The 57,671-nt window shown below is 42.6% G+C and carries 52 protein-coding genes, 2 riboswitches and 1 other annotated feature (2 of these 55 running past the window's edge); of the genes, 6 read left to right on the plus strand and 46 right to left on the minus strand.

Going from position 1 to position 57,671, the window contains the following annotated elements; all coding sequences use genetic code 11:
- Together BLS16_RS00585 and atoS are read right to left on the minus strand one after the other, a co-directional pair.
- Positions 1–1,067 carry the 5' portion of a sigma-54-dependent transcriptional regulator gene (locus BLS16_RS00585; RefSeq protein ID WP_092328592.1) on the minus strand. Its footprint begins 310 nt before the window's first position, so 1,067 of the gene's 1,377 nt are visible here — the first part of the coding sequence; its start codon is at positions 1,065–1,067; the stop codon falls past the left edge of the window.
- The gene (gene atoS, locus BLS16_RS00590; RefSeq protein WP_092328594.1) at positions 1,060–2,895 is read right to left on the minus strand and encodes a two-component system sensor histidine kinase AtoS; all 1,836 of its coding nucleotides are present in this window, start codon (positions 2,893–2,895) and stop codon (positions 1,060–1,062) included. Before atoS ends, BLS16_RS00585 begins: the two co-directional genes overlap by 8 nt.
- Before the next feature lie 199 nt (positions 2,896–3,094).
- Here atoS and BLS16_RS00595 point away from each other — a divergent pair, with 199 nt between their 5' ends.
- Both BLS16_RS00595 and BLS16_RS00600 read left to right on the plus strand, forming a co-directional pair.
- Positions 3,095–3,565 (plus strand): CBS domain-containing protein, encoded by a 471-nt coding sequence (locus tag BLS16_RS00595; RefSeq protein WP_092328597.1) that lies wholly within the window; start codon positions 3,095–3,097, stop codon positions 3,563–3,565.
- 19 nt (positions 3,566–3,584) lie between these two features.
- Positions 3,585–4,193 (plus strand): CBS domain-containing protein, encoded by a 609-nt coding sequence (locus tag BLS16_RS00600; RefSeq protein WP_092328599.1) that lies wholly within the window; start codon positions 3,585–3,587, stop codon positions 4,191–4,193.
- Positions 4,194–4,289: 96 nt separating this feature from the next.
- Here BLS16_RS00600 and dapF read toward each other — a convergent pair whose 3' ends face one another.
- Together dapF and BLS16_RS00610 are read right to left on the minus strand one after the other, a co-directional pair.
- The gene (dapF, locus tag BLS16_RS00605) at positions 4,290–5,135 is read right to left on the minus strand and encodes a diaminopimelate epimerase (protein WP_092328602.1); all 846 of its coding nucleotides are present in this window, start codon (positions 5,133–5,135) and stop codon (positions 4,290–4,292) included.
- Positions 5,136–5,374: 239 nt separating this feature from the next.
- Positions 5,375–8,113, minus strand: a complete 2,739-nt coding sequence (locus BLS16_RS00610; RefSeq protein WP_092328604.1) for a calcium-transporting P-type ATPase, PMR1-type — start codon at positions 8,111–8,113, stop codon at positions 5,375–5,377.
- Positions 8,114–8,303: 190 nt separating this feature from the next.
- On the opposite strand from BLS16_RS00610, the gene BLS16_RS00615 reads away from it, so the two are divergent.
- Positions 8,304–10,139 carry an Rqc2 family fibronectin-binding protein gene (locus BLS16_RS00615; protein ID WP_092328607.1) on the plus strand — a complete coding sequence of 612 codons (1,836 nt, stop codon included), beginning with the start codon at positions 8,304–8,306 and terminating at the stop codon, positions 10,137–10,139.
- A 160-nt stretch (positions 10,140–10,299) separates the two neighbouring features.
- Here BLS16_RS00615 and BLS16_RS00620 read toward each other — a convergent pair whose 3' ends face one another.
- From BLS16_RS00620 to BLS16_RS00665, 10 genes are all read right to left on the minus strand, one after another.
- Positions 10,300–10,983, minus strand: coding sequence for a DUF1287 domain-containing protein (locus BLS16_RS00620; RefSeq protein WP_092328610.1), 684 nt, complete (start codon positions 10,981–10,983; stop codon positions 10,300–10,302).
- A gap of 273 nt (positions 10,984–11,256) precedes the next feature.
- Positions 11,257–12,738 (minus strand): alkaline phosphatase family protein, encoded by a 1,482-nt coding sequence (locus BLS16_RS00625; RefSeq protein WP_092328612.1) that lies wholly within the window; start codon positions 12,736–12,738, stop codon positions 11,257–11,259.
- A gap of 268 nt (positions 12,739–13,006) precedes the next feature.
- Positions 13,007–14,368 (minus strand): FMN-binding protein, encoded by a 1,362-nt coding sequence (locus tag BLS16_RS00630; RefSeq protein ID WP_092328615.1) that lies wholly within the window; start codon positions 14,366–14,368, stop codon positions 13,007–13,009.
- A gap of 2 nt (positions 14,369–14,370) precedes the next feature.
- Positions 14,371–15,522, minus strand: a complete 1,152-nt coding sequence (locus BLS16_RS00635) for a 4Fe-4S binding protein (protein ID WP_092328617.1) — start codon at positions 15,520–15,522, stop codon at positions 14,371–14,373.
- A gap of 59 nt (positions 15,523–15,581) precedes the next feature.
- Entirely contained in the window at positions 15,582–16,259 is a 678-nt protein-coding gene (locus BLS16_RS00640; protein WP_092328620.1) for a TorD/DmsD family molecular chaperone, read from the minus strand.
- A 467-nt stretch (positions 16,260–16,726) separates the two neighbouring features.
- Positions 16,727–17,899, minus strand: a complete 1,173-nt coding sequence (nrfD, locus tag BLS16_RS00645) for an NrfD/PsrC family molybdoenzyme membrane anchor subunit (protein WP_092328622.1) — start codon at positions 17,897–17,899, stop codon at positions 16,727–16,729.
- Between the two features lie 12 nt (positions 17,900–17,911).
- Positions 17,912–18,532, minus strand: coding sequence for a 4Fe-4S dicluster domain-containing protein (locus tag BLS16_RS00650; protein ID WP_092328625.1), 621 nt, complete (start codon positions 18,530–18,532; stop codon positions 17,912–17,914).
- 15 nt (positions 18,533–18,547) lie between these two features.
- Positions 18,548–21,487 (minus strand): molybdopterin-dependent oxidoreductase, encoded by a 2,940-nt coding sequence (locus BLS16_RS00655; RefSeq protein ID WP_092328627.1) that lies wholly within the window; start codon positions 21,485–21,487, stop codon positions 18,548–18,550.
- 139 nt (positions 21,488–21,626) lie between these two features.
- Positions 21,627–22,277 (minus strand): response regulator, encoded by a 651-nt coding sequence (locus BLS16_RS00660; RefSeq protein WP_176786024.1) that lies wholly within the window; start codon positions 22,275–22,277, stop codon positions 21,627–21,629.
- On the minus strand, positions 22,267–23,403 hold the full coding sequence (locus BLS16_RS00665; protein WP_092328630.1) for a GAF domain-containing sensor histidine kinase: 1,137 nt from the start codon (positions 23,401–23,403) through the stop codon (positions 22,267–22,269). The genes BLS16_RS00660 and BLS16_RS00665 overlap by 11 nt, the downstream gene beginning before the upstream one ends.
- Before the next feature lie 314 nt (positions 23,404–23,717).
- Between BLS16_RS00665 and BLS16_RS00670 the strand changes: the two genes are divergently transcribed.
- The 3 genes from BLS16_RS00670 to BLS16_RS00680 all read left to right on the plus strand — a co-directional run bounded on the left by BLS16_RS00670 (position 23,718) and on the right by BLS16_RS00680 (position 25,805).
- Entirely contained in the window at positions 23,718–24,110 is a 393-nt protein-coding gene (locus BLS16_RS00670) for a NusG domain II-containing protein (RefSeq protein WP_207649710.1), read from the plus strand.
- A 101-nt stretch (positions 24,111–24,211) separates the two neighbouring features.
- Positions 24,212–25,132 (plus strand): FAD:protein FMN transferase, encoded by a 921-nt coding sequence (locus BLS16_RS00675; protein ID WP_176786025.1) that lies wholly within the window; start codon positions 24,212–24,214, stop codon positions 25,130–25,132.
- Positions 25,133–25,334: 202 nt separating this feature from the next.
- On the plus strand, positions 25,335–25,805 hold the full coding sequence (locus tag BLS16_RS00680) for a hypothetical protein (RefSeq protein ID WP_092328635.1): 471 nt from the start codon (positions 25,335–25,337) through the stop codon (positions 25,803–25,805).
- A gap of 137 nt (positions 25,806–25,942) precedes the next feature.
- On the opposite strand, the gene pyrE is transcribed toward BLS16_RS00680, so the two are convergent.
- The 32 genes from pyrE to sigG form a co-directional block, all read right to left on the minus strand.
- Positions 25,943–26,545, minus strand: a complete 603-nt coding sequence (gene pyrE / locus BLS16_RS00685) for an orotate phosphoribosyltransferase (RefSeq protein ID WP_092328638.1) — start codon at positions 26,543–26,545, stop codon at positions 25,943–25,945.
- A gap of 52 nt (positions 26,546–26,597) precedes the next feature.
- Complete coding sequence (pyrF, locus tag BLS16_RS00690) at positions 26,598–27,332, minus strand: orotidine-5'-phosphate decarboxylase (protein WP_092329134.1); 735 nt, start codon at positions 27,330–27,332, stop codon at positions 26,598–26,600.
- Positions 27,333–27,391: 59 nt separating this feature from the next.
- The gene (locus tag BLS16_RS00695) at positions 27,392–28,315 is read right to left on the minus strand and encodes a dihydroorotate dehydrogenase (RefSeq protein ID WP_092328640.1); all 924 of its coding nucleotides are present in this window, start codon (positions 28,313–28,315) and stop codon (positions 27,392–27,394) included.
- Positions 28,302–29,129: a dihydroorotate dehydrogenase electron transfer subunit gene (locus BLS16_RS00700; protein WP_092328643.1), complete on the minus strand. Its 828-nt coding sequence runs from the start codon at positions 29,127–29,129 to the stop codon at positions 28,302–28,304. The genes BLS16_RS00695 and BLS16_RS00700 overlap by 14 nt, the downstream gene beginning before the upstream one ends.
- Positions 29,130–29,314: 185 nt before the next feature.
- A complete protein-coding gene (gene carB / locus BLS16_RS00705) occupies positions 29,315–32,488 on the minus strand; it encodes a carbamoyl-phosphate synthase large subunit (protein WP_092328646.1) in 3,174 nt (1,057 codons plus the stop codon).
- Positions 32,489–32,490: 2 nt separating this feature from the next.
- On the minus strand, positions 32,491–33,603 hold the full coding sequence (gene carA / locus BLS16_RS00710; RefSeq protein ID WP_092328648.1) for a glutamine-hydrolyzing carbamoyl-phosphate synthase small subunit: 1,113 nt from the start codon (positions 33,601–33,603) through the stop codon (positions 32,491–32,493).
- A gap of 86 nt (positions 33,604–33,689) precedes the next feature.
- Positions 33,690–35,000, minus strand: a complete 1,311-nt coding sequence (locus BLS16_RS00715) for a dihydroorotase (protein WP_092328651.1) — start codon at positions 34,998–35,000, stop codon at positions 33,690–33,692.
- Positions 34,987–35,922 (minus strand): aspartate carbamoyltransferase catalytic subunit, encoded by a 936-nt coding sequence (locus tag BLS16_RS00720; protein WP_092328653.1) that lies wholly within the window; start codon positions 35,920–35,922, stop codon positions 34,987–34,989. The genes BLS16_RS00715 and BLS16_RS00720 overlap by 14 nt, the downstream gene beginning before the upstream one ends.
- Before the next feature lie 172 nt (positions 35,923–36,094).
- Positions 36,095–36,658 (minus strand): bifunctional pyr operon transcriptional regulator/uracil phosphoribosyltransferase PyrR, encoded by a 564-nt coding sequence (pyrR, locus tag BLS16_RS00725; protein WP_034598729.1) that lies wholly within the window; start codon positions 36,656–36,658, stop codon positions 36,095–36,097.
- A 261-nt stretch (positions 36,659–36,919) separates the two neighbouring features.
- Positions 36,920–37,846, minus strand: a complete 927-nt coding sequence (locus BLS16_RS00730; RefSeq protein WP_427846362.1) for an RluA family pseudouridine synthase — start codon at positions 37,844–37,846, stop codon at positions 36,920–36,922.
- Between the two features lie 103 nt (positions 37,847–37,949).
- The gene (gene lspA, locus BLS16_RS00735; protein ID WP_092328659.1) at positions 37,950–38,423 is read right to left on the minus strand and encodes a signal peptidase II; all 474 of its coding nucleotides are present in this window, start codon (positions 38,421–38,423) and stop codon (positions 37,950–37,952) included.
- 61 nt (positions 38,424–38,484) lie between these two features.
- Entirely contained in the window at positions 38,485–39,159 is a 675-nt protein-coding gene (locus tag BLS16_RS00740) for a TraR/DksA C4-type zinc finger protein (protein WP_092328661.1), read from the minus strand.
- Between the two features lie 24 nt (positions 39,160–39,183).
- Entirely contained in the window at positions 39,184–39,534 is a 351-nt protein-coding gene (locus tag BLS16_RS00745; protein ID WP_092328664.1) for a DUF5665 domain-containing protein, read from the minus strand.
- A 225-nt stretch (positions 39,535–39,759) separates the two neighbouring features.
- Entirely contained in the window at positions 39,760–40,338 is a 579-nt protein-coding gene (gene pduL, locus BLS16_RS00750) for a phosphate propanoyltransferase (protein WP_092328667.1), read from the minus strand.
- 208 nt (positions 40,339–40,546) lie between these two features.
- Complete coding sequence (locus BLS16_RS00755; protein WP_092328669.1) at positions 40,547–41,278, minus strand: 2-phosphosulfolactate phosphatase; 732 nt, start codon at positions 41,276–41,278, stop codon at positions 40,547–40,549.
- A gap of 202 nt (positions 41,279–41,480) precedes the next feature.
- Positions 41,481–42,944: an aminomethyl-transferring glycine dehydrogenase subunit GcvPB gene (gene gcvPB / locus BLS16_RS00760; RefSeq protein ID WP_092328672.1), complete on the minus strand. Its 1,464-nt coding sequence runs from the start codon at positions 42,942–42,944 to the stop codon at positions 41,481–41,483.
- Positions 42,941–44,281 carry an aminomethyl-transferring glycine dehydrogenase subunit GcvPA gene (gene gcvPA / locus BLS16_RS00765; RefSeq protein ID WP_092328674.1) on the minus strand — a complete coding sequence of 447 codons (1,341 nt, stop codon included), beginning with the start codon at positions 44,279–44,281 and terminating at the stop codon, positions 42,941–42,943. The genes gcvPB and gcvPA overlap by 4 nt, the downstream gene beginning before the upstream one ends.
- 1 nt (position 44,282) lies before the next feature.
- Positions 44,283–44,669, minus strand: coding sequence for a glycine cleavage system protein GcvH (gcvH, locus tag BLS16_RS00770; protein WP_092328677.1), 387 nt, complete (start codon positions 44,667–44,669; stop codon positions 44,283–44,285).
- 137 nt (positions 44,670–44,806) lie between these two features.
- Entirely contained in the window at positions 44,807–45,961 is a 1,155-nt protein-coding gene (gcvT, locus tag BLS16_RS00775; protein ID WP_092328679.1) for a glycine cleavage system aminomethyltransferase GcvT, read from the minus strand.
- Between the two features lie 177 nt (positions 45,962–46,138).
- A riboswitch (glycine riboswitch) is annotated at positions 46,139–46,214 on the minus strand.
- Positions 46,215–46,217: 3 nt separating this feature from the next.
- Positions 46,218–46,323: riboswitch (glycine riboswitch) on the minus strand.
- A 39-nt stretch (positions 46,324–46,362) separates the two neighbouring features.
- Positions 46,363–49,149 (minus strand): isoleucine--tRNA ligase, encoded by a 2,787-nt coding sequence (ileS, locus tag BLS16_RS00780; protein ID WP_092328682.1) that lies wholly within the window; start codon positions 49,147–49,149, stop codon positions 46,363–46,365.
- Positions 49,150–49,261: 112 nt separating this feature from the next.
- Positions 49,262–49,465, minus strand: a binding site (T-box leader).
- A gap of 61 nt (positions 49,466–49,526) precedes the next feature.
- Positions 49,527–50,000: a hypothetical protein gene (locus BLS16_RS00785; RefSeq protein WP_034598512.1), complete on the minus strand. Its 474-nt coding sequence runs from the start codon at positions 49,998–50,000 to the stop codon at positions 49,527–49,529.
- Positions 50,001–50,086: 86 nt separating this feature from the next.
- Positions 50,087–50,548, minus strand: a complete 462-nt coding sequence (locus BLS16_RS00790; protein WP_092328684.1) for a DivIVA domain-containing protein — start codon at positions 50,546–50,548, stop codon at positions 50,087–50,089.
- Between the two features lie 11 nt (positions 50,549–50,559).
- The gene (locus BLS16_RS00795; protein ID WP_092328687.1) at positions 50,560–51,357 is read right to left on the minus strand and encodes a YlmH/Sll1252 family protein; all 798 of its coding nucleotides are present in this window, start codon (positions 51,355–51,357) and stop codon (positions 50,560–50,562) included.
- Between the two features lies 1 nt (position 51,358).
- Positions 51,359–51,595, minus strand: a complete 237-nt coding sequence (locus BLS16_RS00800; RefSeq protein WP_143015488.1) for a YggT family protein — start codon at positions 51,593–51,595, stop codon at positions 51,359–51,361.
- A 31-nt stretch (positions 51,596–51,626) separates the two neighbouring features.
- Entirely contained in the window at positions 51,627–52,082 is a 456-nt protein-coding gene (locus BLS16_RS00805; RefSeq protein WP_034598509.1) for a cell division protein SepF, read from the minus strand.
- A 24-nt stretch (positions 52,083–52,106) separates the two neighbouring features.
- Positions 52,107–52,805 carry a YggS family pyridoxal phosphate-dependent enzyme gene (locus BLS16_RS00810; protein WP_092328690.1) on the minus strand — a complete coding sequence of 233 codons (699 nt, stop codon included), beginning with the start codon at positions 52,803–52,805 and terminating at the stop codon, positions 52,107–52,109.
- 69 nt (positions 52,806–52,874) lie between these two features.
- Positions 52,875–53,807, minus strand: coding sequence for a biotin/lipoyl attachment domain-containing protein (locus tag BLS16_RS00815; RefSeq protein ID WP_092328692.1), 933 nt, complete (start codon positions 53,805–53,807; stop codon positions 52,875–52,877).
- Between the two features lie 43 nt (positions 53,808–53,850).
- Positions 53,851–55,224: a two-component system histidine kinase PnpS gene (pnpS, locus tag BLS16_RS00820; protein WP_092328695.1), complete on the minus strand. Its 1,374-nt coding sequence runs from the start codon at positions 55,222–55,224 to the stop codon at positions 53,851–53,853.
- Positions 55,225–55,231: 7 nt separating this feature from the next.
- Positions 55,232–55,918, minus strand: coding sequence for a response regulator transcription factor (locus BLS16_RS00825; RefSeq protein ID WP_014904580.1), 687 nt, complete (start codon positions 55,916–55,918; stop codon positions 55,232–55,234).
- Between the two features lie 35 nt (positions 55,919–55,953).
- Positions 55,954–56,769, minus strand: a complete 816-nt coding sequence (pgeF, locus tag BLS16_RS00830) for a peptidoglycan editing factor PgeF (protein ID WP_092328697.1) — start codon at positions 56,767–56,769, stop codon at positions 55,954–55,956.
- Positions 56,770–56,972: 203 nt separating this feature from the next.
- Positions 56,973–57,248, minus strand: coding sequence for a YlmC/YmxH family sporulation protein (locus tag BLS16_RS00835; protein WP_014904582.1), 276 nt, complete (start codon positions 57,246–57,248; stop codon positions 56,973–56,975).
- A 184-nt stretch (positions 57,249–57,432) separates the two neighbouring features.
- Positions 57,433–57,671, minus strand: the 3' end of a protein-coding gene (gene sigG, locus BLS16_RS00840) for an RNA polymerase sporulation sigma factor SigG (protein ID WP_014904583.1). 535 nt of this gene lie beyond the right edge of the window; 239 of the gene's 774 nt are visible here — the last part of the coding sequence; its start codon lies off the right edge, out of view — the gene reads right to left on this strand; its stop codon occupies positions 57,433–57,435.

Below are 57,671 nucleotides of genomic sequence, written 5' to 3' on the forward strand. Positions count from 1 at the left end.
CAATTATAATTAGTCAAGAGGTTTAGTGCTTCTTTTGATATACTCGTTATTTTCTTGGCGTGTTTTGATGCAAATTCATTAACAAAATAGTCAACTAAGGGTAAAATATCTTCTTTTCTTTCTTTGAGAGGAGGAAGCTTAATATTTACCACATTTAGTCTATAAAACAAATCTTCTCTGAATTTACCTTCTTCCACAAGCCTTTGGAGGTCTTTGTTAGTGGCTGCCAATATTCGAATGTCCACCTTAATGTTATTGATTCCACCTACACGTTCAAACTCCCTTTCTTGCAGCACGCGAAGAAGCTTAGTTTGGGCTTGGTGAGTCAACTCCCCAATCTCATCCAGAAAAATTGTTCCAGTGTGAGCGAGCTCAAATTTACCTAGCTTTTGGCTAATAGCACCTGTGAACGAACCCTTTTCATGTCCAAATAATTCACTTTCCATAAGATTTTCGGGAATAGTAGCACAATTAATTTTAATATATGGGCAATGATTACGCTTACTGTTTTTATGAATAGACCTAGCTACAACCTCTTTACCAGTGCCACTCTCTCCTTGAATCAAAACTGTTATATCACTATCTGAAATCCTTCCGATTATTTTAGATATTTCCTGCATTATCCTCGATTTTCCTATGAAGGGATCTGTTGGATTCATTTCATCTTCTAACTTTTCTCTGAGGGTTGCAACCTCTGACACTAGGTTTTTCATCCTTACAGCCTTCTGGACGGAAAGTATAAGTTCATCGAGATTTAAAGGTTTATTTAAATAATCATGAGCTCCTTCCTTCATAGCCTGGATTGCTATCTCGGTTGTACCAAAAGCGGTCATTAAGATTATGGGTACTGTTACATTTATACCTTTAATTCTTTTCATTACTTTAATACCGTCATCATCCGGCAATTTAATGTCAAGCAATATTGCATCAGGGTTATAACTATTTAGAGCATCAATTCCCTCCGACGCCGTATAGGTCACAAAGACCTCATATCCCTCGTTTTCGAGAACATCTCGTAGAAGCTCACATACGCCCTCTTCATCATCAATCACTAGGACTTTAGCCATTACTTTCACCTCTTTCAGCTATTGGAAGTAAGATCGTAAAAACCGTACCAACATTTGGTGTACTTTCTACCTCATACAAGCCTTTGTGAGATTCTATAATTTCACGAGCTATAGCCAGCCCCAAACCAGTCCCTTTTGATTTAGTAGTAAAAAATGGTTCAAAAATCTTTCTTAAGCTTTCTGCCGGAATACCACACCCGTTATCCCTTATTGATACTCCTATCATTTTTTTCGATTTATCATAGAAAGTTGATACCTCCAAATTGCCCTTCTCTTGTGTCGCTTGAAAAGCGTTATACATAATATTCGAGAGTACCTTCTCAATCTGATGCTCATCAATCATAACTTCTGGTAAATCCTCTTCAACCCTAGCCTTCAACTCAATCTTATCCCCATGAACATCTCCAAAAAATTGAATAAGTCGCTTAACTAAGCTATTAAGATTGCAAGGCACAAAAGTAGCCCGAGATGGTCTGGCAAACTGTAATAATTCATCGGTTATATTAGCTAGCCTGTTCATTTCTCTGTTAACAATATTTAAGGATTTTTGTGAAGGTACATGTCCCTGATTCCAAAACTGTATGTACCCAGTTATTGAAGTTAACGGACTTCTTATTTCATGGGCTACCCCAGCAATAATTTTCCCCAGTGACGCGAATCTCTCCTGTCGGTTAATATCTTCACGAAGACGTACCAGTTCTGTTATGTCGCGAAAGTGCAAGAGCGCTCCTACCAAATCTTGACGTACATTTACCATTAAAGAGGTACTTATCAGCAAATGTCTATGGCTACCCGGTAAATCCTCGTAGATAATCTGTACATCCTTTACGGGTTTATTCTTCATTAGGGTATTATTTAAGCAATCTAAAAAGGGACTATCCTCTGGGAAAATATCCTTCATGTCTAATCCAAGATAATCCTTAGTAAGACTTAGCATTTTACATGCAGCCAGATTTACACTCACGACCTTTTGGTCTTTGTTAACAGTAATTATTCCGTCATCAATACTAGTAAGTATTTCTTGATTGTAGTTTTGAACATCGATTAACTTATTGTACATTTGGTTAATTCCGTCGGTTATCTCTCCCAATTCTCCTGGGGCCCTTGGTATTATAAAGGTCGGATCATTAGATATGGTTGTCAGATTATTCTTAACTTCATTGACACTTCCAGCAAACTTTCTAATGAGGCTAAATGTGCCACCAATGGCTAGCAAAATCCCCATAGAGATAATTCCATAGACTATCTGTTTTAGATTATCAATTTTCTGGGATATCGGTTCAAAATCCGAACTAGCCCATACTGCACCGATAATTTTTCCGTCTCTTATGATAGGCCGATAAGCTTCCAACTGACCATTTTCTGCTATCCCACCAAAAACTTGAAATACCGTATTCTCATTCTCAAGGGCGTCATCAAAGTTATGTTTTCTTCTAGTAGAAAAATTTTCTCGTAAATGAACGTTATTTCCATCTAGAATCACATCGTAATCCTTCCAGTAATAACCCAAGTCCAAATTCGGATATTCCTTCTTAGCTTCAATTATAATAGGTTGTAACGCTTTATTAAGAGCTTTAGCCTGATCTCTCTGAGTAAGATTTTCAGTTGCGACAGTCTTTATAATTTCATTAAAAGTCCCATTAAGATTATCATCTAGGTACGTCATAGCCATTTCCATAGCCTTACGCTGGGTATCGATCAAACCGTTTTCAGTTGAGTGTACCAGATAATAGAGATAACCGGCTAAACCTAGGGGAATTAACAAAAGTATAGCAATAATCTTTAGCAAATGATCAATAAATCCATCATGAACAATTTTAATTCTCATAAAGCCCCTCCGAAATATAACCTACAATTCATTATACATTTAATCTCCAAGACAATGGGAATATTCTTTCACATTCTACGAGTATTTTTTGCCCATCTAAGGCTTCCATTCTGATAATGAACACTTCTACATATGGCACAAATCTTGCTACATTTATAAATGGATAATAAAAGAATTAGGAAAGAGGCGGCTCGGCTTTATGAAAACTACCCTCAGCCAAATAATGATTCCTTTGGATCATTATCCTATGGTTTCTGAAGAAGAGTCCCTTGAAAACACTCTAAATATATTGACTGAAGAATTTAAGACAAGAGATCATCGCTGGCATAATTATGAAGCAGTTTTAACAACTAACTCTAAAGGAGAAGTGACTGGGATGCTTACTCTGCGTTCTGCCTTGAGGGTTACAAGAAAAATTATATTCCCGAGCCTCTTTCATCGGTTGATGGTTCTATCAAAACACGAACCAACTAACTGGAGTACCCCTAAAGTAAAGCAGTTTAGCAATCCCTTAAAGAGTAGATTGATTGATATATCTGTCGAGGTGGATGATGCTATTTCATATGTTTTAAAACACAATTTGAATTCCCTGCTGGTCTCAAACAACCAAAAGATTGTAGGGGTAATTCGCACTATAGACTTGTTCTGGTATATTGAAGATGTTTTATAAAAGACGGAGGTGATGTTATATGACTTTACCCCACCAGTTAAATAGCTTAATGATTCCTATGGATCATCTGCTAACAATTAACGAGTATGACTCAGTCCGTAAAGCATTAAAACTAATGAGAGAATCTTTTCATCAAGAATCTGCCTGGCAAGGGCCCCATGTATTAGTTGCAATAGATAATCACCAAAAGCCAGTAGGACTTTTGACTCTCAAAACTCTACTAAAGTCAACGATTATAAAAAAATCCGTCCAGGATCCCTACTTTAAATCTGAATATGTTAGCTGGCATTATCTTAAAAAATGCCATGATCAGGGGATTTCCGTAAGGGAAGTAATGCGGCCAATTAGTGTATTCTCTATTAGCTATCATAACTTTGATATTAACACTGCTGCTGAAATATTCACTCGCAACGGAATAAACTATATTCCTATTCTTGATAATGACCAACTAATTGGTGTAATTGATAAATCTAAGATCTTCTACAAACTACATTCATTAAGTAACTCCTTGCCAAAGTGCGTTACTACCTTTGATTCACTAGTGAGAAACTATAAAAGCTTAAAATGCAGTATATCTATTCTTTTTTCCAGCATCTTTCAATTTGATTCAAAAAAGGCTTCGAGATAATTGACCCCTTAGTTCTAATTTCACATGGATTACAACAAAAAACCGTTCGCAATTCAATGCAGAACGGTTTTTTAATTAAATCAAGTTTTTTCCTTATTAAAGTCCTAACCAATTACCCTTAAAAACATAATTTCCTGGCCCCGTCATATAGACATGATTATCAAGTCCCCACTCAATAAATAGATCTCCGCCGGGTAACTGAACAGTAACAATACGCTCAGTCCTATTATTAAGGATAGATGCCACAACAGAGGCGCAAGCCCCAGTGCCGCAGGCTAGTGTTGGTCCGGCGCCGCGTTCCCATACCTTCATTGTTATTTCTCGAGGCGAGTTGATTTGAATAAATTCAACGTTGGTTTTGCGTGGAAAAAGTGAATGCTTTTCAATCGCAGGACCTACTCTTTCAAAATCCAGGGATGAAAAATCCTCCACAAAAATTATACAATGAGGATTCCCCATCGAAACAGCTGTAAATAAGTACTTTTCACCTGACACTTCAATTGATTGTCCAATGACCGGTTCTCCTTCTCCTAATACCGGAATAAGATCAGCCCGCAAAATTGGTTCACCCATATCTACCTGTACTCCCTGAACCTGGCCCTCTTTGATAAAAAGCTTAAGCTTTAGGATACCTGCACCAGTTTCGACTAGCATCGGGTCAGAGATTATTAACCCTTGATCATAGATATAACGGGCAAAGCAACGTATACCATTGCCACACATCTCCGGTTCTGAACCGTCAGAATTAAAGATCCTCATCCGGGCATCCGCGACTTTCGAAGGCAGTACTACTATTAAGCCATCTCCCCCTATCCCAAATTGACGGTGACAAAGTTTCCTAGCCAGCTGAGGATAGTCTTCTGCACTATCTTCAGCTGAAGAAGAAATACGATCAAGGAAAACAAAATCATTTCCCAAACCCTGCATTTTTGTAAATTCCATTACGTCCCCTCCTAATCAGTATTCGATGTTAAATTCATCATACGAACATATTAGTAACTATCACCTGTGTTCCCCCGAATATCTTTAAACACATCTAGAATGGAGAATAATTCACTCAAAATAAACTTATATATATTACGTAATTCTCCCTAAAAGAATACTACGCCAACTGAAGTGGGTCAACCGTGTAAACCGGTTGACCCAAAATATCGGCTTGTATCATTTGAGTTCTTTAGAGTTTATCCTTTAGCAATAACCGTTTTTCCCTGCCAACTATTCTTTAACAATCTGGCTAAACCGATCAATACAGACGGTCCGCCAGCTACACACAGAATAAGAATCCATTGCCAACTGACTAAAGGTGTGGTTTTGAAGATTACCTGTAAAGGAGCGACATAAATTACGCTAAGCTGCATGATTGTGGAAATACAGACTGCTCCAACAAGATAGAGATTTGTAAAAATACCCACTTCAAAGATCCCTCGTTCTTCAGATCGACAATCAAAGACATGGAACAATTGAGAAAAAACTAAAGTAGTAAAGGCCATTGTACGGGCGCCTAACATATTGACTCCCATAAAAAGAGCAACTACGAAGACAAGAAGCGTCCCTAGGCCAATAAATGTCCCTCTTACTGCAATCTTCGAAGCCAACCCTCGGGCAAAAATACTTTCGCCGGGTTTTCTCGGCGGGCGATTCATGATGCCTGGTTCAGAACCGTCGACACCTAAGGCCATAGCAGGTAAACCGTCAGTGACAAGATTTACCCACAAAATCTGAATGGGTAACAACGGTAGGGGCAAACCTACTAGTGTGGCCAAAAACATGGTTAGGACTTCTCCTAAGTTACAAGAAAGTAAGTAACGAATAAACTTTCGGATGTTATCATAAATACCACGCCCCTCTTCCACAGCGGCCACAATAGTTGCAAAGTTATCATCTCCTAAGACCATAGAGGAAGCTTCCTTGGTGACATCTGTCCCCGTCTTACCCATAGCTACCCCAATATCTGCTTCCTTAACTGCCGGAGCATCATTGACCCCATCTCCCGTCATGGCGACGACTTGGCCTCGTTTTTTATAAGCACGGACAATTCTAAGTTTGTCCTTCGGGGTCACACGAGCAAACACTGAGATGTCCATTATGCGTTCACTTAATTCCTGATCAGATGTTCTCTCAAGTTCTGTCCCGGATACTACCCCTCCATTTTCACCCCGCAAGATTCCTAACTCATGAGCAACTGCTTCAGCCGTTAAACGATGATCCCCTGTAATCATGACTGGCTTTATCCCGGCCTGTCGACAGACTCTGATGGCTTTAACAGCACTGGCACGGGGCGGATCAATCATTCCCAATAATCCAACAAATGTCAACCCTTGTTCTACACCTTCATCAAGTGGTTCAGCGTCTGCCAACGGTTTTTCAGCAACGGCAAGAACCCGAAGGGCATGCCTGGCCATCTCATCATTGGCTCTCATAATACTTCTCTTCCGTTCATTGGAGAGTTCTACGACCCCCTGACGAGTTAGTTCTTGCTGACAAAGTCGCAATACCATATCCGGTGCTCCTTTGACATAAGCCTTGCGTCCTTGTTTAGTTTCGTATACTACACTCATACGTTTTCGATCCGAATCAAAGGGCAGCTCGCCAATTCTCTTTTGTTTTCGCTCTAGAACTTCACGCCAAATTCCCGCTTTGGCAGCGGCCACCAAAATGGCACCTTCTGTGGGATCACCCTCAATCCCCCAGGGAGCATCCTTACCCTTAGAACGAAAGAGTCCGGCAACTTGCACCCCTTTCTTGGTAAGGGTAGCATTATTGCATAGTGCCGCAATTTTTAAAGCCGAGTTAAGGGGATCCCGTTCTTTTTCCGGATCAGCACCCTGAAACTCCCCTTTAGGGTCATACCCTTCCCCAGAAACAGAGATTCGTCGTCCATCGGAATAGATCTGGCGCACTGTCATTTCGTTCTGAGTTAAAGTCCCTGTTTTATCTGAACAAATTACTGTTGCACACCCCAAGGTTTCAACAGCAGGAAGTTTGCGAATGATTGCCTGTCGTTTAACCATGCGCTGCACCCCTACAGCTAGGGCTACAGTGACAATAGCCGGTAAGCCTTCCGGTATAGCTGCCACTGCTAGAGAGACTCCCGTAAAGAACATCTTATAGAAATCCTCACCTCTTAAAATCCCCGTTACCACTACTGCTACACAGACTAAAAAACTGATCAATACCAACCATTTTCCAAGTTCCGCCAAACGTTTTTGTAAAGGGGTTTCTTCGTCTTCCACACTTTGGATCATTCCAGCGATAACACCCATTTCAGTATCCATTCCAGTCGCTACAACAACCCCCGCTCCACGGCCATTAACAAGGGCCGTCCCCATATAGCCCATATTTTGACGGTCAGCCATAGGGGTGAACTCATCATGAAGGGGGGAAATACTTTTAGTCACAGGATGGGATTCCCCAGTCAGGGCAGACTCCTCAACTTGCATATTAACAGCTTGAATCCAGCGCACGTCTGCAGGAATGCGATCCCCTGTATCAACAAGCACAATATCTCCTGGTACAACATCCGTTGCTGGAATCCTTTGTTCCATGCCTTCCCGTAGGACCCGGGCCTCGGGAGCAGTAAGTGAACGGAGCGATTCCATTGAACGTTCGGCGCGGAACTCTTGTACGAACCCTAAAATGGCATTAATTATGAGAATTGCTAAGATCGTGATTGCATCCGCGATCTCGCCTAAAAGTCCGGAGACTACTGTTGCCGCAAGTAAGACCAACACCATAAAGTCTTTAAACTGTCCAAGGAATAAAAACACAGGATGAGTCCCTTTTTTTACAGCCAGAACGTTTTTCCCGACCTCTTGTAACCGCCGCCGAACCTCTTTCAAATTTAACCCTTTAGCTGGATGCACATCCAACGCCTTAGCCACGTCCAGCCAAGGCAATACATGCCATGCCTGTTGCCGCATGCCCTTTTCCTCCTTTTGCTTTATAAACACCGATTAGAAGGAACTCCAACCTCAAATTATAGGTTAAGTAACAATTGAGAGGCTTTGTCCCTTTTATAGTACATGCTTATTCCTAAAGGTGTAGAAAAATGCCTCGTCCCAACAAGTGTGTTATACTAAAAAGTGATTTGAGCTGAAAGGATGTATTCATATGGCGTTAGACGGCGTGACCCTCGCCTATTTAGTTAAAGAGCTTGCTCCTTCACTTGTCGGAGCACGTATTGATAAAATATTTCAACCCGAAAAAGATGAAATACATATCCAATTACGACAGCAAGGATCCAGACGGCTCCTGCTTAATACAAGTGCCACCTCTCCGCGCTTTCACTTCACCCAAGAAATTAAAAAGAATCCCTCTACACCCCCTATGTTTTGTATGATTTTGCGTAAGCATTTAGAGGGTGGCAAACTTATAAACTTGCAGCAAAATGAGCTTGAGCGTGTTATCACCTTTGAATTTCAGAATTATAATGATCGAGGGGATTTAGTTTCTTTGCATCTTCACTTAGAAATCATGGGCAAACATAGTAATCTCATTCTCGTTGATCCTCAGACCAATACCATTCTTGATGGACTGAAACGTTATTCTCATGCCCTTAGCCAATATCGCGAGGTGTTGCCTGGGCGGACTTATTTGGCACCTCCCTCTCAGGGAAAACAGCCCCCACTGAAGGATGAAGAGCTTTGGCGAGCTACTCTTTATAATGAAGAATTAGAGGATCCCATGACAAGTATCCTCCTAGCCCGTTTTGCTGGGATCAGCCCGGAATTAGCACGAGAAATCGTTGTCCAAGCCGGATTAAGTACTGAAATTCGCCTCCATCAATGCGGAGATATTGACCTTTCTCGACTTTTTCAAGCTTACCGCAGGCTCTCCAATCCGGAGGGTATCTCCAATATTCAGCCTTGCCTATATTACAAACTGACGCCTCGCCCACAACTCTTTACCTTCAGCTTTCTTCCCTTTCAACAGTACCAAGACTTAAAGGTTGAATATGTTCCATCATTAAATGATGCTATTCAAATTTTCTATCAGTCAAAATCCAATAACAATACCATTGAATCCAAGCGTGGCTCTCTAAAGAAGATTGTCCAAGAACAATACACTCATATGAGCAAAAAACTAAAAATATATAGCGAAGCAGAAGAAAGTGCTCAAAAAGGTTTAGCCTATCAAAGATGGGGCGAACTTCTTACGGCAAACCTCTATCGAATTCCACCTGGATCCTCAGAAGCTAACGTAGAGGATTATTATGATCCTTCAGGCTCTACCGTTACCATTCCTCTTAACCCTCATATAAGTGCCATCGACAATGCTCAACGCTATTACAAACTTTATAATAAAGCCAAAGCAACTCTGCTCAAAACAAAGGAACTCAAAGAAACCTCCCTGGAAGAAATCAGTTACTTGGAGTCCTTACAATACACCTTAAATCAAGCTGCTACTATAAGGGAACTTAATGAAATTCATCTCGAACTTGCAGGACAAGGATATGTAGCCGGAAAACATATCAAAGAGAATCTCCCATTTAAAAAAGGCCGTTCCAAATCGTCCTCCAAATCTAAGTCTAAAACTCCTAAAGAAATCCCCCAGCCCCGAGTTTATCGTTCCAGCCAAGGGAGAATTATTCTAGTCGGAAAAAATAATGCTCAAAATGATTGGCTTTCCCTACGCAAAGGAAAGCCGACAGATCTTTGGCTCCATACTAAAGTAATTCCGGGTTCCCACGTCCTCGTTCCTCTGGAAGACGGCGAAGAATTCCCTGATGACAAAACCCTCGAAGAAGCAGCTGCCCTGGCAATTTACTATAGTCAGGCACGAGGTTCTTCTCAAGTTGCTGTCGATTACACCCATGTTAAACAACTCAAAAAGCCTAACTCAGCAAAGCCCGGAATGGTCGTCTACGATCAGAACTGGACCTTATACCTCACGCCTAAACAGGAGATACTAGAGCAGTTGTTAGCCAGCGAGGAGGTTACGGACTGAACCGAACCCCAATCTTAATCTCAGGACTTAATCTCTGTTACGGACAAAAAACCATTTAGAGTGTATTAATAGTTGTAAAAGCTTAATAACTAGGGAGCAGAAAATCGGAGGACGATTCTGCTCCCTAGTTATTAAGCTTCTTTATCCTTGTCGTTGGTTCTTAGAATTTCGGAAATCGAAAGTGCCCAGTCATTTTGGACGGCCAGCTCTCTAATTGATCTGACTCCTTTGGTATGGGGCCGGAATTGTGGAGAATATACGGCACGCCATCAGGTCTGCGTTTGTCCGAGACAATAGCAATGTGCTCATGAGGCACATCATACGTCACAATGTCCCCTGGCTGCCATTGAGTTAAATTTTCTATATCCCCAGGTTTAATCTCTTGAGTTAAGTCCAGAGCATTTCTCCGAAAAAAGACGATTAGATTCGGCACTCTTCGAAAATCTATATTAGGATCAGGCTTGCCTTCAATGCGGTAATATTTACCGAGGTTAGCACGAATATCTTGGTCAACTAATCCCTTTAAGTCGTAGCCTGCATCTCGAAATGCTCGCCACACGACATCAGTGCAGACTCCTTCATTTTCAGGAGGGTACCCCTTTTGATAATATGCGCTGCGATATTGGGGTTTTCTCTCCACCTCGGCTTTTGCGCCCTCTACAATGTCTTTCAGATCATCTAAGCCATCTCCATCTTTATCCGTTGGACAAACGATGGCGGGAACCTTTAAAGATGGCAAAAAGGGTATAAAGCTTTTAGCCTGAGGTCTTCCCATAACAAAAGTTCCAATAACTGCACATGCTATTAATAAAATTGATGAGCCCCAGACCAACCATTTACGCAAAATCTCACCTCCTATGCTAATATCAAGTCCTTCTAAATTTTGTATCAAGAGTATATTACTACCTTACCAAAATTATCAAGGCTTTTTAAGGCCTTTGATAAATTTAATTTAAATAATTATTCGTAATTTAATCAAATTTATAAATTCTAATCTATCAGCCATAGACAAAGGTCTCTAGGTAGTTGATCTAACTCGTTTTTTAGATACATTAAAGGATGGCAACTCCTTAAAAGAGCCGCCACCCTTATAATTATAGCTACTTTATGAAGCTTCCTATAGTCCAAAATGACGCAAAATCATTGGATATAGATCAATAATTCGCAAATGTTCCCCCTCAACCGGTATACCTGCTACAATCATGGGAACTGTTGAATCTTCTTCTTCCAGAGAGCCATGGCTTCCTCCTCCCGGATGGATAGGAGCTCCAGCTGAGAAATATTCATACCCTGAGGCGGCAGAAACGGCAATTCGTCTTCCATCACGTGCTTCGAGTGCCGTTATTAAACGATTAAAGGCATCCGGAAACTTGCCAAACTCTATAAATTGAGTGCCTGTCTCTTTGGCATCAACTACGGTCAAATCTCCTTCATACAACCAGCTTTGACCATATACATCTTGGTAGGAACCTCCGCGAGAAAAGAACAGTTGTTTTTCTGTCCCTCCTTGAATAATACTATATCTATTATCTGAGACTTTCCAAGTGATTTGGGCATTGCGAGGATCTTTGGCCAATATACCCACGACTTCAGGCAAGATCTCCTCTTCTCTTTGGAGAAGGTAAATAAAGGCCATCCGTTCATTTGGGCAAATGGCGATATCATGATGCTCTTGATCATTGGCTTCTTCAGTAAACTTAATCCTCTTAAAGGACTTCAAAGAATGATCTAAATTAATAAGATACTCTTTACCTAATCCAACCGTTGACTGGGCGTGATCTCCCGTAATAATAACTACATTTTCTTCCAGTGCTCTTTCCCAACTCCCAAACTCATCTAGGATTAAAGATACTTGCTGATCAGCATGTTCAATGGAAAAGCCTGAGCGCAAGGGCCCATGTTGGTGGGAATATTTATCATTATCAGGAAAATAAACAACCATAAAATCTGGCTGTTGTCCTTCTCGAACAAGTTGTGCCGCAATTCTCCCGGAAAAAGTATCATTAAACCCAAAACGGTGCAAAGGCCCTCTTGGATAGGCTGTACGGCGTCCAGTGAATGGGGGATGAACAAGTTGACCTAGAGTTAAGCTTTTTGGGCCAGAGACAGTTTCATTATAGAGACGGAAACCTGTTCCTAAAGCAAGGGGAAAGGGGACTTTTGCTTGATAATTATTTGCAGCTCGATGCATGAAAAAGTTGATATTACCTGTACTATAGCCCCCTGCCTCTAATACCTCATATAATGTCGGCGTTAGTACACTAAGATGCTCTTCATTAAGTCTTTGTAGCAAGTTGCGTAGAACCTTCTCCAGACCTACTTTCAAAATACTTTGCCAGGTCGCTCCATAATCTACAACTTTTTTAATTTGATGATTGTACCAGATAAAGCCTGGAACTCCATGGCGATCCGGCCATGTTCCTGTGATCATTGAGCTCGTAGCTACGGGAGTCATGGTTGGAAAAGATGAGACTACCCGATCAATGTAGGTTCCGTGTTTAACTAAAAAACGAAACCCAGGGGCATTCCCTTCTGAAAGTATCCTGCCTAAGACAGCAGGATGAAGGGAGTCTACCACAAATAAGATTACCTTTTTCATGATTGACTCCCTTCCCTAATTTAATATAAAAATAAGTATATCAAACTTTCCGCTCTTATGTCACGATTTTAGTTAATTGAGTAACATTCTTATTGCTTCACAAGTACTGCACAACTTCTATTATTACAGAGTTAATGTTCAACAACTCCTTTGGTCAGATTCAGAGAGCCAGTTACCTGATTCTCAATAAACCCACGTTGATGAGTAGATGCTTCGCGTCTTCAGCCAAATAATATAAGAAAAGAGCTCCTGCCTGGCAGAAAACTCTCTAAGACATCCATATACTCTGGAATAATGCTCCAACAATCAAAAAACATATTACAACGATAACACCTGCGACCAACTTATCAGAAGAGCTCAAAGGGGATACCTTTGGTTTTTCTTTTTTACTGCTAGTACAATCCTGGCAACACCCAGAAATTGAGATTAGCGAAGTTGGAATCTCGCTAGACTCTTTTGAGATAAACTTATTACGGAACAACTTCTTACCCCTTTGTTTACAGGAAGCCAGAGTATTCAAACACGCTCCGACTGGACAGAAACAACGACACCAAAAGCGTAGAATAAAAATCGACGACAGCAAGATTATCCCCATAATTATCCACTGTGAAGTACTTCCATCACCATCGAAAAATACCGAAAAGGGTTCATAACTGGCAATTCCAGGATTATTAAATAACAGTGCCAACATGGCAGCTAACCAAAGGAAAAGCCAGCGACTTTTCTGGGCAATGGAGATGAGCCTAGGATTTGGAACATAATTGATCAGATTCAAAGCCTTGTAAATTCCCTCCTGAACAGCTCCGAAAGGGCAAAGCCAGGTACAGTAAAAATTATTTCCCAAGATTAGCGTGACTACTAATACCCCTAGAACCATAAGGTACCAAACCGGTCGTTCGAAAAAGGTCGGTATTTTTAAAGCTAAGATGCTTATAAAATTACCGATGGTCAAAGAAGAATTTGTCACGAATCCCAAAATCACTACAGAAGATACCAATAACCAGATTCTTAATCTCCTCATATTTCTGACTGATGCTGCCATAGCAACTACAAACAACAGAACAACAAGTCCATCCTGCCATTGAAAATGAATATGCTTTTGAGAGGGGACGGTTAATCCCAATTGGTTTTGACCCACTTGGTATATCCCTTTCTCCACAGCAAGCTTAATCCCTGTTGTAGTCCGGGTTGCTCCGCTTACAGCATCGATATCCTCATAGTTATTTAATGGCTGAGTAATTTTTTTCCCCTTTAAGTTTTCAGGATAACCAAATCCCCGTACTTTCTTTAGATAGAGAGGAGTTTCCGTGTTCTCCAGTATTACAGCATTGACGATACGCCCTTCTCTACTAACCGTGGTCAACATCGTAATCGGTCCGCCGTAACCAGAAGCACTTGATATGACTCCGTAACTTAAAAAGTTGCCCTTGGCATCCATTAATTCATAGGTTTTATAAACCCCGTTAACTTCATTAAAGTTAACGGCAGCTGGATCTCCTTGCTGTAATATACTTAAGATACTCTGTTTGTTAGCTATTTGCTGGTAAATAGACGTTAAGAGAAGCAAGCTGCAGGCGACAATTATAATAAAAGCTTTACCCTTTTTTAGTAAAAAAGTATAGTTTCCCATTTTCATTCTTTCTTTTCAAATAATCGTTTCCTCACATCAGACAGTAAATCGACCTCCGTTGGCTGTTTTTCACACCAATAGCATAAGTTTTGTTCATTCACTAGGGTATAGGCTCCGCAGCGGTTGCATTCCGCCACGGGGGCTTTGTAAATGTTCTTGACTTCAAAGGGATTAGTGATAGGATGCCGATCTCGGGTAATGCTTTGGGTCGGACAGGATAACATACACATCCAACAATCTAAACAATGACCACTGGTAAACAAATGAGTGCATTGCTTATCTTCCACTGTAATTCTTAAAGCCTGAGTAGGGCAATACCTGCTGCACATGCCACAATTTACACAGCCTGTACTCATTTGAATAGTAGGCCAAAAGGCGGGAATACCACCTTGGCGAAAGTGATTTAAATAACTATCTTCCAGACGCTTTTGCCAATCTGGCAGATAATTACCTCTCTTCTTTACCTTCATTTCTTCAGGGGCAGCAGAGTCTTTAGCCGTAATCTCTGGTTCTGCCTTTTGTCTGCGCCCGACTAAGGACAAGAACAGATCCCGTCGGGAAGTTATTTTCAAGCCCGAGGAAACCGCTTGAAGCTTTTTCTTCTTTTGGGCTTTCCCTGCGGTATCGACATAAATAAAATCAGGGGTATGACCTGAAGCGCTTAACCATTCCATTGCGGTTTCTACCGATAACTTCATTCTATCGACACAATTTTTCATCGGACATTCGTGGCATTCATCTAACCGCAGTTCTACAGCTGTCTGCAGACCCAGCTCATACCAAGTCCCTCTAGAAACACTACTAAGGCATGTCGGAATCTGCACTGCCCCTTTCTCTTTTTCTTCTTTGCTAAGGAAAGGTGTTTCATGGTACCCGCAGAAAAATTGTGTTGCTCTTGCTCCTTGATCTTTTACCTCAGTGATAATGGTTGTTTCATCCCATTGCTGTGACCCAAAAACCTGAGTGGGACAATCTGAAAAACACAGGCCGCACCCCAAACACTTTTCCTTATCTAAGAAAATCTGATGATTATACAGAATCAAGGCTTGTCCTGGACAATGGGAAACACAATGGCTGCATTCCACACCATTGTGTTGTTGGTTCAAACACCTATTTGTCTCAACTTGCACATGTGAACCTTTCGTAAAAAGCATGCTTCCACTCCTTTTCCTTTACTCCGAGAATAAGCCTTTATCTTATCCGATGAGAAACTTTAGATGAGGCCTAAACCTGTCTTCGCCAATTTTGCCAAAGCTTGATAAGAAGTGCTCGTCGTTTCGGTATTCAGACCGTTGAAAAATTCTACGCACCACTTTTTGAGATGCATCCCTTCGAATTGCTGGATCTGCTGCTCTATTTTTTTCAATGCCTCATTGTTCTCCTCTTTTAAGGCCTGACCCTTCTTACCATATAAATACATCATAAATTCCAGTTCTGTTGCCATATGATCCGCCGGTTCAGCAGATTGTCGAACTAAACTAACCCCCGCCTCGCGATAACAGCGCTCCACATCAAGGGCCGTCGGGCTCATAAACAGCATGGCTCCCTGGCTATCTTGAGGGTTGTGAAGAAAAAGCGTCTCATAAATATTTAAAGCAGGCTGCTTGGGGTCATCAAAAAGCCGGGTATATTCTCGACGCATCTCAATCAAGAGCGGGGTTAAACCCTCTTTGCTTCCTTTCAAGGTATCCAAGGCTTCACTAACTAACAATAAGTCCTTTTTGCTGCAGGAAAGCTCCTCTAGAATGTTGACTCCGTCCTGTCTGTAACTACCATCGAGGAGTGCTTCTGCCAATTCTGTGGTAGGGAGACGTAAGGAAATAGATAGTAGTTGAAAGAAATCTGAGGTTGCACAGGCCTCTTTGACTTTTTGTTCTTCGATAGTATTCATTGTTTCTCCTTTTCATTAACTCCTAGTGTATTAAAAGTTTATAAAATTCCTATATCACAAAAGATCTGATTGTCATTGAGATTTTTTTATCTTCGAAATGCCTACTTCATTGAAAAGAAGACTTTACAACTCAGTTTAAGGTGAGCTGTAAAGCCCCATTTCTACATATACTACATTTGTACTAAAGGCTGCAGATGAAGTGATTCTTAGCTTCAGATGGAGTTTGCCTAAGAGGAATACCTACTTTATCTGAAGCTTAAAGAACTTATCAGGGACGTAGCAGCTGTTATCTCATCCTCACCGCTAAAGTTGTTCTGTGTAGTTTGCGGTTCGGCGAAAGCAACCTGCGACGTTATGCTTTTCTTTGGAGCAGCGGCATGGTCTAAACCCTTACCCGAAATTTCGTCACTGGATGCTTTCGTACTTATAGAAGATGGGAGTCTTACGGCTGGTAGTCATCGGATAAACTACAGTTTTCGTGTATCGGCAGTTGTCCCAAGGTTAAGTTTACCAAATCCCAAATTCAATAGGAGTGCCCCTAATGATAGGATTCCTATAGACAACCCCATTTCAAGCAGAGAAGGGACATAGGGTTCTGTTGTCCCGCCATAAACAGGTGTTCCCGGCAAGGTAATCAATGGATTGAATAATTGGGCCTGAAGCAGATTGGATTTAATGAGATAGATTGCTATAAGAGCAATTATCGCACCGCCTAAAAGAAGACCTGCCTTCGGTGAGGTTCCTTGTTTAGCTAAAAGAACAATCGCTGTGACAAGAGCTACCATCTCTAACCAGAAACTAACGGCCCCTTTTCCTGTGACCAGCCATATGAAGGCTGCATAGTCTTCTCCACTACCTGGATAAAGACCAATCAATATTTCTGTAATTACTATAATGAGCTCGATGCAAAGCAGCGCGGCCGTCAGTTTACCCATCTTAGCGAGAAGACCAATCGGCATCTTAATATAACCGCTCTTATTCAGGATATGGCTTAGAATCATCATTACCGCTAAAGCAGCTGCTAATGCAGCAATTAAGAACGACAAGGGCTGTGCCGGAGTATTCCACAAGGGTCGAGCCACTTGGAAACTGAAGACGAATGACGTTACCGTTACGAGAATACCTGCAGCAAAAGCAACCAAGGCTAATCCTTTTACGGATTTTTCTTCGATTTTGCCTTCATTTAGTAAAATGAGCTTGCGAGTAAACATTATAGAAATCACCATATACGAAGCCAGCATGATGAAATCCCAAAACATCGGTGAACTCCAATTCCCGCTGGTGATAAACAACCAAACCCGTTCAGGATTTCCAATGTCAACGATGATAAACAGGGACGCAGCTACAACACTGGCTACGGCCCCCAGATAGGAGGCGATCCGAGTATAGGGTTTAAACTCTTCGAGTTTAAACAGGTAAGGCACCGCTGCAAAAAGCAGACTCCCAGCAGCAATCCCCGTAAAAATCATAAAGCCAACAATATAGAGCCCCCACATATTATCAGTACCTAAGTTGGTCATCTGCAAGCCCTTTGTGAGTTGTAAGCCCCAACAAACTGCTCCAAGGACAGCAAAGACAGCAAAAATTATCATCCACAAATTAGTTGCACTAGTTTTCTTAGTGTTTGTTACAACTGCCATGTTCCCACCCCTTTACGTTAAGTAGAAGATAGACGGCTTAGTGCCTTTTTCTTCGAGTAAATGGAAATAACTGCGTCCTTGGATAGCTCGGCTTACTTCACTATTCGGGTCATCTAGATCCCCAAAAATTCGGGCCCGATTCGGACAGGTATCAATACAGGCTGGTTTCAAGCCTTGTGCCAATCGATGGGTACAAAACGTGCATTTTTCTACTGTATTATACTGATGAGGTGTGATTGCAGCGTCGCCCATAGCTACATCTATGGCATATTCAGGTTTTTTCCAGTTAAACTGACGAACACTAGCGTATGGACAAGCCACCATACAATAACGGCAGCCAATGCACTTATCATAGTCCTGTATCACAATACCATCTTCTTCTCGCTTATAGGTTGCCTTTACGGGGCAAGCCTTCACACACGCAGGATTCTCGCAATGCTGACAATTTACGGGCAAGAACTGCATACTCAAATTAGGAAATGTTCCTGATGGTGTATCCATACTTTTACCACCAGCGGTTAAAATTCGGTTCCAAAAAATACCGTCCGGTAAGTTGTTTTCGACTTTGCAAGCCACCGAGCAGGCATGGCAACCTGTACAACGATCAAGATCTATCGCCATTGCATAACGCATGATTTCAATACCTCCTTATCTTTTTTTAACGTCCACTAAACAGTCAAAGAATGCGAAATTGACAGCCATGGGATCTGAAGCAGCGTTAGTTAACTCTTGGAAACTACCTTCAATGAATTGTTCTCGCTGCCAGCCTTTTGGAATACTGAGAACACCTGCACAAATGGCATCATTGACTTCAGCTTTTAGTACCGCCTTGCCACGATCATTAAATACTTCTACGATATCTCCGGTCTTAATCCCCCGGGCTTCAGCATCTGCACGGCTGATTTTGGCTAGAGGCTCAGGGTCGATTTCTCTTAACACAGGCACATTGTACCACTGAGTATGGGTGCGGAACCTGGCGTGTTCCTGAATAAATACCAGCGGATATTTGGAATACAATGGATTTTCGCTCCATGCTTCCCCAGGTGCTTTAAAGTACGGCAATCGTTCCTTTTCCGTAATACCCTTTAAATTCTGGCCATAATTAACACGAGGCAAGGGATTTTCACAATAGAGCTGCGCTCTGCCGCTGGGCGTATTAAAGAACTCTTCGCCGCGGATAAATGGTTTTTCGGCACTTCCTGTTGCTCGAATTGCTTTGTCTTTTTTAAGTCTCTCGTAAGTAATATTCATTTTGCGTAAGGCGTCAGAATTTAATAGAACTTTAATCCACGCTGTATCGTCCATGTTTTCGGGGAAAAATTTCTCCAAACCCATTTTCCGACCAATCATGGCGATAATATCTGCATCCGGCTTGCTTTCGTACAAGGGCTCAATGGCTTTTTCCTGCATAGTAACGTAGGGGTTGTTATAATTCACACGGAGGTCATTGACTTCAAACCAGAAGGAAGCAGGTAATACGATATCTGCATAGCGAGCAGTGTCCGTAAGCTCAGTATCCACGACAACTGTAAACTCAAGATTCGGCAAAACATCTGTAAGCCATGTTTTCTGTTGGGCGAAGTTGCTCATTGAATTAGAAGAAGTGGTGTACATAGCTTTGATAGGATAGGGTTTTCCTTCCAGCGCCTGATCTCTCACTGCTTTATAAAACTCCGTGTGTGGAAGTGTTGAACTAGCCATTTTGCCGTTAGTAACATACATACCAACGTAATTAAGGGGGGTACTTTGAACAAATAATCCCGCGAAACCTGCACCCTTTACCCCAATATTCCCTGTGACAGAAGCCATCATGAAGGCAGCAAATGACCATAAATGACCGTTTTGATAGTGATCAATACCATAATTTGTATAAATCTGGGTCGGTCCGGAAACGTACGCTTGTACTAATTTCTCGATTTTCTCGACAGGAATCTTAGTGTATTTACTAGCTTTCTCAAGGGTGTATTCCTGCACTTGTTTCTTAAGAAGGCTAAAGGTGGTCTCCACCTCTACTCCTTGAATTGTGTATACGCCTTCGATGGCTACATCTTGGGGACCTTCTTTTAACAAGGCAGCTGCATTAGCAACACTATCCCATACATAATAATCATCCTCAGCAGGGGGAACATTAGCAACAAAATCACTCTTGCGCAATATTTTTCCATTATCTTTACGAACAAGGAAAGGTGCTGTACTTCTCTTTTTCATAAACGGGATATTGATCAAATTTTTATCGATAATATGATTCAACATAGCAAGTACCAGCATTAAATCCGAACCCGGAACAATGGGAATGTATTCATCGGATTTATTGGCAGTGGCTGAGTAGATTGGATCAATGGTAATAATTTTCGCACCCTTTTTCTGAGCTTCTTTCAGAATGCGCCAATTTTGTGGCTGAGAGTAGACCGGATTAGAACCCCAGACAATAATAGTTTTTGAATCCATCATAGTGCGCGGTTCATTACCCCATAGCCAAACGCTGCCGCCTATAACACGATCAGCACCATACCCTGTTGCTTGGTCATAACATACATTTAATTTGGTACAGCCAATAGAATTTGTTAGCCTGTTAAAGATACCCAAGCACCCATGGACAACACCATAATTTCCGGATCCCACATCAAAGGCCAGGGCTTTGGTTCCATATTTTGCTTGGACAGCCATAAACTTTTCTGCAATTTCACTAATAGCCTCATCCCAAGAAATTCTTTCCCATTTATCTTCACCCCGTTCACCGACTCGACGCATAGGGTACTTGATTCGAGTTGGGCTATAGGTCCTTTGCACATGAGATAAGCCCTTCAAGCAGCTCCCGGTATAGATGCTGTCCGGGTAAGCTGCAGGGGTTGTTTTGGTTAATTTACCATCTCGGACATGGGCGTTTAAAAGACAACTTTGGAAACAGTTAGAACGACATGGCGAAATCACCAACGTCTCTTCACTTGAGGCCGCAGTACTTTCGTCTCCTGTCGCTAATGCTTTCATCCCAGAACCCCAAGGATTTGCCGCTACTGCACCTGTGGCTACAGCAGTAGCTGCCGAAGCCTTTAAAAAGGTACGGCGAGACAACTTAGAATTATGTGCAACGTTTTGCTCTTCCTTTTCCATTCCATTTTCCCTCACTTTCATTAGAGCCATAAACTGTTTTTGGTTCTCCATTAAGCGAGCGACGGCCTCATTGAGTTTTCTGTCCCGCAATACCTGAACCAGAGCAGGAAACAATTGTTCATCTGCGTTTTCCTTGACCACGACAGCACTGGCTCCTGCGGTAGTTAACTCGTACTGATAACCGGTGTTGCTGGTGGACACCAGGGCTACGATGGACAGTCCTGAGTTCTTTTCCTTAATCCGCGCAAAAATGTCCCGATAGTATCGTGAGTACGAAAAAACATCAACGATAGCCAGTCTAGCCTTTTTTCTATCGATGATCTGATATAATTCCTCAATACTATCTACACAGACGCAATCCACCTTAGCAGATGTAAAAATTCTTGAAACCACCTGCCGTAGCCAGAGATGGGGAATAGCAACAACAACCGTTAAAAACTCTACCTCAGCCTTACGAATACAACTTAAATTGTCCAACCAAAACAGCTCCTTTGCGCTTAAACGCACAAGTTAATTTTATTCTATATGAGGCATCCCCTTTAATCTGTCGGGAATAAGCCTAGTTTACGTTGAAAATAACCCGCTAAAAAAACGACAGCAGTGTCAGTAAAAAGCACTACTGTCCCAGCAATTTATAACGGATAGCATAATCCACCAAATCGGAACGATGTTCCAATTTCAATTTGACGGCAATTCGTTCCCGGTAGGTCTCTATAGTGCGTGGAGATAAATATAGTTTTTCACCAATTTCCTTGGAGGTAAAGCCGCGAGCAAGTAATTGAAGCACTTGCCGCTCCCTTTCCGACAAAATATCAGGCTTTATCTCCGAAACGCTTTCAGTACTGCAATATTGACGTGCCATCACCTGCACACCTACGAAACTCAAGAAAACCTCTCCATTCATAACAGTTTGAATGGCCTTTAGCAAATCCCGATCTGCCGCCGATTTGTGCACATACCCCATGCCGCCGGCATTCAGGAACTTTAATAGATATACATCTTCCATGTGCATGGTAACTGCGATAACCTTAGTTCCAGGCAGCACTTCCAATATTTTATGGGTAGCCTCTACACCATCGAAATCAGGCAACGAAATATCCATTAGCACTACATCGGGCTTCACCTCTATAACCCCCCGAACAGCGCCTGCGCCATTGCCTGCTTCTCCGACGACTTCTATATCCCTTTCTCCCTGTAGCAGCATACATAAAGCATTACGTAACAGTGTGTGATCATCCGCCAGAAAAACACGAGTTTTATCCATCATTTCTGCTCTCCATAGTCAAAGGTAGAGTAATCAAGATCGTAGTTCCTTGCTCTGGCTTGCTTTTTATTGTGAACTTTCCTCTAGCAAGCTTTACACGTTCCTCCATACCTAGCAAGCCTAGTCCGCTATTTACATCTCGTAAATTCAACCCTTTTCCATTATCAGCAACCTGCAGTTCCAGACAACCTTCGTTATGATTCAGTGTGACAAAAACATGGCTTGCCTTGGCATGACGAGCCACATTGGTTAGGCTTTCTTGGACTGCCCGATATGTTATTATTTCTAATTCGCCCGGGAGTCTTTCTTTAATCCGGGGACTGGAAAAATCCGTTTTAATACCAGAATAACGACGATAGTCTTCAATATACCAATCTAACGCTGGTACCAATCCTAAATTCTCTAATACAGCCGGGCGCAGATTCATGGATATCCGCCGCACATCCTCGATGGTTTGTTGGGTGATATAGCGAAGCCCACCCAATCGATCATGAATCAGCTCAAGGTCCTGTTCCTGCTGTAATAGCTTTAATTGAAGCAAAATCGAAGTCATGGCTTGTCCCACCTCGTCATGCAATTCCCGGGACAGCTGTTTCTTATTGTTTTCCAGTTCATCAATTGCCTGTTTGCAAATCCGTTCCAGAGTATCCTCCCGCAATTTCAGACGCTGTATTTCTGTCTCTGCGTACATACTATTTCCCAACAATTGGCCAATGCACTGCAATATGCTCAGATTCTTTTCAATCCAAATATCTAACGGGACATACTGTTGCCATCCTGCCACCAAAACTCCAACAAGCTTCTCTCCTACTTTGATGGGCAGCAAAAAACAACTCTGCCAGGACGCTTCCGGAAAAATTTGATTAATTGACTCTTGATCCTCATAACCAGCCAACTTAGAAGGGAGGACCTCCCCCCCCCAAACATCAGCAAAGCTGAAATCTGCATCTGCATCCATTTGCCGGACTAATACGATATGTTCAAGCTTCTGGAGATAGAGTGCACAAGCATCTGCGCCCAATGCACTTGAGAAATACTCAAATACCTTCTCTGGAATTTCTTCAGATGTTCTCTTTTCAACTGCATCAGTAATCTTTATTAATAGTTGTAATAATAATTGATTTGCCATCAATTCTAACACCTCATGAGATTAATCGAATCACCCTTGAAGATAATGTATAGAAGTCTCTTAATTATATTGTACCGTAGATTGGCTACAAATGGTGTCAGTTAAAATGGTAATGAATAGACCTTTCTGTGGTGGTTTTTACGGATATGGATATACGGCTATCACTGATAAACAAGAACAATCACACATGTTATAATTCAGCTGGATAAAAGCCAGCGCAACTGGGCCGCCCAGTTCGTCTGAAATATTCCGTCAACCCAAGTTTTCTTTATCCACCAATGGAGATTGTGATTATACAGACTGGAAGTGAGAACTTGCAAAATGAAACAATGATTATTCAAAAAATAACTCGCCGCAAATTCCTCTTGGGCGGTTTTTCCGCAGGCGCCCTCTCGGCAAGCGCGTTTCTGCTTGGGCAAAAAGTCACCATAGCTGACTCCCTCAAAAGCCCCACCGAACCCCAATGGCAAATCACTGTTGACGGAAAACTGGTTCAAGCAGGAACCTTTGTCGCCGACCTTAGGAAAGATCTATTAATACCTGTTCAAAATGGAACAGCCCATGTTATCTTGGAAGGAAACCGAATCTTTGTCCACAATGACAATACCGTTTGCGAAAAAAAGATATGTTCCATGATGGGAGCTATAACTAAATCGGGCGAGTGCATTACCTGCTTACCTAACAAATTAGTTATTCGTGTTCTGTAATGAAGAAGTGTGCAAATTTCCCCAGACTAATCTCAAAATCTTTTCTGCTAATATCCTTGTCTTTTTTACTAACAGCCTGTAACTCGAATCCGTCAAAGGATATGTACCAAGAAACCGACTTTCTTTTTGATACGGAAGTTTTCATCGAAGCTCATGGACCTGGTGCACAAGAAGCCGGTTTGATAGCCATGGGGAAAATGCGAGCTTTAGACCGGGCGTGCAATATCTATTCTCCTGACAGTGAGGTGACTGCCCTAAATCAAGCTGCAGGAGAAAAACCAGTGCCCTTATCGAGTGATACATTCCATCTAATTCAGCGTTCTTTGGAAGCAGGAAAGCTTACAAACGGTATCTTCGACCCTACCATAGGTCCGTTAGTTAAGCTCTGGCAAGAAGCTAAATCAAAAGAAACACTCCCTACTTCTGAGGAAATACAAAAGGTCTTAACCTTAGTTGACTATAAAAAGGTCATTCTAAACCCTGACCTTAAGACCGCCTTCTTACCCACGGTTGGTATGAGCATTGACCTGGGAGGTATAGCCAAAGGATACGCTGTGGAGCAAGGGATTAATAGTCTAAAGCAGGCTGGGATTTCTTCTGCTATGGTAGTAGCCGGCGGAAACATTGGCACCATCAACACCAAACCTGATGGCACTCCTTGGCGGGTAGGTATAAAGGATCCTCAAAAACCCGACTGTATAATCGGGTATATGGAACCTAGAAATCAAGTTGTCGACACATCTGGAAATTATGAACGTTTTTTTACTCAAGAGGGGAAAAAATACGGACATGTCTTAAATCCTCGGACAGGCCGTCCCACCGATAGATTTGCCAGCTGTACTATTTTGACTGATAGTCCTACGATGGCCGATGTGTTATCCACTACGCTTCTAATTCTTGGAACCGAAGGATTAATCTTAATAAATGATTTACCGAATACTCAGGCCCTTCTCATTGATTCCGATGGATTACAGTTTATGTCAGATGGGTTAAAGGGTTTTATCAAATTTACACTCTTTTAATGACTTAAGTAAATTTAGCATTATTGGGGTAATATAAGAAAGTATCGATTCTAAAGAAGGAGGAATATTTATGTACCTCAAAGTGTTTAGTAAAATCTTTAACCTTCTTCACCAACTAAGTAATAAAATTTTCCTATAGGATTTCTTTGTTATTGGGCTCATAAGCGGTATTGTAGGGGCGCTTGTCACTGAGTTACTTAACGTGCTACTAGGAAAAAAGCTGTTTTTCGGAAAAGTTGCCTCATCAATGGTAGTTAATCCCTTGCGCAGCTTTAAACTTAAGAATATTCTCCTTGGCGAGGTCATGCATATGACTGTTGGGGCAGGTATAGGTGCCCTAATATCAGGACTTCTTAAAGCAGCCGGAAAAGATTTCGTTATTCTCAAAGGCATTTTTATAAGCTTGTTAGCTTGGATCGGTCTTCATAATGGAGGACATAAATTAGACCTATTTGGTATTAAACCACATTCAACTAAAAGCCACTATTTTGCTTTAATTCAGCACCTGCTGTATGGATTAACTACTTCGGTGGTGCTTAAATACATCTCTGATTCCAATACATTTCAACAGCCATCAACCAAGGTCAACAACCGGACAAGTTACTCGGAGTATGAGCAGCCATTTTGGGCAGATTCGGAAAAACAAGAACCTAGTCCTCAAGTTCTTAGTTAAGACCGAAAGAGGAAGGATCAACCCGGAAGAAATTCGACTTCGACAACATAAGGCTCTGGGTAAGACAAAAGAACCGTCCCCCTAACTTAGCTCTGGCTGAAAGAGGGAGACGGTTCTCTTGTCTTGCTTTATCCTAATTAAATTTTTCGGCTTCCGGGTTTAACAGCGGGAATTCCCTGAGCGCAAAGGGGGCAATCCTGAGCTTCGTAGGCTTGGATATTCAACTGAATAACTGAACACTGAGGCAAACCAAAATCCACCTTACCGCCTGAGCGATCGACGAGTACTCCCACACCTAGGGCCGTGGCCCCAAATTCTTTGACTACCGTCAGTACTTCTCGAACTGAACCACCGGTGGTTATGACATCTTCTACCACCAATACTCGTTCTCCCGGAGATAGTGAAAACCCTCTGCGCAAGCGCATGATCCCATTTTCTCTCTCTGTAAATAAAGACCTGACTCCTAAGGCTTTGGCAACCTCATGGGCTACCAAAATCCCCCCTGTTGCAGGTCCGATGACAGTTTGAACGTCCATATCCCGAAATTGTGATGCCAGCCCCTCTGCCAGAATCGCTGCTCGATCTGGATACTGAAGTACTTGAGCACACTGCATGTATTGGGCACTGTGTTTGCCTGAGGTTAAAAGGAAATGCCCCTCCAACAAAGCTTCACTTTTTCTAAACAGATCCATATATTCTTCAGTTGTAAGCGGCATCTTATTGTTTAGGGTTTTATCCATTAATTTAATCTCTCCTTTTTTTATAACCTCTATCTATCTTAACTTTAATTACCTAAGTCCAAAGCCGTTCTAAAGCTTGGCGAGGATCTTCCGAACGGGTTATCGGCCTCCCGATGACCAGGTATGAACTGCCTGCATCTAAAGCCTCTGATGGGGTAAGAACCCTTGCTTGATCCTGGGCTTCACTCCAGGCTGGACGAATTCCCGGTGTCACAATTAAAAACTCTGCTTTTGTGCTTTTTCGGATATCAGTTGCTTCCTTAGCCGATGCAACGACACCGTCAAGCCCTGCCTTTTCCGCGAGCACCGCTAATTCTACAACATGCTCTCCCAGGTTCCGTTGGACTCCCATCTCTTGTCTGAATTGACTTTCAGACATACTTGTCAGGACTGTAACTCCAATCACTTTAGGGATACTTTTTAGCTTACTTCCTTCTTCGCGCACTGCATTCCCTGCCCTAGCCATCATATCATACCCGCCGCTGCAATGGACATTGATCATATCAGCTCCAGACTGCACAAATCCTCGAATTGCTCGTTCCACTGTTGTAGGTATATCATGAAGCTTTAAGTCAAGAAAAATTGGAAAGCCTAAAGCTTTTAGCTCCCGAATCATCATGGGACCGGTATAGGAGTAAAGTTCTAAGCCTACTTTTAGCCAACACCCACTGCCTTGAAGGGCTTTGGCCAGAACTAAAGCTTCCTCTCGACTTTGAACATCTAAGGCTACCATCACTAGCTGATTATTTAATCTTACATCCAACGATATCCCCCCAGTTTTCAACATTTCAAGGCAGGAAAAAGCTATTAACAGTTCATGGTTTAAGTAAACCGGTGTCATTTGTTTTATCTATCATGATGGGCTAATCCTACTAAATCCCTTACGGAGGCCAGTCCACGTTCCTCACAGTACTCTTTGATTCCTTGTAAAATCTCTAACGGTGCCTGAGGATTAACGAAATTACCAGTACCTATACTTATTGCCGTTGCTCCTGCCAGCATGAATTCTACGGCGTCTTGCCAGGTCGTGATCCCGCCCATTCCAATAATCGGCAAATCGACAGCCTGAAAAACTTGCCAGACCATTCTTACGGCAACCGGCCGAATAGCTGGGCCTGAAAGTCCTCCAAACGTATTGGCTAAGACAGGCCGTTGTTGATATATATCAATATGCATCCCTAAAAGAGTATTAATGAGAGATATTGCATCTGCTCCCCCAAGCTGAACTGCCCGCGCCATCCCCACTATATCTGTAACATTGGGTGAGAGCTTCGCGATAACAGGGAGATCAGTTTCAGCCTTCACCGCTGCAATGACTTCCTGGGCACTTTGGGGATCTGTACCAAAATGCATTCCACCGTGTTTAACATTGGGACAAGAGATATTCACTTCAAGTGCAGCTAAACCGGAATCCTTTTGTAGTGCCCGGGCCAGCTGGACATAATCTTCAAGGGAAAATCCGGAAATATTGGCGATGGCTGCAGTTGGTAACTTCCTTATCTTTGGCAGATAGGATTGAATAAATTCATCTAATCCTGGGTTTTCCAGACCAACGGCATTTAGCAGCCCTGCCGGAGTTTCAGCTAACCTGGGGACAGGGTTGCCCAGTCGAGGTAAGGGAGTAATCCCTTTTAGAGTTATTCCCCCTAAGGCTTCCAGAGGACAATAGCTGGTATACTCCTCTCCAAATCCGTAGGTACCCGAACAAGTAATCAGTGGATTTCTTAAGGTTATTCCAGCGAACTGAGTTGATAAATTAACAGGATTCATCCCATACAACCTCCTCTCCCCGGAAAACTGGCCCATCCTGACATACTTTTTTATGAACTTTTGCCCCAGTTTCGTCGATCAAAGTGCACACACAACCTAAGCATGCTCCTACTGCACACCCCATTCTTTCTTCCAGCGAAACCTCTATAGGTACTTTAACGTTTTTACAAATCTCCGTCACGGCCTGCATCATCTTCTTTGGGCCACAAGCCGCTGCCCAGATTTGGCTACTGCTTAAAGACATTTGTCTTAACTGATCATTTATTTGTTCAGTCACAAGGCCCTTTTGCCCTAGACTTCCATCAAGTGTACTCAGATATAGCGGAATCCCTAATTTCTCCCAGGAGGAAAGACCTGCACTCTCCAGAAAGGATTGGTTTTCTCCTCCCCAAAACAAGCGAACAGTTAACCCCTTACTCAGAGCACTAAGGGCTAAGGGATATAATGGAAAAATTCCGATTCCTCCGGCTACCAACCATAATTCCCCCGCTTCCGGCAGAGAAAAGCCATGTCCCAAAGGGCCCATGATACTGAGGGCTTCTCCCTCCTTCGCTCGCGCAAGAATTTCTGTTCCTCGTCCCTGAACTCGATAGAGCAAAGTAATTTCGTCATTCTCGGAAGAGATGCCGGCTAAACTAATCGGCCGCCTTAACAAGGGATCAAATGACGAGATTGATGAGTCCTGGACTTGGATTGCAACGAATTGTCCCGCTTGGGCAGTTCTGGCAATCGGTCCTTTCAGAACTAACCTTTTAAGCTTATGCTTTTCATCCCCCAGGGATTCATGAACTACCACTTGTCCTTTGGTAAGCATGGCAACCTCCTTTTCGTGGTTCGATATTCGTAGTTCGTTGTTCGCAATTTTCTAGATTTTACTGTTTACTTGATATTAATAACTCGTCAATAATACCTGATCTAGTCCACTGCCTTACGTGCATGATGTTGCGAATCACAACATCGTTTGTGATTCGCAACATGAATATTTAGCAAGAAATATCACTAGAGCGGCAAGAGACCCGGAGATAAACTTTCTAGTACTTGAAGCAACGCTGCCGCAGTATCTAAACTTGTGAAGCAAGGGATTCCATGTTCTACAGCTGCTCTACGGATCGCAAAACCATCACTTTCTTGGACTCGACCATGAGTTGTTGTATTGACAACGTATTGAATCTTTTGCTTGCGAATACCATCAATGATTTCATTAGAACCATCATGCAGCTTGGCAATTGTTTCTACCCTTAATCCCTGAGTCTTTAAATAGCGGGTAGTCCCCTCTGTCGCTAGAATGCGGAAGCCAATTTCTGCGAAACGCCTTGCCAGCTCCAACCCTTCCGCTTTATCCCGATCTGCCAAGGTTATCAACACAGACCCATAAGTCGTAAAGGACAATCCCGCTCCCAGCAACGCCTTGTAGAGAGCCTTTTCATAGGTTTTGTCCATGCCCATAACTTCACCCGTAGATTTCATCTCAGGGCCCAATGACGGTTCGACTCTTTGCAGCTTAGAGAAGGAAAACACAGGTGCTTTGACAGCAACTCGATCACTGACCGGCCAGAGGCCGTGTGGGATACCTATTTCTTCCCACTTTCTGCCCAGGATAACTTGGGAAGCCCAATCAACAATGGGAACGCCGGTAACTTTACTTAGAAAGGGAACTGTACGACTTGATCGCGGATTAACCTCAAGAACATAGAGTTCTTGATGGTAAATGACATATTGTATATTAAGCAAACCTTTTATCTTCAAGGATCGTGCTAAGGATTTTGTCAAAGCAATAATACGTTCTTCCATGTTTAAGTCGAGAGTTTGAGGTGGATAGACTGCTATAGAATCTCCGGAATGAACTCCGGCCCGCTCCAAATGTTCCATAATCCCGGGGATAAAAACATTTTCTCCATCTGAGATTGCATCAACCTCAACCTCTGTACCCAGGAGATATTGATCCATCCAGATCTCCTGGTCAGAGGATGCAGATAAAGCACGCTTAATAACCGGTTCTAATTCCTTTTCTTCATATACAATGTCCATTGCCCGCCCACCGAGAACATAAGACGGACGTACAACTAAAGGAAATCCAATCTCAAGGGCAACTCTCTGCACTTGCTCCATATTCCTGGCACCGCCTCCGCGAGGGCGCTGAGCATTCAGTTCTTGCAGTACTCGGTCGAAATTTCCTCGCTCTTCCGCACGATCGATATCTTCTACCGTCGTACCTAAAATCTTATATCCACGTCTTGCCAGTCCGCTTGCTAATCCGATTGCCGTCTGCCCGCCGAACTGAACGACTACCCCATCAGGTTGTTCTTTATCTAAAATCTCGGAAACATCCTCTAAGGTTAACGGTTCAAAATAAAGGCGATCTGCTGTATCAAAATCCGTCGACACTGTTTCAGGATTGTTATTGATTATAATGCTTTCATAACCCGCTTTTCTTAGGGCCAGTACCGCATGCACTGAACAATAATCAAATTCTATACCTTGTCCGATTCGAATCGATCCTGAACCCAGAACGACTACTTTAGGTTTTTGATGAACTTCCCCTTCATCTTCCATATCATAGCTGGAATAGAAATAAGGAGTTGTTGCCTCAAACTCTCCTGCACAGGTATCTACCATTTTGAAAACAGGCCTTATACTATGCTCTTTCCTGAATTGATGTACTTTGTCTTCAGTAGTTTTCCAGAGAGAAGCAATCTCCAGGTCAGAAAACCCCAGCCGTTTTACTCGAAGCAAACCTGCCTCATCCCATGGAGCCTGTTCTACTAAAATTGTCTCATCAACAAGACGTTTTAGTATATTCAAATAGTATCGATTCCAACCGGTTTCTTGAACCAACCAATCTACTGTCCAACCGCGTCTTAAACCTTCAGCAAAAACAAACAACTGGCGATCATCGGGTTTTAAACAAGCGTCTTTAAGTTCCGCGTCTGAAAGTTCCTCAAGCTCCGCCAGGCGAACCCCATAAACTTTTATATCAAGAGAACGGATGGCTTTAAGCAGGGCGGATTCCAAGTTCCGACCTATCCCCATTACTTCCCCCGTTGCCTTCATCTGAGTCCCTAAATGGCGATCTGCCTCTGTAAATTTATCAAAAGGCCAGCGCGGAAACTTCACAACCACATAGTCCAGGGCCGGCTCAAAACAAGCGGAGGTCTTTCCCGTCACAGCATTCTTGAGTTCGGTTAGAGCATAACCCAAGGCTATCTTAGCGGCGATTTTAGCAATAGGGTATCCCGTAGCCTTCGAGGCCAAAGCACTTGAGCGACTTAAGCGAGGATTAACCTCGATCACAACATATTCCATTTGGGAAGGATGGAGGGCAAATTGGACGTTACACCCACCTTCAATCCCCAGACCATTAACAATTCTTAAGGAGGCACTGCGCAGGGTTTGAACCTCTCTGTCAGTTAAGGTTTGACAAGGTGCTACAACAATACTGTCACCTGTATGTATTCCCACCGGATCCATATTTTCCATGTGACATATCGTAATACAGTTACCGACTCCATCCCGTAAAACCTCAAACTCGACTTCCTTCCAACCGGCTACACTTCTCTCTACAAGAATCTGACCGATCAGACTTGCCTGAAGGCCACTTTCTGCAATCTGTTGAAGTTCAGTTTTGTTCTGAACAATTCCTCCTCCGGTTCCACCCAAGGTAAAGGCAGGCCGAACAATAAGTGGGTAACCGGTAACATCCGCAAATTTCAGGGCATCGTCGACATGGGAAACAATCATGCTTTCCGGAATCGGCTCGCCCAGTTCTTTCATCAGAGCCCGAAAGCTCTCTCGATCTTCGGCTTGGTCAATGCTTTTCAGCGAGGTTCCCATTAGAGTGACCTCACAGCGCTCCAAAACCCCTCGTTTAGCAAGCTGATACGCTAAGTTTAAGCCTGTTTGTCCACCCATAGTGGGTATCAACCCGTCAGGTCTCTCCCGTTCAATGATCCGTTCCATAGATTCTACAGTTAAAGGCTCTATATAAACCCGATCTGCTGTTTCTCGATCCGTCATGATTGTGGCAGGATTGGAATTCACGAGAATAACCTCAATCCCTTCCTCGCGAAGAGCTCGGCAAGCTTGTGTGCCGGCATAGTCAAATTCAGCCGCCTGTCCAATCACGATAGGGCCTGAGCCAATTACCAGAACCTTTTTCCACTCTTTTTTGGGCATTCTTATCCTCTCCCCTTTCGCGCTGATCTGTCTAAAACAACAGACTTGAAGCGGTCAAAAATTTCATCGTTCTCCTCAGGCCCTGGAGCCCCTTCCGGATGAAATTGTACCGATAAAATTGGATAAGAAGTATGCTCCATTCCTTCTACGGTTCCATCATTGAGATTCAGCAAGGTAACCTCAAAGCCTGAACCCTTCAAAGAGTCTTCCTGTACAGCGTAGCCATGGTTTTGGGATGTCATTGTCGCTTTACCAGAGCGGATGTCGATCACCGGATGATTCCCGCCCCGATGTCCATAAGGCAACTTGTAGGTTTTTCCACCTGCAGCCAAGGCTAAAAGTTGGTGTCCGAGACATATCCCTAAGATTGGCAGTTTATCATACAACTTCTGTACTGTAGCGATTTCTTCGGTTAACTCTTCGGGATTGCCGGGGCCATTGCTCAGAACTATCCCACTGGGGCGATTCTTAAGTATTTCTTCAGCCTTAGTCCTAGCTGGGAAAACCATAATTCGAAACCCTCTTTTCTGAAGGTTACGAATGATATTTCGTTTTACGCCAAAATCCATGACTGCAATCATTGGACCTGATCCGGGAATTTCAAATGACTCTTTGACCGTCGAACGATAGACCCAATGCTCACCATTTTCCTTTACTTGGATTTTTTTCTGCGAATTCCTCCAATACTCCTGCCCAATCTCTTTAGTGCGAACAAGTACTCCTGGCAAGGTTCCAAATTGCCGCAAATATCTGGTTAGTGCTCGTGTATCGACTCCCTTTAGACCCTGTACACCATGCTGATAACAATAATCCTCTAGAGACCCCTCACCATGCTGACTTCCCTCTCCCTCAGAAAGTTCGCGAAGGATGAGCCCTTGCAGGCGTGTTTTATCCGCTTCATTTTCTTCATGATGCCATCCATAGTTTCCGATCAGGGGTTGAGTGAGGACAAGTATCTGACCTGCATAGGATAAATCTGTAACCATCTCCTGATAGCCACTCATTGAGGTATTGAAAACGACTTCTTGCTCTTCTACCTGGGTGGAACTCTTTTCCCATCCCCCAAACTCGTCTCCCTCAAAGGTCGTCCCATCTTCAAAAATAAGATAAGCCACCTCGACACTTCCTCTCTCCATACTTTCAAATGCTTTATCTATCTAACCTTATTACTCACTGTAAAGAGCTAGGCTTTACGTTGGAATTACTGAACAACTCTATCCCTCTGCACTAGCTTACCTTCAACCCAAACCATCACCGGGAACCCTTCCATGATATTTCCTAAAAACGGAGTATTACGAGCTTTAGAAACTAAGTTCGTTGAATCGATCATCTCTGAGAAGTTCGGATCAAAAAGCACCATATCCGCTATTGCCCCAGGCTTGAGGGTTCCCCCGTTCAAACCAAACCGTTGTGCCGGAGCCATACTCCAGGCCTCAATCACACGATCCAGGGACAATCGTCCGGATAATACCAAGTAACTCCATACAGCACTTAAGGCAGTCTCTAGACTGGCAATTCCAAAAGGAGCTTCTGCAAAGGGTCGAGCTTTTTCTGCCTGGGTGTGGGGGGCGTGATCTGTTGCTATCATATCGATAGTTCCATCTCGTAGCCCTTCAATTAAAGCTTCCCGATCCTCTATAGAACCCAGGGGTGGATTTACTTTAAGATCTGTATCCGTAATGCCTATCTCTTCATCACAATAGATTAGATGATGAGGGTTGACTTCTGCAGTGACATTTACACCTCTCGCCTTAGCTCTTCGAATCAACTCGACACTCTCTGACGTTGAAATGTGAGCCAGATGAAGCTTCCCACCAGTTTCCTCGGCTAGAATTAAATCCCTGGCCACTATTACACTCTCGGCACTGGCCGGGATTCCTCTTAATCCCATCCTCCCTGAAGCCACGCCTCTTCGCATAAGGCCATCTCCAGCCAAATCTTTATCCTCACAGTGACTGATAATCGGAAAGCCTGTAAGTTTAGCATATTCTAAAGCAAGCCTCATCATTTCCGGGTTCTGAATATTTTTACCATCATCCGAAAAAGCTACTGCTCCTCCTGCTTTCATATCAGCCATCTCTACCAATTCACTACCCTGCATGCCTTTTGTGACTGTTCCTATGGGCAGAACATGGGCATATCCGGCACGTTCGCCCTGTCTGCGTACAAACTCGACTAAAGCTCGATTATCTATGGGAGGTTGAGTGTTAGCCATGGCCAGAATTGTCGTAAACCCACCCCGTACTGCAGCACGTGATCCACTTAATATATCTTCTTTATCCTCTTGCCCTGGTTCACGCAGATGAGTGTGTACATCAATAAGTCCCGGGAAAAGATATTTCCCTTTCCCATTAACTGTTTCCACAGATTCACCTTGCGCTTTTGCTAAAACATCTTCCTCTGTCATTGCTGTAGAAACTTCCAACACCATTTTATCCTTAATAAGAACATCCTGGGGAGCAGATATATTTTGACTCGGATCTATAACCATAACGTCTTTAAGCCACCACATTGCCAGACCCTCCTATCAGTAAATAAATCAATGCCATACGGATTGCTACACCATTCGTGACTTGACGCTCAATCAAGGCGTCGACCCCATTAGCAACATCATCGGAAATTTCGACCCCTCTATTCATCGGGCCGGGGTGCAACACGATGCTTTGTTTTCCTGTTTTCTTGAGACGATCTGTGGTCAAGCCATAAAGATGGCTATATTCACGAAGACTGGGAAAGAGTCCGCTTTTCTGTCTTTCAAGTTGGAGGCGAAGGGCCATAACGATATCCGCACCAGGTAAAGCACTGTCTAGATCGTGAGTCATGTTAACCCCCAATCCTTCCATTTCAGCGGGAACAAGCGTCGGAGGACCGGCCAAAGTCACATTGACCCCCATCTTTTGCAGACACCAAGCATTACTTCGAGCAACCCTAGAATGTAAAACATCCCCCACTATGACCACGTTCTTACCTTCTAGCTCTCCCAAATGTTCCTGCATCGTAAATATATCCAGTAAGGCTTGGGTTGGGTGGGCATGCTGCCCATCACCTGCATTAATGACTGCCGGGTCTAAGATATCTGCTAAAAACTTCGCAGAACCTGAACTAGGATGCCTCAGAATCACGACATCAGCTCTCATTGCCTGAATCGTCTTAGCAGTATCATATAAGCTCTCTCCTTTACTTACACTGCTCTGAGCAACTGCAATACTTGTTGTATCAGCCCCTAAAACCTTCGCAGCCATTTCAAAGGAGGTTCGAGTCCGTGTACTTGCTTCATAGAAAAGATTAACTACTGATTTTCCTTTTAATGTAGGCAATTTTTTTATTGGACGCATTAAAATCTCTTTCATCACTTTTGCAGTATGCAAAATATGACGGATTTCCTCCACACTCATATCCTCAATCGCTAGAATATCTTTACGCTGCCACTTCATGAATAAACCTCCCTAGTTTTTTCCATTCTTATTGTTTCTAAACAGTTTGTAATTATTCCCAATACAAAAAACCCTCGTCCCAAAAGGGAGAGGATTTAAAAATAGGCATAACCTACTATCCAACTCACCCCTTGGTTATCTCTCTGGATAACATTTAAAGGGAACCGGTTGATTAACTTTTATTAATATCATCATCTCTTTCGAGCAAGAGTACGTCTTCGTCCCCATCCACTTCTTTAAGTCGAACAGCAACAATTTCTCGACGAGAGGTGGGAAGGTTCTTGCCAACAAAATCCGCTCGGATAGGCAACTCTCTATGTCCCCGGTCGACCAGCACGGCCAACTGAATTCGTTCAGGTCTTCCTATATCCATTGTTGCGTCTAAAGCCGCACGAGCCGTTCGGCCTGTGTAAAGTACATCATCAATTAAAATAACCGCTTTACCTTCAATACTTACCGGAATGTCTGTTTCATGAACGACGGGGTGAATGTCAATGGTACTGAGATCATCTCGGTAAAGAGTAATATCCAAGATTCCTAAGGGAACCTTTACTCCCTCGAACTCTTCAATATACTGCTGGATTCGTTCCGCAAGTGGCACTCCTCTTCTACGAATCCCTACTAGGACAAGTTTATCAGTACCTTTATTCTTTTCGACAATTTCGTGAGCAATACGAGTTACTGCCCGGCGAATTCCATCCGGATCTAAAATTTTACTCTTTATTGTTCCTTCCAAGGCTTCTAACTCCTTTCTTCCCAGGGAATCTTTATCCTTAGATCTTTCCGTCCTAATTGGTAATTGGTTGCTCGGATACTTTCTGAGTAGTACAAAAAAACTGTCCTAAAAGCAGACAGTTTTCCCCATGTATCCGTCTGCCTTCCCAAGCCTCTCGGGACTTCATTAAAGGCCATAATTCTTGTTCCCTAGTTTACTTTAGCTTTGCTTAAAAGTCAATGCACTAATTAAAATGCCAAAATTAATTGACTAATCTCTCAATTAGCGCATTTTTCCAAGCAGAGCCGCAAACTTATGCGGCAGAAGGGACTCGAAGCTCATCCACGACCCATTGCGCGGATGCTCAAAACCTAAATGAGCTGCATGGAGCATTTGACCTTGTATTCCAAATTGATTCTTCTTAGGCCCATAAACCGGATCCCCTATAATCGGGTGCTTAATATAGGCCATATGCACGCGTATCTGATGGGTTCGCCCTGTCTCTAAGCAAACTTCCAAATATGAAGTATCTCCAAAACGTTCAACAACGGTATAATGTGTCACAGCCTGTTTCGAATTATGCATAACCACCGCCATGCGTTTACGATCAGATGGATCTCGGCCAATTGGGGCATCGACGGTTCCTGATGGCTCCGTCATGACCCCGTGAACCAGGGCCAAGTATTTTCTCTCCATGGAATGTGCTTTAAGCTGTGCAGCAAGACCTTGGTGTGAAAAATCGTTCTTGGCCACCACCAAAATCCCCGATGTATCCTTGTCTATGCGGTGTACAATCCCCGGTCGCAACACTCCATTGATTCCGGAAAGATTATCACAGTGGTATAGTAAAGCATTAACCATCGTTCCCGTCCAAGCCCCGGGAGCCGGATGGACTACCATTCCTTGAGGTTTATTGACAACTAAAACATCCTCATCCTCGTAAATAATCTCCAGGGGGATATTTTCCGGTGTAGCCGAAGATTCTCTTGGAGCCGGAATAATGACTTTTACTAGATCCCCTTGGCGTATTTTGTAATTCGCTTTTCTAGCTAACCCATTGACAAGTACGCATTCTTTTGTAATTAGACCCTGAACGAAAGAACGGCTTTTTTCTAAAACTTCAGTCACTCCAAGATCTAAGCGAATTCCTTCAGGAAGTTCAAACACTTGCTCGCAAGAAGATATATGTTCATGTTCATCTTCATCCAAGCCGCAATCGGAGTAATCTAATCCTGAATTATTTGTTGAATCAATTAACACTTTTCATACCCCAATACCAAGTTTTTTATAGATGAGAGCATAATGCAGTTCACTACTCATCAGTTACATCAAGTTCAGATCTCCTTGAGGCTCTCTCATCCCGATAAATAGCCAGCAACAGTAACCCTACCCCTACAACAATCATACTATCAGCGAAGTTAAACACATACGCCCAAATCTGAAAATCGAGATAGTCTACAACCCGTCCTATAATCAGCCTATCGTACAAATTTCCCAGTGCTCCTCCTCCAATTATCCCTAATGCCAGTCGGGTAATCCTTTCTTGGCGCGGTATACGATACTGCCCATAAACCACACCTCCAACAACCAGAACCGCTGTAAGGATAAAAATCCAGGTTTGGCCCGCCATCAGACCAAAAGCTGCGCCTGGATTCAAGACATAGGTCAAATGGAATATCCCGGGAAAAACTTTTAGCGTTTCGCCCGGAATAAAGTATGTTTGAACTAAAACCTTTAGAAAACGATCTATACCCCAAACCCCAATTATTGCAAGCCAAACTAACAACCGATTCCCTCCCACTATTCTTTCCCTCATCTTAACATAGGGTTCTAAGTGGGGCAAATAATTATGTTTGTCCGTGATCTTTACTATAATGGATGGTGTTTAAGCGTCCTTCCGGTTCCCGCTGAGTTTCTATGGTTTCAATAAATTGGACAGCGCCAATGGATTCGTCAGAATCTTCGTAGAGGTTATTTGGATCGGAGATATTTCGGTTAGTTCCCAAGTCCTGAAGAGTATCTGCGGTACCATAGCGAGCTACAGCCTGCCAGGAATCTTCGCCATCAAACATAACTTGATCAGTACCATCATTAAAAGTTCTGGAAAATGGACGATTTAGAATTTCGTTTTCCACTGGTTCTCGATGCAGGGAGTGTTGCTCTTCTTTTTCCTCTTCACGGCTGCATTTCGCACATACTGTCGTGTAGGGCAAAACCTCAAGACGTTCATAAGGAATCTGTTGACCGCAATGCTCACATTTAGCGTAGTTTCCCTTTTCAAATCTTTCCAGAGCATTGTCAATAGCCCCAATTCTATGACTTAAGCGATCATGTTCGGCAATATCACGTGAGCGCTGATACAATTCGCTTCCAACATCTGCCGGATGATTATCCACAAGGGATAATTCTCCTAATGAATCTTTCATACTTCCTTCAAATAATTCAGCAGCAGTTTCCATAACTTCACTTCGTTCTTCATGTAATGTATTGATCAATTTATCATATCGCTTTTGATCTTTCAATTATCTTCGCCTCCTACTCCAAATTTAGGGTTGATTAACATATCTGCTTAATTCCGCAATCAATCCTCCTATTACTGGCAGGTTCAGAACCACTATCCGTTTTAATATAAAATAGGCAAATCCAGCCAGCAAACCTGCTCCAAGGGCAGTTCCCAATCCTCGCAAAAGACCAACCCCGAAATTAATCCATAACATTCTTCCTGGCCGATTTAAATAAGAGATATAATCAGCTAGTCTCATTTTTTCCAGAGTTTCTGCCAACAAAGCAACTTGATGGTTCAATCCCGCCAACTCCTGAGCATTAATAGAATCCGTTTCATCGTTACTTATCGAGAGTTTCCTGGTCGGTTTATTCTCTTCTTTCGAAACGGCCACGTTATCACCTCACGTTAAACATCTTTTTTATTGTTCCCACAGCTTTGTAATTTACACTGATTCATTTAAAATATAAATTTAAAATATTCTGTAATGAAGCTAGTTATGGCTTCTAATCCAAATAAAAAAGGGTTGTAATTAACCTTTAGAAGTTAATTACAACCCTTTTAAAAACATTAGCCTAGAAGCTTCCCACATAGATAAAAACAGGTTTATATTCTTCCACTAGGGAAGACATACTTCAAGCAATTGTCCGTTTGCTAAACTAAAAGCATTCCCTTCATCAGTGTCTACATGCAAGTCAAGAGCGTAATCAGGGCTTACCCGAACTAATACTTGATCAAGAATTCCGCCACGGGGACCAGGGACAATAGCTCGGATATATTGCCCATCTTCGAGTTTATACTTCTCAGCATCTTGCGGACTCATATGAAGATGTCGGGCAGCAATAATAACACCTTTATTCATGTGAATCCTTCCCTTTGGACCTTCAACATCAATGCCGGGCGTTTCTTCAATCTTTCCAGAATCGCGGACTGGCGGTTTTACCCCAAGTTTAAAAGTATCTGTAGCAGTAAGTTCGACTTGAGAAGCTTTCCGGGCAGGCCCCAAAACCCGAACTCCCGCAATTGTACCCTTGGGTCCAATGAGCGTAACAGTTTCTTCACTGGCAAATTGACCAGGTTGACTAAGAGCTTTCATCTTTGTTAAAGAGTATCCCTCACCAAAAAGAGCCTCAATATGATCATGCGACAGATGGATGTGGCGATTAGATATACCGACGGGAACTTTAAAGGTTTCCATAAGTTCATCTCCCTCCTATCAAATAGTAATGCCACCGTGCGAAATAGAATATGTCAAGTTTTTAAGCATCGGCAGAAGTTCTAAAAATACCTTACACTTATTATACCTATTTCGATACGTTACGACAAATTACTATTTATTCAGTTGATTTCGGCAAGTAGATGAATTACGAAATTACATAAAAATGTGATATCAGGTACAAGAATTCTTACTCTCCTGTCAACCAAACTATTTCTCCCTCTTGAACCACCGGAACAATTGGTAAAATATTTGGAGTTGAGCAATACTCTATGTCTCGTTCAAAGCCCAAGGATATAAGTTTTTTCCCATGAACTGAGTTCCGAATCCTATCTGTAAGATGATCTTCAGAGCTTCGATATAACATTCGTGCAGCTTCACCTAAATCGTTTAGCAAAATCTTTGATCCCAAAGAATCAATTAACATTCCGGCGCAAAGAGTATCCGGCAAGTCAAAACGTTCTTCTGTACCTGCACAAAACACTACTATTCCTTTTAACCTATTTCGATTCTCAAATTCTCTGTGTACAGCTAAAACAATACTATGCATATTTATAAACGAAGCCATCCAAATCATTGGGGCAGCAATAGAATCTCGTATAGCTCGAGTGCCATTCGATGTAGTCAAAATTACTCTTCTGCCTCCTACTTTTTCGGGGACATAGTCAAAAGGAGAGTTTCCTAAATCAAAGCCCTCAATGATCAGCGAATCACGCTCACCCCCTAATAATGAGCCGGGGAGCGTTAAACGTTTCTCTAAGGCTTCCTCTGAGGTAAGCACCGGGACAATGGCCTGGCAGCCATTGGCTAGTGCCGTCACGATGGTACTTGTTGCTCTCAAAACATCAATCACGATGACTAATCTATCTTCTAAATAGGGAATTCGTGGAGAACCTGTACTCGGCAATACTTCGATTTGCATGCGATCACCCCATTCCTTTATTATCATGTAACTTTATGGACAATCCTTTTATAATTCAACTTTTTCTGACTTAATTCCTGCATAATTTCATTAAAATCCTTAATTTCCGATTTCTTTTAATAATATGCTTTTATATAGCTTTTTTGTATTGAAAAGAATAGACACAGAATACATAAGCATCCTGTGTCTAAAAAAAGCTTTATTAAGGCTCTCTACGCCAACGTAAGTTTGGTTTTCTGACGGCACTTACTTCATCCAAACGGGTTACAAGTGTGGTATAGGGAGCGTTCTTTACCAGATCCGAATCATTCTGAGCTTCTTCAGCAATCATAATTAGAACTTCAGCAAACTTATCTAGTGTTTCAATGCTTTCAGTTTCTGTAGGCTCTATCATCATGGCCTCTTCAACAATTATCGGGAAATAAATAGTTGGAGGGTGATAGCCATAGTCTAACAAACGTTTTGCAATATCTAAGGTGTGTACTCCCGTTGACTTAAGGTTCTTAGGGGTAATAATAAATTCATGCATGCAGACGCGTTCAAAGGGGAGATAATAATGGTCTTTAAGAATACTCATAAGATAATTAGCATTCAAAACTGCATTTTCTGAAGCTGACCTTAATCCCGCCCCGCCAAGGCTACGAATGTAGGCATAGGCCCTTACAAGCACTGAAAAATTTGCATAAAAAGAGCGTACACGGCCTATAGACAGTGGCATATCATTTTTAAGTGAAAAGATTCCATCTTCCGACCGGACAACCAGTGGTTTAGGAAGATAGGGGATCAGAAATTCCTTAACTCCAACAGGTCCAGACCCTGGTCCTCCGCCTCCATGAGGTGTAGAAAAGGTTTTGTGCAAATTTAGATGGACAACGTCAAAGCCCATATCCCCAGGACGGGCAATACCCATTACAGCATTTGTATTCGCTCCATCGTAGTATAATAAACCGCCCACATCGTGAACCAACTTGGTTATTTCTAAAATATTTTCATCAAAAAGACCCACAGTGTTAGGATTTGTTAGCATCAGAGCCGCAACCTCGTCATTAAGAACCCTTTTCAAAGCGTCAAGATCTACTCCACCGCGTTCATTAGAGGGAATCTGAATAATTTCGTACCCGGCCATTGCGGCAGTGGCGGGATTTGTTCCATGAGCCGAATCCGGAACTACGACCTTTGAACGTTTAGTGTCTTGGCGATGATCGTGATAGGCTTTGATAATTAGTATCCCTGTCATTTCTCCATGGGCTCCGGCCGCCGGTTGAAGAGTAAACCCATCCATCCCGGTTAATTCACAAAGGTCCTCCTGTAACTCAGCCATAAGCTGTAAAGCCCCTTGAGTCAACGACTCCGGCTGATAGGGGTGTAGAGCAGTAAAACCTGGAAGGCGAGATAACATTTCATTCACCTTTGGATTATACTTCATTGTACAAGACCCTAGTGGATAAAACCCAGTATCAACACCATGGTTCAAGGTAGAAAGATGAGTAAAGTGACGGACAGCGTCTACTTCAGAGACTTCCGGAAGCAACGGTTCTTGCTTGCGCAACAAACTCTCAGGAATTAGATTTTCAATCGGAACTTCCGGTACATCGCAGGCAGGTAGACTTACTGCAGTTCGTCCATCGGCACTCAGGTCAAAAATTAGCGGTTCTAAAACTTTCACTGGATTTCCCCCAATCTGGCCACTAGCCGATCAATATCTGCTTTTGATTTAGTCTCTGTCACACAGAAGAGGAGATGGTGATCAAGTTCCGGATAGAAACGAACCAGATCTAGCCCACCAATAATTTTGCTTTCCAATAGCCCTGAATTAATTTTGGCAGGTTCAATCTTTGACTTAATCACAAATTCGTGGAAAAAAGGTCTCGAAAATGCCAAGCTCATCCCTGGTATCTTGGCAATCTCTTGAGCAGCATAGTGGGCATTTTGCAGATTCAGGTTGGCCATTTCTTTAAGTCCTATTTTACCCAGGGCACTCAAATGCATAGTAAAGGCAAGGGCGCAAAGTGCTTCATTGGAACATATGTTTGAAGTTGCTTTTTCTCGTCGGATATGTTGTTCACGTGCCTGAAGAGTTAAAACATATCCTCTCTTTCCGGATTTATCGGTTGTAGCCCCAACTATTCGCCCCGGCATACGACGGACAAACTTGTCTCGGCATGACAAGAATCCCAAATATGGCCCACCATAATTAAGCGGGTTTCCGAAGGGTTGACCTTCACCTACAGCAATATCAACGCCACACTCACCAGGGGATTTCAATAGTCCTAATGAAACAGGGTTAACTGAGACTACCACTAAGGCTCCCTTGGCATGAGCCATCCGGACGATTTCTTCCACATTTTCCAGCCCGCCAAAAAAGTTGGGAGTTTGAACAAGTACACCAGCGATATCTTCTTTTAGTAGAACTTCTAAAGCAGCCTGATCCATTACACCTTGTTTGAAAGGAACTTCAATGATTTCTACACCCCGGGGTGGCAAATATGTTTTCAACACTTCACGATATTCCGGATGCACCGTAGTCAAAACTAACACTTTATCTCGTCGCGTAGCATCACAGGTCATAAGAGCTGCCTCTGCTAGTGCCGAAGCCCCATCGTACATAGAAGCATTGGTTACATCCATTCCAGTCAATTCACAAACTAAGGTTTGATACTCATAAATTGCTTGAAGGGTTCCCTGACTAATCTCTGGTTGATAAGGTGTATAGGCTGTGTAGAACTCTGAGCGCAACAATAATTGGTCAATGAAGCTGGGAATGTAATGTTCATAAGCCCCAGCTCCTAAAAATGAGCTATACTCTTCGACAGTTTTATTTAACCCCGCCAAACCTTTGACGTGTTTGACTAATTCCTGCTCCGACATTCCTCCAGAAATTGCCAGCGTACGCTGCAAACGGACTTCTTGGGGAATATCTGTAAAGAGATCTTCAAGTGACTTAGCCCCGATACGGGCTAAGAGCCGTTCTTTTTGGCTGTCCGTATTCGGTACGAAGTTCATTCTAATGTTCCTCCTGTGCTAATAATGTCTCATATTCCTCAACGGACATCATACTTTCCAGCGGAGCAAAATCTTCAGCCTCTACCTTAATCAACCAGCCCTCTCCATAGGGGTCAGAATTTAATAAATCAGGTGTATCCATAACTGAAGTGTTCACTTCTACAACTTTTCCACTCACTGAAGCAGAGATGTCGGATACAGCTTTAACTGATTCAACTGTACCGTAAGATTTTCCGGCCGTTACCGTTGCTCCTACATCCGGGAGCTCGACAAACACTACGTCTCCAAGGCTTTTTTGGGCGTGGTCTGTTATACCAAAAGTAATAATATTTCCTTCAACCTTTGCGTATTCATGCTCTTTGTTATACTTTAAATCAACTGGATTCATTTAAATCATCCTCCTCAAATTTTAATTATTTTGTCCAAAGGGGATCAGCAACATCCACTAGTAATACTAAATGTGTGTGGCTAGATGAATTTTATTTAAGCAATTAGCAGAGAGTAAAACTACTAGATTATTTTTAGCTATGCAATACTGGATAATACTTTATCAGATACTACGCCAGATTCCTTGGGTTTTGTTTGATTCTCACGTTTATAAAACAAGGAGGGAACAATTCTTGCTTTAACTGCTTTTCCACGAATCATTACATCAAGAATCTGACCCTGAATCGCTAAATCGGCCTTGATTAATCCTAAAGCAATGTTTTTGTTTAGAGTTGGTGAAAATGAGCCAGATGTAACAAATCCAATCTCTTGCCCATCTTTTTGTAAGGGATAGTGGGAACGGGCTATTCCACGATCAATCATTTCTAATCCTACTAACTTTCGCGGTACCCCTTGTTCCTTTTGAGCTAGAATTACCTCCTTCCCAATGAAATTCACCTTATCTAGCTTAACAAAAATTCCAAGCCCTGCTTCAAGAGGAGAAATCTCCGCTCCTAATTCATTCCCATATAACGGAAGACGAGCTTCAAAGCGCAATGTGTCACGTGCACCCAGCCCAATCGGCTGTACACCCTCTAGAGCACCAACTTCCAATATTTTTCTCCACAGTTGCCGACTATGTTCAGGAGTAACATAAATCTCAAATCCGTCTTCTCCTGTATAGCCCGTCCGGGAAACCAGACAACTAATCCCGTCAATATTCCCGTGAGTGAAACTATAGTATTTAATCTGTGAAAGATTAAGTTCTGTAATACGCTGTAAGACAGTTTCTGCTAGCGGACCTTGTAAGGCAAGCTGAGCATATTGGTCAGAGACATTTTCTAAGTTCACATTAAAACTGTCTGCTTGTTTTAATATCCAAGCGTAGTCTTTATCGGTATTGGAGGCATTTACGACAATCAGAAAATGTTGAGAATTATATCGATAAACCAACAAGTCATCTACAATTCCACCGCTTGGATAGCACATAGGAGAGTATAGAATTCTGCCATCTTCCAGCTTACTGACATCATTGGTGATCAGCATTTGAATAAACTCTAAAGCATCTTGACCACGAACCTCTATCTCACCCATATGAGACACATCGAAAAGGCCGGCCTTAGTCCGAACGGCATGATGTTCATCTATAACACCAACATATTGAACAGGCATTTCCCATCCGCCAAAATCAATAAGTTTTGCCTTATGAGCCAAATGCTCTTCGTAAAGTGGAGTGCGTTTTAATTCATTCATAAAGAAACCTCCTTATTTTAGACTAGAAATAATTTTTCATAGCAGATACTTCGCGCCTTAGATTTCTTCAATAGTGTTCCATATAGCAGGACATCACACCCAGAAAAAACCTTCCAAAACACCCTTGTGAATTTCTGTAAATTAAAGAAGGACAGAGAAAATGCGTAGTCGCATTTTCTCTGTCCTTTAACCTGAGAGATTCGCCGTATCTCGGCTTCCCCTTTGGTGTTCTTTTACAAGAAACTCTCCAGAGTCCCGTCTTCTAGCAGTACTTTTGCCTGAGAGCTTCCCTCCTTGAAAAGCGAATTTCAAGGAATTTCTCCTTCGGCGTCTGTATTTCAGATCTCTCCTGCCAGTTTCATCCGGTATAAACTATTTACTTAGTTATATAATATGCTTTTTCAGTCAATAAGTCTACTGGAATTTTCTGAAATCACCTTCCTACATCGAGGGCAAATCGTCGGAAACTCTTCATTCATGCCAACTTCCTCATGGAACATCCAACAGCGCTCGCATTTTTCCCCTCTGGCCGGTTGAACATGAATTCCTAATCCCTTATTAACCTCCGCTGCCTGTACCCCTTCAGGTCTTTCTTCATCAGGCAGATGCATTACCAACTGGGAAACAATAAAGATTTCTGCCAAATTCGGAACTTGTTTAAGAGATTTGTACTGTTCTTCTGTCGGATACAAATCAACTTGTGCAGTCAAAGGATGACTAATAAGTTTGTCCTGTCGTGCAATTTCCAATACTTTTGAGACATCTGTGCGTAAAGCAAGAATCTGATCCCAGCGGTTAGCCAGTTCCTCGTCCATCCACTCAGAATTCACTTTAGGCATTTCTGCTATTTGAACATTTGCCGCACTCTTTTCTCCAGGGATATACGGCCAGATTTCTTCAGTCATGAAGGACAAGATTGGAGTTAAAAGACGTACCAGAGCATCAAGAACTTCGTACAAAACTGTCTGAGCCGAGCGCCGAAGAAGAGATGTTTTCCCTTCTACATAAAGCCGGTCTTTGACAATATCCAGATAAACGGCACTTAATTCTATGGTACAGAAGTTATGAATGGTATGGTAAGTCCAGTGGAATTCATAGGATTCATATCCCAGGAGTACTCGTTCGACTACTTTGGAAAGCTTAAGCAGAGCCCAGCGGTCAATTTCTTGAAGGTCTTTATAAGCAACTTTATCCTTAGCCGGGTCAAAATCATTGAGATTGCTGAGCAAGAAGCGCAAAGTATTGCGAATTTTACGGTAGGCTTCAGACATTTGTTTCATAATTCGCGGAGAAGCGGCGACATCATTTTTATAGTCTACAGAACTCACCCAAAGTCTTAAAATATCCGCCCCTAATTCCTGAACAACTTTAAGAGGGTCAACCCCATTCCCCAAGGATTTTGACATCTTGCGCCCCTGCTCATCCACAACAAAACCATGGGTCAATACATTGCGGTAAGGAGCCTGACCAAAAGCAGCCACAGAAGTGGACAGAGAGGAATTAAACCAGCCGCGATGTTGATCCGAACCTTCCAGGTAGAGATCCGCCGGCCAAGACAGTTCTGGTCGCTGTTTCAGGACACCGGCATGGCTAGTTCCTGAATCAAACCATACATCCATGATATCTGTCTCTTTATTGAAGTTTGTCCCTCCACACTCGCAAGTAGTTCCCTCTGGCAACAATTCCAAGGCAGAATGAGCAAACCAAGCATCAGAACCTTCCTGCCGGAAGAATTCCTGGACCCTGGCAATAGTTTGATCGTTAACCACCACTTTCCCACAATCCTCACAATAAAAGATCGGGATAGGAACTCCCCAAGTCCGCTGCCGGGATATACACCAATCTCCCCTGTCGGCTATCATGTTAAAGATCCGGTCTTTTCCCCAAGCAGGTATCCAACGAACCTTCTCTATCTCATCTAAAGCAGCTTGTCGGAAACCATTAATCGAAGCAAACCACTGTTCAGTTGCCCGAAAGATAATCGGGCTTTTACAGCGCCAACAGTGGGGATAACTGTGTTCGATCATTTCTTCAAGTACAAGATCTCCGGAATTCTTTAGATCCTCCACTATTACAGGATTGGCCTTTCCGGTCTTTAGTCCCGCATATGCGCCACCTTCTGAGGTAAATTTCCCTTGGTGGTCTACGAGACATAAAACGGTTAAGTCATACTTCTTGCTAACATAGAAATCATCTTCACCATGGGCGGGGGCTGTATGAACACACCCTGTACCGGCTTCTAAGGTGACATGTTCTCCACAGATTACTAACGAGTCTCGATTCATAAGCGGATTTTTGCATATAACCCCTTCCAGTTCCTTTCCTGAAAGTATCTTTTCTACAGGAAGTTCCATCTTCCAGAGGGAACGTAAGGATTCTAACATCCCTTCAGCAACAACCCAATGTTCTTGGTTCGCCTTTACAACGGCATACTTAAACTCCGGATGTACACTAATTGCTTGATTTGCCGGCAGTGTCCATGGAGTTGTCGTCCAAATTACAACAAATGTGTTATCTTCCGTAAGAACACTTAGTCCATCACATACCGCAAATTTCACATAAATTGCAGTAGCAGGCTTATCAGCATATTCTATTTCAGCCTCAGCAAGTGCAGTTTCACAGGAAGGGCACCAATAAACAGGCTTTAACCCTTTATAGATATACCCTTTCTTAGTCATATCCCCAAAAACTCCTATTTGAGCAGCCTCATACTCCTTTTGCAGAGTCAGATAAGGATGTTCCCAATCCCCCCTTACTCCAAGCCGTCTGAACTCTTCCCGTTGAATCCCTACATATTTCTCGGCATAATCCTTACATTTCTCTCTAAATTCTAAGGCAGAAACCGAATGACGGTTTACTCCTAATTTTTTAATAACTTGTTGTTCAATCGGAAGTCCATGGGTATCCCAGCCTGGAACATAAGGAGCATCAAAACCCATCATTGTCTTATATTTGACGATGATATCTTTGAGTACTTTATTAATAGCATGTCCCAGGTGAATATCGCCGTTCGCGTAGGGGGGGCCGTCATGAAGAATGAATTTCGGGCACCCTTCCCGAGCCTTTTGCACTTTCTCATAAAGATTCTGTTCTTCCCATGCTTTGAGAATTTCCGGTTCTCTTTTGGGAAGATTCCCCCGCATTGGGAAATCCGTTTCGGGTAGGTTTAATGTATTACGATAGTCCATTAAAAGATATCCTCCTTTGGTTCAAGCATATTAACCTTGCTGCATTTCAATGTTTTTATCACCTTACCAACTGCTATTTCGCCCGAATGAAGCAACTAAAAATCCCGCCCCTAATAGGGACGAGATTACTCGCGGTACCACCCATGTTGCTCTAAAGCCACTCGGAAGTCTTTTAACGGGGACAAACCGAACAAAGCTTACTTAACCTTTCAGCCTTTCACTCCAAGGGGATCTCTTTGCACTTTCTCACGGGCTCACACCAACCCCGCTCGCTGTTTAGCCAGTTAACAAAGACTGTCCTTTTCAACGTGTTTAAGATTTGTACTATCAAATTACTACAAATGCAAACAACTTTTGGGTTTCTTGCAATAAAAACACTAGTCTTTTAAAATAACTTTGCGCAGTATGGTAATGAGTTTCGCTTGCCCTTCCGAATCAATCGGATCCACCATCCAAAGACAGAGAAATGATAGCTTCCGGCTTTTCCAGTCTTGAACAAAGGGATCCATCTGCTCTTTGGATACGTATAAGTGCTTGGAGTCTGGAGGGGGAGTCAAACTTACAACGACACCACGTTGTTCCATTTCATCCATTGCCCTAAAGGCACGATCTAGCAAATCATCACTTCCGGTCATCAAAACATCTCCGGAACGAAAATGGTGATCCGCTTCAGCAAACCCAACACAAAAAATCTTTATATCTTTTTCATCTGAATTTAAGTTATCAATGGAAGCTAAAAGCTGAACCTCTTGGCCGCCAACTTTGCCAACATAAATCTCATTCTCATCCTGGTGTAAGGCAAACCCTTGAATGAGAAAGTCCGGAGATATCTCACTAATTATTCTATACATTGATGAAACCCTTCTCCTTCAAAGTCATCTGTAAAACATTTTACCACGAAACCAGAGATATTCGCAACATTTTCCAGCTGATCTCGTTAAGCGATGCCTTCATTTTTCTCCTGTAAGGTTTCTAAATCTAGATGGGCTATTAAAAAAGACTTAAGTTGCGTACGCAATAAATCACGTTTCCTGGCAAGACCTTGGATCTCTTCTTGAATTTCTTCCCACTTCTTCTGTGCTTCAGTAACCTTTATTGTCTTAGCATGTTCTGCCTCTCGCAAAATAAGTGCCGCCTCCTGACGCGCAGACTCCTTAACTTCTTCAGCTGTTTGTTGAGCCAACACCAAAGTCTGTTGTAAGGTGTTCTCTATTTGTCGATAATGTCCGATTTCCGTTTCTAACTCTTTTGTCTTTTCACGGAGTTCGAAATTCTCAGTATATGCTAATTCAAATTCTTGGCTGACATTCTCGAGGAATTTCTCCACTTCCTCACATTGATAGCCGCGAATCCCTTTGCGAAAAGCTTTATTTCGTATATCAAGTGGAGTCATTTCCATTTTGATCCCTCCTAATGCCGTTGTGATCGAAAAAGTAGAATTTGCCAAGCTATTTTGTCTTTTCGGGTATTGGAGCACTCCAATAGCTTAACGCGCCCATGCCCTCGACAGGACACTATGTCATTAGGTTGTACTTCTGTTTCAACTTTGGACACCCCAAGACCTGACTTTTTAACCTTACCTTGAGTTATCCATTCTTGAGCCTTACTTCTTGATACCCCAAAGGCATTAGCAATCACCGCATCTAGGCGTGATGAATTTAAAGTTATACGCCGCTCTTCACCCAGTCCAGGCAGAAGATCCGGTATTCCTTCGGATAGTGAAACATTAATTTTTTCCCGCCCGGCTTCAGTCCATTGATTTAACAAAACTGGGACGATTTCCAGAGTAGTCGCAACATAGAAGCCACTCTGGCCAACTTGAATATCTCCAAATAAATCTCTTCGTAAGCCTAATCCCATAAGAGATCCAAGTATCTGATGATGCTCTAGTTTAGCACGCAGATTAGTGGCTCGAACTGACAACAGGGAAATCTCTGCCTGCTCCGGTTTCATGACGTCTCCCTTTGCACCCATAATAATGCGAACCCGTTCAGCATCAGGGAATCCGCCCTCTGCCAGATAGGCAAGATGTTCTTTACGCAAAACGGATTCAATCCAATCCCGCATAGCAAAACTCAAAAATGGAGTTACCTGTTGGAACTCTTTACTAAGCACTAAATTTACTTGATCCAATAAATGAGCTGCTTCTAAACGTGCTTCTTTATCATCCCAATATTTTAAGACGCTTCGATCAATTAAATGTCTCATTCTAGAAGATTTGCCATAACAGCCATTGTGCAACGTTCAAGGCAAGAATTGCAAAGATTGGCGAGAAGTCCATTCGCATTGCAGCATTGCCAAATTGAAAACGCTGGAATGGTTTGAGGATTGGATCGGTTACATCATAGAGAACCGCAACTAATTTGTTGTTTGAGGGGTAAAACTTAGGCCCAAACCAAGATAAAATAACTCTCACAAAAATGGCGTATATCAGAATAGATATCACTTTACTTACTATTTGAACAACGAATAGAATACTAATCCCTCCCTAACTTAGAACTCTGCCAAAACAAACCCTTGTCTTTAAGCTCGTCTCTCATCTCCCCAGATATGTCGACGTTATTCGGAACAAACAAGAATATGCCGTTTCCGACTTTCTGCATGTTTCCATTTAAAGCATAAGTTGTCCCACTGATAAAATCAACGATACGTTTGGCTAAAACCTTCTCAGCGTTTTCCAGGTTAACAATTACAGGCCGACGGGTCTTAAGCTGGTCGGCAATGTTTTGAGCTTCTTCGAAAGAATTTGGTTCCATCACTACAACTCGCATTTGTTTCTGAGTATGTATACTTACTACCTGAGCGTTTTTACGGCTGGTACGAACTTCTTCCTGAACACTTTTCTCACGTTCGTTCTCTTCAAGAATATCCTCTTCCGTTTCCTCGTCTGCGAATCCCATAATTCCAATAACCTTATCAAATAATTTGGCCATTATCTTTCCTCCTCTTTCAGGTCTCTATTCACGGTCGCCGAAAATCTGACGGCCTACACGTACAAGGGTTGCCCCTTCTTCTATAGCCAATTCAAAATCTTGACTCATTCCCATTGAAAGCTCGTGCAAATCGGCTCCAGGCCACTTTCGAGATTGCAGTGTGTCCCGCAATTCTCGAAGTTGGCGAAAAAAACCCTGAGTTTCTGTCATGCTTGCTTCCAATGCCCCAATGGTCATCAACCCATGTATTCTAACAAAAGGAAAATCACCAACAGAGCTCAGAAAGTCCGGCACTTCCTCTGGCATGAGTCCAGCCTTGGCAGGATCCCGCGCAATATTAACCTGAACCAACGTCGTCCAAACAATGCTGCGTCGTTCTCCTTGGATATTTAGTGCTTCCAACAACGGAAGCCTGTCCAACGAATGAATCATTGCAATTTTATCATCTAAATATTTTACTTTGTTCGTCTGAAGCCTCCCCACCAGATGCCACTGGCAATCATTCGGAAGATTAGGGGCCTTTTCCAACCATTCTTGAACTCGATTCTCAGCAAAGGCTCTTTGTCCAGTCCGATAAGCCTCCTCTAAACTTGAAACCGGCTGAGTCTTAGAGACGGCCAATAATCGGATAGTACTCGGGTCTCTCTTACTTCGTTCTGCCGCATGGTTAATACGCCGACGAACCTCATTTAAGCGCTCTTCTATCCCCGCTTTTGCCAACATCAGACTATCTCCTTTGAAAATAATGAATTCTACGCTGTTTCATAGGTTTCCTGCTTGATAAGTCACTCTCTAGATATTTTTTACGTTGGCAACTAATCCTTCCAGTCCATCTCGAGGGGTTATTACAACAGGAATACCACTTGGGAGATTCTCGATGCAAACCATATTGTCATCTTCATCAAGGACTTTCACCTTTCTGAACTGTACAATCCCCTCACTCCAGAGAAAAACCCCCAGTTCCTCTCCTTTTGTCCATAAAGCAGATTTCGGAATAAGCACTCCATTAGTGGGCGGACGGAAGACCCAAGACACGTCCTGCCTTCTTTGCACCGCAGAGCCGTCAATATAGTATGGAAATTGAACGATTACTCCTTTTGGCTGATCAGACTTACGCAGAATTTTAGCACTAATAGTCTGTTTACCCATAGTAACACGCATAGTTTTGCCAACTGTGAGCTCCTCTATATCCGAAATCTCCAAAAAGGCCATTGTTGGAATAAGGTTATTCACGATTTTCCCTATAACCTCACCAGTTTGAAAGGTATCTCCGGTTGTTTTAGCGACAGGGTTCTGGGTTAATAGCTTGTTCAAATCCATCGAGATAAGGTTTTCGCTGGTAAGAATAGATTCCAGACCATCACTTTGCTGAAAAAACAATCCCCCCATAGATGCAGTTATCGACTGATTTATTCCGCTCGCCTTAATACCTGGTGCAGCCCCCTCAGGTTTTATAGTTGCCACCTGTTCCCCACGCCTAATACGTCGCCCATCTCCTCCAATGTATTCAACTTTACCGGAAAGTGGAGCGAGTACAGACAATTCTTGGTTTGCAAAGGTTGCAGCCACAATCCGTTCATGGTTAATGGTTCCTGTTTCAGCAGTTGCAAACTTTATTGTTCCTGCAATGAACGATGAGCGATAGCACCATCCAACACCGCCGACTAACATAATGAATATTAGACCCCAAAACCAAAAATAGGGTTTTCTTCTTCTCCCCTCCATTTTACCCTCCCTGGAATTTCGAGTTCCATGTACGAATAGGTGTTCATTTTAATTTAGCTCTTGGTAAATAACACGTAAAAACCGTTCCTACTCCCACCTTAGAATTTACACTGATATTTCCGCCCAATCCCTCTACCATGTGCTTCACAATACTAAGTCCAAGCCCTGTTCCCCCTTGTTCACGTGAACGGGCCTTATCTACTCTATAAAACCGCTCAAAAATTCTCGGCAATGTTTCCTCAGGTATGCCACAACCGGTATCTCCAAATTCCAAGCGAAGAAACTCAGGTCCAACTTGTGCATTTAACCAAACCCTTCCTTCAGCAGTATATTTTACGGCATTTTCTAATAAATTCAAAAGAAGTTGGCTTAATAAATTCTCTCCTATGTTTAGGGGAGGCAAATTGTCAGATAAATCAACTTCTAATTGAATTTTTTTAGCTTGGGCGAAACTTTGAATTACGGGTTTTATTATTTCAAATGCATTCTGGACGTAACTTACTTTAACAGAGCTTATAGAATGATTTTGCTGACCTTCGAGGCGTGCCAGAGTCAATAAGTCTTCAATGAGTCTTTGTAAGCGCAAGGTCTCCCCCTGGATTATTCCTAGAAAACGATTTCGTAAAGAGGGATCCTCCGCCGCCCCATCAAGAAGGGTTTCTACGAATCCTTTGATGGATGTTAGAGGGGTTCTTAATTCATGAGAGACATTGGCAACAAACTCAGTCCGAATCTTTTCAAGTCTTCGTAGTTCAGTTACATCATGAAATACTATAACTGCGCCACGAGACTGACCTTGCCCGCTTAAAATAGGATTAATCTTACTTTGCACAATCCTTTGGGCAATATTTATTTCTCTCGAGGCTGAAGGTTGGCCTGAAAGGACTTTACGAGTAAGTTGCTCTAGTTCAGTATCGTAGGTCAACTCTAAGAGATATTCTAGTTCCCGAACTGTTTTTTGCCGTTCAAAAATTCTCTCTGCCGCAGCATTCACTAAGACAACCCGCCCTACATGATCAACCGCCACTACACCCTCTTGCATCCCCGCTAGAATTGCTTCCATCTTCTGTGCCTCTTGGGTTCCATTTTGGACTATCATCTCAACGTGTCGTGAGAGATTATTAAGTTCAATGGTAAATTGTCCAATTTCGTCACTGGAATCTGACAAATGAATATGCTCGAAATCTCCCCTGGCAATGCGCTGGGTTGCAAAATGCAATTTCTCCATTCGTCGAATAAGTTGACTCGTGTAGAAATAAACAACTCCTGCCGGAAAAAGCAACGCAAGAAGTACAACTCCTAAATCAATTTGTTGGCGACCGGAAATCAACCTCACACTTTCTCCAACCCAAAAAAGAAGCAATGAAAGACCAGTCATACCTAAAAAGAGGCCAGTTATTCGCCATTTAATACTCATAGTTTGACTATCCTTTGAATCGGTAACCGATTCCGCGTAATGTTTCGATATAATCCGGATTGGACGGATCCTTTTCAATTTTTAAACGCAAATGTCGAACATGTACATCAACGGTACGTGTGTCGCCATCATATTCGTATCCCCAAATTCTTTCCAATAAGTCATCTCGAGAGTAAACTCTACCTGGATGTGCTACCAGTACCCGTAGCAACTCAAACTCTTTGGGCGTTAATTCAGTCTCGACACCCCGCACATAGACCCTAAACCCTTTCACATCAATTCTTAGCTCTCCTCTAACAACTTGAGAATCCACCTCATCAGGCAGATTAATACGACGGAGACGGGCTTTGATTCTGGCTAATAATTCACGCGGACTAAAAGGTTTCGTCATATAATCATCCGCACCCAGCTCGAGCCCTAATACCTTATCTATTACCTCTCCTTTGGCCGTTAACATAATGATGGGTAAGTGTTGGTACTTGGGAATCAAACGTATTCTACGGCAAACCTCTAGGCCATCCATCCCAGGCAACATAAGATCCAGTACTACAAGATCAGGATGTTCAGTTTCAACAATATCCAATGCTTCCTGCCCATCCTTAGCTACAGAAACAAGATAACCTTCCTTCTCTAAGTTAAACCTTAAGAGTTCAAGGATCGGTTCCTCATCATCAACCACTAAGATTGTCGCCACCTAAATCCTCCTTACTCTATGTTCGATATTCCATCTCACTTGGCGTGTCGCATTCTGATCCATCCCGCCATTCGCCCTGTCCGGGCACCATCTCGTCGATGCGAGAAAAACCATTCAGGATTGCTCGCAGTGCAGACTGCTGCAATATCAATATTTTCTGGGTGTACTCCTTTTTCTAAGCACAACATTTTGTTCGCTTCCCATAGATCAAGCAAGTAGTGTCCATCCTCTTGAGGATAGAGAAAGGTCGTCTTATCGTAATTCAGACGAAACTCCTCAGCTACCCGTTCATCGACTAGGTAACAACTGGGACCGATACTCGGGCCGATTGCCACCCAAGCATTTTCAGTTTGTCCGCCGGCTTTTTCAAAGTACTCTAACGCCTCCAGACCAATTTTATTCACGGTACCTTTCCAACCAGCATGCACAATCCCTACGGCCTCAAGATTGGGGTAGTAGAAATAGAGCGGAACACAGTCCGCAAAAAAAGCCATTAACCCCAAAGTACTCTGGGTCAGCAACCCGTCAACACTTGGAATAGCAGTTTCTAATTCATTAGCTCCTCGACCGCCGTCCTCTTCTGTAACCCAAATAACATTTGTACCATGAACCTGTTCTCCTACTGCAACTCTATCAGAAGGAACCCCCCAGTGTTTAAACCAGTATTTCCGATTTTCCAAAACCACCTTAGGGTCATCCCCAACATGTAGCCCTAAATTGAAAGAGTTGTAGGGTACTTTACTCATCCCACCCACTCGAGTTGAAAACCCCAAGTCAATTCCCGCAGCTTGCCACTTGGGTATGGTGAGATAGTTTAAGCCTCCACCACTTTTTTGTCGCTTCCAGCTCATCCCTCTAACTCCTTTGTTTACATTAAATATACCATCTATTAACCTTTTGGACAAACCTCCAAAAGTCCTAGTCTAATAGTACTTTCAGCAAAAAAAAAGGACTTCTAACAATTTTCTCCGTAAAAAAGTATAATAATATACAAAATAAGCATAAGCCTTTGCCTATTATGACAAAAGGTTTATGCTTTTTCGTTTTTCGCGGATTATCGTCGATCATCATTTTCAGTATTAAATTCAGGTAAATCGTTAACATCTACTAGAATAACGTCTACCCCTATCTTTTTGACATGATCCCAAGGGACAAAAAAATCTTCAGTCTTTCCGCTGCCAAAAAGTCCCCAACTGCGCGAAGGTCCGGGTACGATAACCCCTTTGACAACACCTCGTTCTAAATCAAGATCTAGATCTTTAATCGGCCCTAACCTTCGCCCGTCTTTAACATTCACAATATCTAACAATCTTAAGTCTGATACTCGCATTCTTTCCCCCCCTTTATCGAGGTTCGGGGTTTGAAGTTCAGAAATGAACATCATGCACTAGCCCCGAGCTAAGTCCAACGATGAAATGATATCGTCATACTTTTATATCTCATCATATGAGGGGGTCTGAAAAAATAGCCTAACGTTTCATAAATTTCAGATTTGAATTTTCCTCATTATTGCATCACACGAACTTACGCATATGCTGCATGGCTGCCTTCTCAAGACGGGAAACCTGTGCTTGAGAAATCCCAATCTCATCAGCAACCTCCATTTGTGTCTTTCCCTGAAAAAACCGCAAGGACAAGATGAGTTTTTCTCGTTCGCTGAGTCGACGTAACGCCTCTCGTACGGCAAGCCCTTCAACCCATCCATTGTCTGATTGCTTGTCATCTCCTATCTGATCCATCACGAAGATCGGGT

Source organism: Desulfosporosinus hippei DSM 8344 (assembly GCF_900100785.1).
Classification (GTDB): domain Bacteria; phylum Bacillota; class Desulfitobacteriia; order Desulfitobacteriales; family Desulfitobacteriaceae; genus Desulfosporosinus; species Desulfosporosinus hippei.

Coding starts and splice junctions, on each gene's coding strand:
- atoS (WP_092328594.1), bottom strand. CDS start 2,895: ATGAGAATTAAAATTGTTCATGATGGATTTATTGATCATTTGCTAAAG.
- BLS16_RS00595 (WP_092328597.1), top strand. CDS start 3,095: ATGAAAACTACCCTCAGCCAAATAATGATTCCTTTGGATCATTATCCT.
- BLS16_RS00600 (WP_092328599.1), top strand. CDS start 3,585: ATGACTTTACCCCACCAGTTAAATAGCTTAATGATTCCTATGGATCAT.
- dapF (WP_092328602.1), bottom strand. CDS start 5,135: ATGGAATTTACAAAAATGCAGGGTTTGGGAAATGATTTTGTTTTCCTT.
- BLS16_RS00610 (WP_092328604.1), bottom strand. CDS start 8,113: ATGCGGCAACAGGCATGGCATGTATTGCCTTGGCTGGACGTGGCTAAG.
- BLS16_RS00615 (WP_092328607.1), top strand. CDS start 8,304: ATGGCGTTAGACGGCGTGACCCTCGCCTATTTAGTTAAAGAGCTTGCT.
- BLS16_RS00625 (WP_092328612.1), bottom strand. CDS start 12,738: ATGAAAAAGGTAATCTTATTTGTGGTAGACTCCCTTCATCCTGCTGTC.
- BLS16_RS00630 (WP_092328615.1), bottom strand. CDS start 14,368: ATGGGAAACTATACTTTTTTACTAAAAAAGGGTAAAGCTTTTATTATA.
- BLS16_RS00635 (WP_092328617.1), bottom strand. CDS start 15,522: ATGCTTTTTACGAAAGGTTCACATGTGCAAGTTGAGACAAATAGGTGT.
- BLS16_RS00640 (WP_092328620.1), bottom strand. CDS start 16,259: ATGAATACTATCGAAGAACAAAAAGTCAAAGAGGCCTGTGCAACCTCA.
- nrfD (WP_092328622.1), bottom strand. CDS start 17,899: ATGGCAGTTGTAACAAACACTAAGAAAACTAGTGCAACTAATTTGTGG.
- BLS16_RS00650 (WP_092328625.1), bottom strand. CDS start 18,532: ATGCGTTATGCAATGGCGATAGATCTTGATCGTTGTACAGGTTGCCAT.
- BLS16_RS00660 (WP_176786024.1), bottom strand. CDS start 22,277: ATGATGGATAAAACTCGTGTTTTTCTGGCGGATGATCACACACTGTTA.
- BLS16_RS00665 (WP_092328630.1), bottom strand. CDS start 23,403: ATGGCAAATCAATTATTATTACAACTATTAATAAAGATTACTGATGCA.
- BLS16_RS00675 (WP_176786025.1), top strand. CDS start 24,212: ATGTACCAAGAAACCGACTTTCTTTTTGATACGGAAGTTTTCATCGAA.
- pyrE (WP_092328638.1), bottom strand. CDS start 26,545: ATGGATAAAACCCTAAACAATAAGATGCCGCTTACAACTGAAGAATAT.
- pyrF (WP_092329134.1), bottom strand. CDS start 27,332: ATGTTGAAAACTGGGGGGATATCGTTGGATGTAAGATTAAATAATCAG.
- BLS16_RS00695 (WP_092328640.1), bottom strand. CDS start 28,315: ATGAATCCTGTTAATTTATCAACTCAGTTCGCTGGAATAACCTTAAGA.
- BLS16_RS00700 (WP_092328643.1), bottom strand. CDS start 29,129: ATGCTTACCAAAGGACAAGTGGTAGTTCATGAATCCCTGGGGGATGAA.
- carB (WP_092328646.1), bottom strand. CDS start 32,488: ATGCCCAAAAAAGAGTGGAAAAAGGTTCTGGTAATTGGCTCAGGCCCT.
- BLS16_RS00715 (WP_092328651.1), bottom strand. CDS start 35,000: ATGTGGTGGCTTAAAGACGTTATGGTTATAGATCCGAGTCAAAATATA.
- BLS16_RS00720 (WP_092328653.1), bottom strand. CDS start 35,922: ATGAAGTGGCAGCGTAAAGATATTCTAGCGATTGAGGATATGAGTGTG.
- pduL (WP_092328667.1), bottom strand. CDS start 40,338: ATGGAAACCTTTAAAGTTCCCGTCGGTATATCTAATCGCCACATCCAT.
- BLS16_RS00755 (WP_092328669.1), bottom strand. CDS start 41,278: ATGCAAATCGAAGTATTGCCGAGTACAGGTTCTCCACGAATTCCCTAT.
- gcvPA (WP_092328674.1), bottom strand. CDS start 44,281: ATGAACTTCGTACCGAATACGGACAGCCAAAAAGAACGGCTCTTAGCC.
- gcvH (WP_092328677.1), bottom strand. CDS start 44,669: ATGAATCCAGTTGATTTAAAGTATAACAAAGAGCATGAATACGCAAAG.
- gcvT (WP_092328679.1), bottom strand. CDS start 45,961: ATGAATGAATTAAAACGCACTCCACTTTACGAAGAGCATTTGGCTCAT.
- ileS (WP_092328682.1), bottom strand. CDS start 49,149: ATGGACTATCGTAATACATTAAACCTACCCGAAACGGATTTCCCAATG.
- BLS16_RS00785 (WP_034598512.1), bottom strand. CDS start 50,000: ATGTATAGAATAATTAGTGAGATATCTCCGGACTTTCTCATTCAAGGG.
- BLS16_RS00790 (WP_092328684.1), bottom strand. CDS start 50,548: ATGGAAATGACTCCACTTGATATACGAAATAAAGCTTTTCGCAAAGGG.
- BLS16_RS00795 (WP_092328687.1), bottom strand. CDS start 51,357: ATGAGACATTTAATTGATCGAAGCGTCTTAAAATATTGGGATGATAAA.
- BLS16_RS00805 (WP_034598509.1), bottom strand. CDS start 52,082: ATGGCCAAATTATTTGATAAGGTTATTGGAATTATGGGATTCGCAGAC.
- BLS16_RS00810 (WP_092328690.1), bottom strand. CDS start 52,805: ATGTTGGCAAAAGCGGGGATAGAAGAGCGCTTAAATGAGGTTCGTCGG.
- BLS16_RS00815 (WP_092328692.1), bottom strand. CDS start 53,807: ATGGAGGGGAGAAGAAGAAAACCCTATTTTTGGTTTTGGGGTCTAATA.
- pnpS (WP_092328695.1), bottom strand. CDS start 55,224: ATGAGTATTAAATGGCGAATAACTGGCCTCTTTTTAGGTATGACTGGT.
- pgeF (WP_092328697.1), bottom strand. CDS start 56,769: ATGAGCTGGAAGCGACAAAAAAGTGGTGGAGGCTTAAACTATCTCACC.
- BLS16_RS00835 (WP_014904582.1), bottom strand. CDS start 57,248: ATGCGAGTATCAGACTTAAGATTGTTAGATATTGTGAATGTTAAAGAC.